Here is a 57,111-nt window from a genome sequence, read left to right as displayed (position 1 = left end):
CGTGCTCGGGGGAGAGGTCGTGGACGCCGACCTCGTCGAAGGTGAAGCCCGCGGCGGCGAGGTAGGTGTGCACGTAGCGGGCGATGAGGCCGCCGCCGACGAAGCCGAGGCGGCGCGGGGTGGTGCCGCGGGCCTGGCTGAGGGTGAGGGCGGCCAGGGCGGCGGAGGCGGCGGTCCTGGCCGCGCTGATGATGGAGCTCTCCAGGACGGCGAACGGGTAGCCCGTCTCGGCGTCGTTCAGGACGAGGACCGCCGAGGCGCGCGGGATGCCCGCGGCGACGTTCTCCGGGAAGCTGGAGATCCACTTGATGCCGTGCACGCCCACCTCGCCGCCCACCGAGGCCGGCAGGGCGATGATGCGCGAGGACGGGCGGTCGGGGAAGCGCAGGAAGTACGAGTCGGGGTTGACGGTGTCACCGGCGCCGTGCAGCCGGTACGCCTTCTCGACCGCCGCGATGACGGCCTTCTCCTGGCCGGCCGTGGCCTGGTGCACCTGGGCGCCGGAGATCACGGCGAAGGTGGGGATGCGAGACAAGGTCGGTTCTCCACGAGCTAGGGATGGAACGGGCGGGTCAGATGGTGAGGCCGCCGTGGACCTCGAACACCGAACCGGTGATGTAGGCGGCGCGGTCGGAGGCCAGGAAGCCGACCAGGTCGGCGACCTCCTCGGGGCGGCCCAGCCGGCGCAGCGGCACGTTCTGCAGGATCTTGCCGATCGCGGCCTCGGAGGCCCCGCCCACCATGTCGGTGTCGATCAGGCCGGGCGCGACGGCGTTGGCCCGCACACCGCGCGGGCCGAGCTCCTTCGCCAGGCTCTTGGTGAGGGCGATGATCCCGGCCTTGGACGCGGCGTAGTTGGACTGCCCGGCGTTGCCGTAGACCCCGGAGACCGAGGAGAGGTTGATGACGCAGCCGTGGCCGCGCTTGGCCATGCCGGGCACGGCGGCCCGGCACAGGTGGTAGACGCCGTCGAGGTTGACGCGCAGCACCTGCTGCCAGTCCTCGTCGCGCATCAACACCAGCGGACGGTCCCGGGTGATGCCGGCCGACGCCACCAGGGTGTCCACCGGGCCGAGTTCGGCCTCGGCCTCGCGGACCCAGGCCCGTACGGCCTCGGCGTCGGCGGTGTCGCAGCGGGTGGCCACGACCCGGGCGCCCAGCGCCTCGGTCTCCTTCAGCAGCGACTCGGCCGCGGCCTCGTCGGAGCGGTAGCAGAAGGACACGTCCTGGCCGTCCTGGGCCAGGCGCAGCACGACCGCGCGGCCGATGCCGCGCGAACCGCCGCTCACCAGCGCGGTCATGACGCCACCTCGGACAGCTTCAGCACGGCGACGGCGACGGCGCCGTCACGGTCCACGGCGGACACCAGGGCCACGCGGCCGGCGGCCTGCGGCTCGGTCTCGGCGACCGCGAGCAGCGCCGCGATCTGCAGGGTCGCGGACGCGGCGCCGGTGTCGCCGATCAGCGCCATCGACGGGACGCGGTCCAGCGCCTCCGCGGGCAGCAGGGCGGCCAGCGCGGCGCGTTCGGCGACGCCCTCCGCGGTCGGCGCGGCGGTGGGGACGGCGGCCCACACCTCCTCCGCTGCGATGCCGGCCCGGTCGAGGGCGCGGCGGGCGCAGGAGTCGACGGCGGCCTGCGGGTCGTCGTCCACGTCGATGGCCGTGGTGACGGCCAGCAGCGTGGCGAGCGGCGGCAGTTGGCTGGCCCCGGCGGGCTCCAGCAGCAGCAGCCCGCAGCCCTCGCCGAGCAGCGGGGCGGCCTCGCCGGGGGTGCCGGCGGCCCGCTCCAGCCAGGCGTGGGTGGGCGAGAACTCGTCGCCCGCGCCGACCAGGCAGTTGTCGGCCCGGCCCTGGTTCAGCAGGCGGCGGGCGTAGTTGAGGGCGAGCAGGCCGCTCACCCGTCCGCCGCCGACCGTGGCGTTGGGGCCGCGCAGGTCGTGCCGGATCGCGGAGGCCCCGGCGGAGTGGTTCATCACGCAGCCGGGGATCAGGCCCACGTCGACGTAGAAGGGGCGGGCGTTGGTCAGCGAGCCGCGGATGACCTGGGCCATGGACTCCTTGCCGCCCATGGTCGTCCCCATGACGACGCCGGTGCGGTCGTCGGTGTGCGGGACGGGCCCGCCGTCGGGGTCGGTGAGCAGCTGGTCGGTGGCCAGCAGGGACATCACGGCCAGCCGGTCGAGGGTGTAGCTGTAGTCCTGGCCGAGCAGACCGGGGCGGTCGAGGTCGGGGACCAGGCAGGCGTCGGGGCGGGGCAGCCGGGGGCCGTCGGGTTCGGTGCGGGGCGCGGCCTGGCCGGCCCGGACCCCCTCGGCGAAGTCGCGCCGGGAGAGGCCGTGCGCGGAGACCGCCGACCAGCCGGTGATGACGAGACCGTCGGCCGGCAGGGTCGCTGCGACCGGGGAGGCGGACATCAGGCACGCTCCTTGAGGGCACCGAGCATCAGGACGGCGTTGTTGCCGCCGAAGGCGCTGGAATTGTTCTGGACGATCCGCACGTCAGCGGTGATGGCCTCGTTGGGGACGCAGTCGACCGGGCACTGCGGGTCGGTCTCCTGGTGGTTGATCGTCGGCGGGATGAACCCGTTGTGGATCGACAGCGCGCAGGCCGCGGCGGCCAGGGCGCTGGCGGCGCCCATGGAGTGGCCCAGCATCGACTTCAACCCGACGGTGCGGGGCGGGTGTTCGCCGTAGACGTCGACGATGGCGCCGGCCTCGGCGGCGTCGTTGGCCTTGGTGCCGGTGGCGTGGGCCGAGATGTAGGTCACCTCGTCCTTCTTCACCCCCGCGTCGGCCAGGGCGAGTTCCACGGCCCGGGCCACGCCGTCGCGGCTGGGGGCGGTGGGGTGCTGCGCGTCGCAGGAGAGGCCGTAGCCGAGGACCTCGGCGTAGATGCGGGCGCCGCGGGCGAGGGCGGACTCCAGGGACTCCAGGACCAGGACGCCGCCGCCCTCGCCCGTGAGGATGCCCTTGCGGTTCTTGTCGAACGGGCGCACCACGTCGGGGGTGATGGCGCCGAGCCGGTGGAAGGTGGCGAAGGTCTTGCGGCAGGCGGCGTCGGCACCGCCGCACAGCGCGATGTCGGCCTCGCCGGAGCGGATCACGTCCAGGCCGTAGCCGATGGAGTAGTTGCCGGCCGCGCAGGCGGTGGTCATGGTGACGGCCTCCGCGTCGCGCAGGCGGAGCTCGCGGGCGACCGCGGTGGACAGCCGGCCCGAGCCCAGGCGCCGCGACAGCACCGGGTCCAGCGATTCGAGGGAGCCGTCCCCCAGCTCCTGCTCGACCAGCGTGCCCAGGTCGTGGGACTCGCCGTCGGTGGTGCCGATGCTGATGAGCACGTGCCGGGCTGCGAGCTCCTCGTCCGTCAGCCCGGCGTTCTCGACGGCCTGGCGGGCGGCGGCGACGGCGAAGTGCCCGGCGCGGCCGGTGTAGTCGAGCGGCATGTTGCGGATCCAGCGGGACGGCTCGAAGTCCTCGACCTCGGCCGCGTTCTTGCGCAGGAATCCGGTGGTGTCGATCCGGGTGAGCGGGCGGGCCCCGGAGCGGCCCTCCCGCAGCGCCGTGGCGTACTCCTCGGCACCCGTGCCGATGCTGCTGATGACGCCGATGCCGGTGACGACGACGGTGCGGCGGCCCCGAGCCGCCGACTGGGGGGCAGTGGACACCGGACTCCCTACCAACCCGCCGCGCGCGCGGTGACCCGGTGGATCGCCTCGACGTTGACCATCTCGGGGAGCTCCTCCATGTCGATGACGATGGTGAACTCCATCTCGATCGCGCTGAGGATGTCGATGAGCTTCAGCGAGTCCACGCCCAGCTCGTCGACCAGGTGGGTCTCGTCGCCGAGCGCGGCGAACTCGACACCGATCTGCTTGGCGACGATCTCCTTGATCCGGACGTAGTGCTCTGGCGTAACGGTGGACATGGGGTGCTCCTTCGGGCTGGGGTGGTGCTGGCGCCGGTGGTTCCGGACGCCAAACCTAGGGGGACCGGATGATGGGCAACTGACATCCCGCTGACGCTGGTTCAGCGCTCCACGGCACGGCGGAAACCGCGCAGCGCGGCGGGGACGACGGCCAGCAGGACGAGCCCGAGGGAGCAGGCCACGACGATGCCGGGGTGCTCCGCGGGGAACCCGGAGGCGGGCCCGGTCGGCTGGTTGTGCCACAGGTTGCGGCAGAGGGTGATGACGGAGCTGACGGGGTTCCACTCGGCCGCCGGGCGCAGCCAGTTCGGCAGGCCGCCGACCGCCACGTAGGCGTTGGAGAGGAAGGAGAGCACGACCAGGATCAGCGCCCCGGTGCCGTCGATCGCCTCGACGTTGCGCATGGTGGTGCCCAGCAGGATGCCGACCCAGAGCATGACGAACGCGAAGGCGAGCAGCACCCCGAAGCCGGCCGCGATCCCGGCGAGGCCGCCGTGCGGGCGCCAGCCGAGCAGCAGGCCGAGGCCGGAGACGGCGGCCAGCGCGACCGCCGCGGTGACCATGTCCGACAGGGCGCGGCCGATCAGCACGGCGCTGGCGGAGATCGGCATCGACCGGTAGCGGTCGACCAGGCCGTCGCGCAGGTCGATGGCCACGCCCAGGGCGGTGGGCCCGACCCCGGCGAGGGCGACCTGGGCGGCGATCCCGGCCATGATGTAGTCCTCGTACGAGGCGACACCGGGGATGGTGATCGAGTCGCGGAACAGGTACCCGATGGCGATCAGCATGACGGCGGGGGTCATGGTGATCAGCAGCAGCCGGGCCGGTGACCGGCGCAGGTGGCGCAGGTGGCGGCCGGTGAGGACCGCGGTGTCGGCCAGGTAGGCTCCCAGCGCCGTCATGCCTTCTCGGTTCCTTCCGCGGAGGGGGACTTGGCCGTGGCGGCGGCCCCGGTGAGGGCGAAGAACACGTCGTCGAGCGAGGGCCGTCGGACCTGGAAGTCCGCGGCCGTGACGCCGCGGCTGCGCAGTTCGGAGGCGGCCAGGGCGACGTCGTCCAGGCCGTGTTCGAGGGGGACGGACACGCGCAGGCCCTCCTCGTCGGTGGTGGGGGCGCGGCCGCCGAGCGCGGCGAGTGCGGCCGCCGCGTCCGTCAGCTGCTCGGGCCGGGCGACCGTCACCTCCAGGCTGTCGGTGCCGACCTTGCGCTTCAGCTCGTCGGGACTGCCCTCGGCGACGACCTTGCCGGTGTCGATGACGACGACCCGGTCGGCCAACTCGTCGGCCTCCTCCAGGTACTGGGTGGTCAGCAGGACGGTGACGCCGCCGGAGACGAGGTCGCGCACCACCTTCCACAGCACCGTGCGGCTGACCGGGTCGAGGCCGGTGGTCGGCTCGTCGAGGAACAGCACCTCGGGCTCGCCGACCACGCAGGCCGCGAGGTCGAGCCGACGCCGCATGCCGCCGGAGTAGGTGCCGACCGGCCGCTCGGCGGCGTCCAGCAGGCCGAAGCGGTCGAGCAGTTCCTGGGCCCGGGCCGCCGCGCCGCGCTTGCCGAGGCGGAGCAGCCGGCCCAGCAGCACGAGGTTCTCGCGCCCGGTCAGCAGCCCGTCCACGGCGGCGTACTGGCCGGCCAGGCCGATGCGCCGGCGCACCTCGCGCGGGTCGCGGACGACGTCGTGGCCGGCCACCACGGCCCGGCCGCCGTCGGGGCGCAGCAGGGTGGCGAGGATGCGGACGGTGGTGGTCTTGCCGGCGCCGTTCGGGCCGAGCACTCCCAGGACCGTCCCGGCCGGCACCGACAGGTCGACGCCGTGCAGGGCGGTGTGGGTCGCGTAGCGCTTGGTCAGCCCCTCGGCGAGGATCGCCTGGTCGCTTCCCACCGGTCAGCCCCGGTTCCGCAGACCGGCCGGTCGCATGTCGGTCCAGTTCTGCGCGATGTGTTCGACGGCGGAGGCGCGGTCGGTCTCTTCGAGCGCGACGGTCCAGCCGTCGGGCAGGTCCGCGAAGGCGGGCCACAGCGAGTGCTGGTCCTCCGCGTTGACCAGCACGAGGAAGCGGCCCTCGGCGTTGTCGAAGGGGTTGCTCATGACACGTCTCCCAGCTCGTCAGGGGTCGTACGGGTGGTACGGGTGGCACGGGTCGTACGGGTGGTGGCCGTGGTGGGGTGCGGGTCGGCGAGCCGGCTTTCGACGACCCGGCCGATCTCGGCGGCGGGGCCCGGGGCCAGCATGTCCGGGTGGGCGCAGTCCACCGGGTGGACGTCCACCCCGCCGGCCACGTACCGCTCCCAGGTCTTGGCGCGGACGGCGATGTCCTGGCCGTCCAGCGAGCCGGTGGCGACCAGCAGCGTCATCCGGCCGTCGAAGGTCTCCGGCACGTGGGCCCGGAAGAGGTCCACGTTGGCGCGCATCACGGTGAGCAGCCGGGCCAGGGCGGTCTCGTCGAAGGCCGCGAGCGGGCCGCCCGTGCGGGCGAGCAGGGCCGCGACGGCCGGGACGGTCGGGTGCTCCAGGGCGTCGGTGCCGAGGCCCGCCTCGGTGAGGAAGTCCTGGAGGAACTCCTCGTCCGTGGGCTGGGCGTCGGGGGCGGAGTCCGGGTAGGCGTCGAGGTTGGCGAGGAGGGCGACCTCCTCGCCGTCGGCGCGCAGCCGTACGGCCATCGCCTGCGCCACGATGCCGCCGTAGGACCAGCCGAGCAGCCGGTACGGGCCGTCGGGCTGGACGGTGCGGACGCGGGCGACGTAGTCCTCGGCGACGGCGGCGAGGCTCTCCGGCGGGGCCAGCTCGCTGCCGAGGCCGGGCGCCTGGAGGGCGTGGACCGGCTGGTCCGGGTCGAGGTGGCGGGCGAGTTCGGCGAAGGGCAGGCCGAAGCCGAGGCCGCCGTGGACGCAGAACAGCGGCGCCCGGGAGCCGCCGGAGCGGATCGGCAGCAGCGGGGCGAGCAGGTCGACCGGGCCCTCCTCGACGGCCCCGCCGGACTCCTCGGGGCGCCCGGCCAGGGCGAGTTCGGCCAGGGTGCGGTACTGGAAGACGGCGGCCAGGTCGAGCCGCAGCCCGGCCTGCCCGGCGGCGTTGACCAGGCGGATGGCCTTGAGGCTGTCGCCGCCGAGGGCGAAGAACCCGTCGTCGGGGCCGACGGCGGTTCGGCCCAGCACCTCGGCCGCGGCCGCGCAGAGCACCTGCTCGGCGGGGGTGCGGGGCTGCGCCGGGGCGGTGCCCGTGGAGGCCGGGGCGGGCAGGGCCGCGGTGTCCAGCTTGCCGTTGGGCGTGAGCGGCAGCTCCGGGAGGAGGACGAACGCGCCGGGCACCGCGTGCGCGGGCAGCGTGCGACCCAGGTCCCTCCTGAGGTCGGCCGGTTCGGGGGCGTCGGCGTTCGGGGCGGGCACCACGTAGGCGACCAGCAGGCGGTCCCCGGAGCCGTCGTCCCGGACGGTGACGGCGGCGCGGGAGACCGACGGGTGGGCGGCCAGGGCCCGTTCGACCTCGCCGGTCTCGATGCGGTAGCCGCGGACCTTCACCTGGTGGTCGCTGCGGCCGGTGAAGTGCAGGCGGCCGTCGACGTCCCAGCGCACGAGGTCACCGGTGCGGTACATCCGGGTGCCGGGCGGACCGAAGGGGTCCGCGACGAAGTGCCCGGCGGTCAGCCCGGGGCGGCCGAGGTAGCCGCGGGCCAGGCCGTGGCCGGCCACGTACAGCTCGCCGACGGCGCCGTACGGGACGGGGCGCAGGCCCTCGTCCAGGACGTACACCGCGGTGTCGCCGATCGGCAGGCCGATGGGGACGGAGGAGGCCTCGGGGGCCAGCTCGCGCACCTGGTGGACGGTGGCGATGACGGCGGCCTCGGTCGGCCCGTAGGCGTCCACCACCACGGTGCCCGGCAGGGCCTGGCGCAGCCGGCGCACGTGCTCCGCCGAGACGGCCTCGCCGCCGGTGAGCAGCAGGCGCAGGGGGGCGAGGCAGGCCGGGTCGAGGTCGGTGATGACGTTGACCAGGCGGGGGGTGAGCAGGGCGACGCTGACGGCGTTCTCGCGCAGCAGCGCGCCGAGCCGCTCGGGGTCGGTGCGCCCGGGCGGGTTCACCGCGAGGCGGCCGCCGTGCGCCAGGGCCGTCCAGACCTCGAACACCGAGGCGTCGAAGGCCGGGGAGGCGTTCCACAGGTAGGTGTCGGAGCGGGCGAAGCCCAGGTCGGGCATGCCGTGGACCAGACGGGCGGTGGCGCGGTGGGAGACGCCGACGCCCTTGGGGGTGCCGGTGGAGCCGGAGGTGTAGATGACGTACAGCAGGTCGTCCGGGTCGGGCCCGCCGGCGGGCGCGGCCTCGGGGAGGGCGTCGATCGCGCGGCGGGTGTCCGGGTCGTCCAGGCGGACGGTGGTGCAGCGGCCCTCGGGGTCGGCGCTCGCGGCCTCGGCGGCCAGGGAGCGCTGGGTGAGCAGCACCTTGGCGCCGCTGTCGGTGACCATGTGGCGCAGCCGGGCCTCGGGGTAGGCCGGGTCCAGCGGCAGGTAGGCGGCGCCGAGGCGGGCGGCCGCCAGGACGGCGACCACGGCGTCCCGGCCGCGTTCCAGGCACAGGGCCACGACGTCGCCCCGGCCGAGGCCGGCGGCGGCGAGGTGGCGGGCCGTCCGGTTGGCGGCGGCGTCGAGCTGGCGGTAGGTCAGGGAGCCGTCGAGGACGGGACCGGACGCGGCTCCGGATGCGTGGAGCACGGCGACGGCCTCGGGGGCGGCGGCCAGGTGGGCGTCGAACAGTTCGGTGAGCGTGGCGCGGGCCGTGTCCACCGGGCTCTGCCCGAGGGAGCGCAGGTCGCCCCGGGTCTCGGGGGTGAGGACCTCCAGGCGGGAGAGCGGGGTGGCGGGCGCCCCGGTGGCGGAGGCCAGCAGCTCGATCAGCGCGGCGCCGAGGCGGCGGACGGTGCGCTCCTCGAAGAGGTCGCTCGCGTACTCGACGGCCAGGTCGATCCGGTCGGCCGTCGGGTCGGCGGTGAGCTGGACGAAGAGGTCCCACTTGGCGGTGGTGCCGGTGGTCGGCACCGGCTCCATCGTCAGGTCCGTGCCGGTGTCGGGGACGGGGTCGGCGTCCCGGCAGTCGAGGATCACCTGGAACAGCGGGTTGCGGGAGAGCGAGCGCTCCGGCTTGAGCTCCTCGACCAGGCGCTCGAAGGGCAGCTCCTGGTTCTCGTAGGCCGCGAGGTCGAACTCCCGGACGCGGGAGACGAGTTCGGAGAAGGACGGGTCGCCGGAGGTGTCGGTGCGCAGCACCAGGGTGTTGACGAACATGCCGACCAGTCCGTGCAGCCGGGCGTCGCTGCGCCCCGCCACCGGGCTGCCGAGCGGGATGTCGGTGCCGGCGCCGTAGCGGGTGAGCAGGGCCGCGAGGGCGGCCTGGGCCACCATGAACAGGCTGACGCCGGCCTCGCGGGCGAACGCCCGCATCGCGCGGACGAGTTCGGCGGGGAAGGGCAGGTGCACCGTGCCGCCGCGGTGGGTGGCCAGGGCCTGGCGGGGCCGGTCGAAGGGCAGGCCGGTCTCGACCGGAAGGCCGGCCAACGCGCCTCTCCAGTAGTCGAGTTGGCGGGACAGCTCGCTGGCCGGGTCCTGCTCGGAGCCGAGCAGCCGCCGCTGCCACAGGGTGAAGTCGGCGTACTGGACGGGCAGTGGCTCGAAGGCGGGGGCCCGGCCCTCCAGTCGGGCGCGGTAGGCCTCGGCCAGGTCGTGGGACAGCGGGCCCAGGGACCAGCCGTCGGCCGCGATGTGGTGCAGCACCAGGGCGAACACGTGGTCGTCGGGCGCGAGGGCGAACAGCGTTGCCCGCAGCGGGGGTTGGGCGGCGAGGTCGAAGCCGCGGGCGGCCTCGGCGGCGAGCGCCGCGGGCAGTTCCTCCTCGGTGCAGTCGACCAGGGGCAGCGCCGGCTCGACGGCCTCCGGGGCGAGCACGCGCTGCTCGGCGCCGGTGCCGTCGCCGCCGACGGCCGGGAAGACCGTCCGCAGGGACTCGTGGCGCACGACCAGGTCGTGCAGGGCCGCGCGCAGCGCGTCGGCGTCCAGAGCCCCGCGCATCCGTACGGCGAAGGGGATGGCGTACAGCCCGTCCGGCACCCCGAGGCGCTGCAGGAACCAGAGGCGCTCCTGGGCGTGGGAGAGCGGGACGGAGGCCGGGCGCTCCAGGGCGAGCAGCTCGGGCGTCTCGCGGGGCGCCGCGCCGGAGCCGTCGGTGCCGGCGGCGCGGGAGGCGAGGAGCTCGGCCAGGGCGGCGGCGCTGGGGGCCTCGAAGACGTCCCGCACCGTGAGCGGGCTGCCGAGCCGGGCCCGGACGAGGTTGGCGACCCGGGCGGCCAGCAGCGAGTGCCCGCCCTGGGCGAAGAAGTCGTCGTCCGCGCCGATGACGTCGAGGCCGAGCACCTCGCAGAGGATCGCGCACAGCTCGCGCTCCTCCTCCGTCTCCGGCGCACGGCCGGCGGCGGTGTGCTCCGGGGCGGGCAGCGCCCGGGCGTCCACCTTGCCGTTCGGGGTGACGGGCAGGGCGGGGAGCACGACGAGGGCGGCGGGCACCATGTGGACGGGCAGGGCGGCGGCGGCGTGCTCGCGCAGTTCCTCCACGTCCACCTCGGCGCCGGTGGCGGGCACCAGGTAGCCGACGAGGCGGCGGTCCCCGGGGCGGTCCTCCCGGACGGTCACGGCGGCCTGGGCCACGGACGGGTGGCCGCCGAGCACGGCCTCGATCTCGCCCGGCTCGATGCGGAAGCCGCGCAGCTTGACCTGCTGGTCGGCGCGGCCGACGTAGTCCAGCGCGCCGTCGTCGAGGCGGCGCACCACGTCGCCGGTGCGGTACATCCGGGTGCCGGGCGGGCCGAAGGGGCAGGCGGTGAACCGCTCGGCGGTCAGATCAGGGCGGCCGTGGTAGCCGACGGCCAGGCCGGGGCCGGCCACGTACAGCTCCCCGGCCACGCCGGTCGGGACGGGGCGCAGGGCCGAGTCGAGGACGAACAGGCGGAAGGCCGAGACCGGGGTGCCGATCGGCGGGCGGCCGGGGCCGTGCAGCGGGTCGCTGACGCTCGCGCAGACCGAGGTCTCGCTCGGCCCGTACGCGTTGTGCAGCTCCAGGCGGGCCGACCAGCGCTCGGCCAGGGGCGCGGGCAGCGCCTCCCCGGCGGTGAACAGCCGCAGGTCGGCGGGGAGTTCGGTGTCGACGGGCAGGCCGGCCAGGACGGTCGGGGGCAGCACCGCGTGGGTGACCCCGTGCGCGAGGAACAGCCGGGCCAGCGCCTCGCCGGACATCCGGCTCTCCGCGGTGGCGAGCACCAGGGCGCCGCCGGTGTAGAGGGAGGCGCACAGCTCCCAGACCGTGGCGTCGAAGCTGAAGGAGGCGAACTGCAGGGCCCTGGCGCCCGGGCCCGCGTGCAGCCGGGCGGCGTGGTGGGCGGCCAGGTTGACGGCGCCCTCGTGCGGGACGACGACGCCCTTGGGGCGGCCGGTCGAGCCGGAGGTGTAGACGACGTAGGCGGGGCTGCCCGGGGCGGCGTGGAGCCGCGGGGTCTGCGGCGCCGCGTCGGGGTCCAGAAAGTCGGGGCCCAGGAAGTCGGGGCCCAGCAGGTCGAGGTCGACCCGGGGCGCGGTGCAGGCCTGCGGCAGCGCCGTCCCGGAGACGGTGACCACCAGGGCGGGGGCCGCGTCCTCGAGCATGTAGGCGATCCGCTCGGGCGGATAGGCCAGGTCGACGGGCAGGTAGGCGGCGCCGGTCTTGAGCACGGCGAGCAGCGCGACGATCATGTCGGCGCCGCGCGGCAGGGCCAGGGCCACGAAGGTGTCGGGGCCCGCGCCGGCGGCCGCGAGGTGCCCGGCCAGGCGGTCGGAGGCGGTGTCGAGCTCGCGGTAGTCCAGGGTGCGGGCCGCCGCCCGGTCCTCCGGGCGGTCCTCGTCCGGGACGACCAGGGCGGGCGCCCGCGGGTTCCGCTCCGCGTGCCGGCGGAACACCTCGTGCAGGGTGGCGGCGGCGGTGCGGTCGTCGCGCAGGTCGGGGCCGGCGCCCAGCCCGTCGGGGGCCTCGTCGCGGCCGCCGATCGAGGCGAGCAGGGTGTCGGGGGCCTGGGCCGTCCGCTCCAGGGCCTCGACGAACAGGGCCAGCGCGCGGGCGGCCGTGCGGGCGCCGTCGCCGTCGAAGGCGCCGGGCGCGTGGGCGAGGGAGAAGTCGAGGCCCGCGCCGGGTGTCACCGTCAGGCCCAGGGCGAAGTGGGTGGCGGTGCGCACCTGGATGTCGTCGAGCAGCAGGCCGCCGTCGGAGGGGACGGTCTCCGCCATGGGGTAGCTCTGGAAGGCGACGGCGGTGTCGAACAGCTCGCCGCGCAGGCCGGCCGCGGCCTGGACCTCGGCGAGCGGCAGGTGGGTGTGCGGCAGCAGGTGCACCTGCTGCCGGGCCAGGGCGCGGATCAGCTCGGCGACGGTGTGGTCGGGGCGCACCTGGGCGCGCACCGGCACGGTGTTGGCGAACAGCCCGATCATCGTCTCGACGCCCGGCAGCTCGGGCGGGCGGCCGGAGGTCACGGTGCCGAAGACCACGTCCTGACGGCCGGACAGGTACCCGATCGCCACCGCCCAGCAGGCCTGCACGGCCGAGTTGAGGGTGACGCCCTCGGCCGCGCACCAGGCCGACAGGGCCCGGGTCGCCCCGGCGGAGAGGGCGGCCGTGTGGATCTCGGGAAGCGCCGCCGCGTCCTGCCCGACGGGGCGCGGGGCGAGGTGCAGCGGGCCCTCCAGTCCGGCCAGGGCCCCGGCCCAGGCGGCGCGGGCGGCCTCCTGGTCCTGCCCGGCCAGCCAGCGCAGGTACGTCCGGTACGGGGCGGGCTCGGGCAGCGGCCCGGTGCCGGTCAGGCCCGCCAGGGAGAGCAGCTCCTGCGCGGCGAGCGGCATGGACCAGCCGTCCAGCAGCAGGTGGTGCACCGACCAGAGCAGCCGGTAGCGGCGCCGCCCGAGGCGGATGGCGGTGAAGCGCATCAGCGGCGGCCGGGCCGGGTCGAAGCGCGCCTGCCGGTCCTCGTCGGCGATGCGGTCGGACTCGGCGCGGCGCTTGCGGTACGGGAGGCCGGCGAGGTCCACGTCCCGCCAGGGGACCTGGACGGAGCCCTCGTCCAGGACGACCTGGACGATCTCGCCGTTGCGGCGCGGCCGGAAGCAGCTGCGCAGGTGCGGGTGGCGGGCCAGCAGCGCCGCCGCGGCCTCGCGCAGGCGCTCGACGGGCAGTTCGCCCTCGACCCGTACGGACAGCTGGAGGATGTACGGGTCGGGTCCGCTGCCCTCGGCGGCGAGGTAGTGCAGCCCCTGCTGGAGCGGGGAGAGCGGCAGTGCTTCGACGATCCTGGGCTTCCCTGTCACAGCATGTCCTCGTTCAAGTCGATCTCCATCAGGGCCAGTTCGTCCTCGTCGAGGGCCAGCAGGGGCTCGTCCGCCACGACGGGCTCCTCGGCGGGCTGCTCGGGCCGGTGGGCGTCGGCGAGTTCGGCCAGGGACGCGACCGTCCGGGCCGTGAACACGTCCCGGACGGCGAACACCACGCCCTCGCGGTGCGCCCGGCTGACCACCTGGATCGCCCGGATGCTGTCGCCGCCGAGTGCGAAGAAGTCGTCGTTCGCGCCGACCCGTTCGACGCCGAGGACCTCCGCGAAGACGGCGCACAGCGCCTCCTCGTGGGCGGTTCGGGGCCCGCGCGGCGCGGCGGGCGCGCCGGGGAGGGCCGCCGGAGCCGGGGCGGGCGCCGCGCCGGGCCGGGGCCGCAGCTGCGCGCCCGTACGGGCCAGCGTGGTCTCGGGGGCGGTGGCGGCGAGGTGCAGCAGGGCGGTGAAGCGCTCGGCGACGGCGGCCACCCGGTCGCCCTCGAAGGCGGTGGGCAGGTAGTCCAGCCGCAGCCGCAGGCGCTCGCCCTCCGGCAGCACCGCCATGCTCAGCGGGTGGTGCCGGGCGTCTCGGGCCTCGGTGCGCAGCACCCGCACCGTCTCCGTGCCGGCGCCGCCCGAGGCCGCGCCGGAGCCGATCGGGAAGTTCTCGAACAGCAGCACGGTGTCGAAGGCCTCGCCGACGAGCCCGGCGGCCCGGTGGATCTCGGCCAGCCCGAGGTGCTCGTGCGGCAGCAGTTCGGCGCGCTCGTCCTGGAGGCCGCGCAGCAGGCCGCCGAGAGTGGCGTCGGGGTGCAGCCGGACGCGGACGGGGACGGTGGTGAGGAACATGCCGACCATCGACTCGATGCCGGGGACCTCGGCGGGCCGGCCGGCCGTGATCGCGCCGAACACCACGTCCGGGGAGCCGGTCAGTTCGCCGAGCAGCAGGGCCCAGCAGCCCTGGACCACGGTGTTGACGGTCAGCCCGGCGGTGCGGGAGGCGGTGTGGAGGCGGGCGGTCAGCTCCGGGTCGAGGTCGAGGTGCAGCGACTCCGGGAGGGAGAGCGCCTGCGCCTGCGCCGCCGGGGCGACGAGCGTCGGGCCGGGCAGCTCGGCGAGCGAGCGCCGCCAGGCCTCGCGGGCCGCCTCGCGGTCGCGGGAGGCGAGCCAGGCGTAGTACGAGCGGTGCGGCGCGGGCCCGGGCAGGTCGGCGCCGGCGGGAGTCCCGTCGCCGCCCTCGGCGAGCAGGCCGAGCAGCTCCTCGACGAGGATCGGCATCGACCAGCCGTCGACCAGCAGGTGGTGGCCGGTCCACAGGAAGCGGTACTGCTCCGGGCCGGTCCTGATCAGGGTGAAGCGCAGCAGCGGCGGGGCCGACAGGTCGAACCGGCGGGTGCGCTCCTCCTCGGTCAGGCGGTCCGCCTCGGCGGCGCGCTCCGCTTCCGGAAGGTCCGTCAGATCGATCTCGTGCCACGGGAGTTCGGCGTCCGAGGGGATCAGCTGGACGGGGTCGCCGGAGGCGCGGTGCAGGAAGACGGCCCGCAGCGCCGGGTGGCGCCGCAGCAGCGCCTGCCCTGCGGCGCGCAGGTCGGCGGGGTCGAACGAGCCCTCGAGGTCCGAGGCGATCTGCAGGGTGTAGACGTCCACCCCGTCCTGCTCGGCCTCGTGGTGGAAGAGCATCCCGCGCTGGAGCGGGGTGAGCGGCAGCGCGTCCGAGAGCGCCTGCCCGGCGGCGAGCGAGGGGTCGGCGGCGGCCAGGGCGGCCTCGTAGCCCTCGATCTCCTCCTGGTCGAGGCCGACCAGCGGGAAGTCGGCCGGGGTGGCGCCGCCCGCGTCCGGCGAGGCGGCGTGCTCGACCAGGGCGCGCAGGGCGCTGAACCAGGACTCGGCCAGCTCCTCGACGGACTCGCGGTCGAGGACGTCCTCGGCGAAGGTCCAGTTGGCGACCAGGTGCGGGCCGTCGGCCCGGTCCTCGGTGGCCGGGGTGAGCGCGAGGACGTGCTCCAGCGGCATGGCCGGCTGCATGCCGGTGCCGACGATGCCGTCGCCGGTGACGGGCGACCAGAGCACGTCCTCCCGGGCGTCGAAGCGGCCCATGTAGTTGAAGCCGATCTGCGGCCGGGGGTGCGCGGAGAGCAGGCGCGCGGCCTGCGGGTTGAGGTGGCGCAGCAGGCCGTGGCCGATGCCGTGCTCGGTCACCTCCCGCACCTGCTCCTTGACCGCCTTCACGGCCCGGCCGAGCTCCTGCCGGGGCCGGGGGCCCGCGTCGAGGCGCACCGGGTGGATGCTGGTGAACCAGCCGACGGTGCGGGAGAGGTCGAGGCCGTCCGCGATCTCCTCGCGGCCGTGGCCCTCCAGTTCGATCAGCGTGGAGCTGGTGCCGTCGCCGCAGCGGCGCAGCCGCCACTCGTCGACGGCGATGGCCAGGGCGGTCAGCAGGACGTCGTTGATCTCGGCCCGCAGCGTGGCCGGGACGGTGGTGAGCAGGAGGTCGGTGACCTCGGGCGGGAGCTCGGCGCGCAGGGTGCCGGCGGTGGCCTTGACGTCCTTCGCCGGGTCGACCCGGCGGGGGCCGAGCAGCGGGTCGGGGCCGGTCAGGATGCGCTGCCAGACGGCCAGTTCGGCGCCGCGCACCTCGGTGCGGGCCTGCTCGGTGAGCAGCCTGCTCCAGGCGCGGAAGGAGGTGCCGACGGCCTGCGGCTCGGGCCGGCGGCCCTCGGCGAGGGCGGTGCAGGCGGCCGACAGGTCGGTCAGCAGGATGCGCCAGGACACCCCGTCGATGACGAGGTGGTGCGCGACCAGCAGCAGGATCTGCTCGTCCGGCTGCGCGGCGGGGCCGGGGATCAGGACGGCGCGGATCATCCGGCCCGCCGCCGGGTCGAGCCGGCTGCGGGCGGCGGCGGCCTGGCGGTCGATCAGCTGGTGCAGCGCGGGGGCGTCCGCGGGCGGCCGCTCGTCGGACAGGGCGAGGACGAGGCCCTCGTCGGCCGGGACGGCGCCGCGCGGGAGCACCTCCATCTGCCACAGGCCCGGGGAGGGCTCGGTGACCCGGGTCCGGAGCGCGTCGTGGTGCTCGACCAGGGCCTGGAGCGCGGTGGACAGCCGTTCGGCGTCGAGCCCGGCGGGCACCCGGACGGCGATGTGCTGGCTGAACGCGGCGGCGGGGCCGGTCGTCGAGCCGGTGTCCTCCTGGAGGCGGGCGGCGATGGGGGTGAGGTCGAGGACGCCGACCGGCTCCACCTGGCCGCCGTCCTGCGCGGCGCGGCCGTCGGCCGGCCGGGCGATCCGGGCGAGGAGGCGGGCGGTGCGGCCGGTGAACACGTCGCGGGTACTGAGCACCAGGCCCGCGCGGCGGGCCGCGCCGACCACCTCGATGGCGCGGATGCTGTCGCCGCCGAGGGCGAAGAAGTCGTCGTCCGCGCCGACCGAGGGCAGGCCGAGGACCTGGGCGAACACCGCGCCCAGGGTCTGCTCGGCGTCGGTCCGCGGGCCGCGCGCCGGGGCGGCGGGGGCTCCGGGGGCGGCGGCCTGTGGCGGAACGTTTCCGCCGGGCGCGGGCAGGGCCTTGCGGTCGACCTTGCCGTTGGCGGTCAGCGGCAGGGCGTCCAGGACGACCCACCGGCCCGGCACCATCCAGCCGGGCAGCACGGCGCCGACCTCGTCGCGCAGCAGGGCCGCGTCCACGCCGGTCGGGGCGGCCACGTAGCCGGCCAGGCCGGAGCCGTGGGCGACCACGACGGCGTCCAGGACGCCCGGGACGGCGCGCACGGCCGCCTCGATCTCGCCCAGCTCGACGCGGCGGCCGCGGACCTTCACCTGGAAGTCGCGCCGCTCGACGAACTCCAGCTGCCCGTCCGGGCGCAGCACCACGCGGTCGCCGGTGCGGTACATCCGGGAGCCGCCGCCGGCGAACGGGTCCGCCGGGAAGACGGAGGCGGTGCGGACCGGGTCGCCCACGTAGCCGCGGCCCACGCCGACGCCGCCGACCCACAGCTCGCCGGGCACGCCGACGGGCATCGGGCGCAGCCCGTCCCCGAGGACGTACAGCCGGGTGCCGCGCACGGCCCGGCCGATCGGGACGCGGCCACCGGCGGCGTCCTCGGCGGTGACGAAGGCGTGCGTCACGTCGTCGGAGCACTCGGTCGGCCCGTAGGCGTTGATCATGCCGATGGCGGGGAAGCGGGCGTACCAGCGGGCGCACAGGTCGGCCGGCAGGGCCTCCCCGGTGACCATCAGCCGGCGCAGGACCGGCAGGCGGGGGGCGTCCCCGCGGGCGTCCCAGAGGTCGAGCGCGGCGCGCAGCAGGGAGGGGACCACCTCCAGCACGGCGACCTTCTCGTCGACGGCCAGGGCGAACAGGGCGTCCGGGTCCGAGGCCGTCTCCGGGTCGGCGATCACGGTGCTGCCGCCGACCAGCAGCGGCGAGAGCAACTGCCAGACGTGCACGTCGAAGGTGAGCGGGGCGTTGGCGACGACGCCCTCGCCCGGGAGCAGCGCCAGGTCGTCGACCTTGGCCCGCAGGTGGTTCAGCATGCCGTCCCGGTGCACCATCGCGCCCTTGGGGCGGCCGGTGGAGCCGGAGGTGAACATCACGTACGCGAGGTCCTGGCCGGAGCCGACCGGGGGCACGGCGGGGCCGTCGGCCGCCTGGCCGTCCGAGGCGAGCTCCAGCGGCAGGACCTGGACGGCTCCGGCGAGTTCGGTGAGTTCGGCGGCCTCGCGGCCCTGGCCGTCGAAGCCCTCGCCGGTGAGCAGCACGGAGACACCGGCGTCGCCCAGCAGCGAGGCGGTGCGGGCGGCGGGCGCGGCGACCTCCAGCGGCAGCCAGGCGGCGCCGACCGTCTGGCAGGCGAGGATCGCGGCGACGTAGCCGGCGCCGGGGCGGGTCAGCAGGGCGACGACCCCGTCCGGGCCGCAGCCCGCGGCGCGCAGCCGGGCGGCCACGCCCTCGACGCGGGCCTGGAGTTCGGCGTGGGTCAGCCTGCGGGCGCCGTCGACCACGGCGACGGCCTCGGGCGTACGGGCGGCGGCGGCCCGGATCACCGCGTCGGCGCCCTCTCGGGCCGGGGCCTCGTCGAGCCCGGGGCCGGTGAGGATCCCGCCGGGCTCGCCGGGCAGGACGACGTCCAGGCGGTCGACGACGGTGTCCGGCGCGCAGCGTGCGAAGGCGCGCAGGAAGGCGCCGAACCGGGCGGCGTGCGCTGCGAGTTCGTCGCCGTCGTACAGCTCGCTGTTGCCGTCCAGGTGCAGCTCCAGGGAGCCGTCGCCGGTGTTGAGGACGGTGAGGATCAGGTCGTTGACGATGCCGGTGGACAGGTTCACCACCTGGCCGCGGCAGGGGCCGAAGTCCAGCACCGGGTCCTGGTCCAGGACGTTGACGAAGGGCCCGAAGGGGCGCCGGTCGTCCGTGCGCAGGCCGATGTCGCGGCGGATCCTCTCGCCGCGGTAGCGCTGGTGGCGCAGGGCGTTGGCGATCTCGACCCAGGCGGCGCGCAGCAGCTGGTCGCGGGTCGCGCCGTGGCGCACCGGCACGGCCAGCGGGAGGTAGTTGGCGACCATCCCGGGGATGCCGCGGGCGGCCGCGCCGACCCGGGCGGTGACGGGCAGGGTGAGCAGCGGCTCCTCCAGGCCCGTCATCCGCTGCACGTAGGCGGCCATCGCGGCGGAGACCAGGACGGCCGGGGTGGCCCCGGCGCCGGTGGCGGCGGCGCGCAGCGCGTCCGCGTCGGCGGCGTCCAGCACGTCGGTGCGGCGGATCGCGACGAGGCCGGGGGAGGGCTCGCGGGTGGAGAGCGAGGACGGCTCGGGCGAGCCGGTGGTGAGCCGGTTCGTCCAGTAGGCGCGGTCCTTGGCGAGGCGGGGGGACTCCAGGTAGGCGGCCTCCGCGTCCAGCAGCAGCCGGAACGGCGGCAGGGCCGAGGCGGCGAGGCCGGCCTCGGCCCCGTCGGCCGCGAGGTGACTGTAGATCGCCGCGAGCCGCGGGTGGAACAGGTTGCGGCTGTAGCCGTCGGAGAGGATGTGGTGCATGCAGAGATGGAGCCGGTGGTGCTCGGGGCCGAGGCGGAGCAGGGTGCTGCGCATCAGCGGCGGCTCGGCGGCCTTCATCGGCTGGTCGAGGTCGCGGAGCATCCAGGCCTCGGAGGCGGCCACCGGGTCGCTCTCGCCGGTGAGGTCGACGAGGGGGACGGGGCCGTCCGCGACCGGTTCGACGATCTGGCGGGCGACGCCGTCGTGCTCGGTGAAGCGCACCCGCAGGCCCTCGGCCTCCACGGCCAGGCGGCGCAGGGCGCGCTCCAGCAGGCCGGTGTCCAGGGGGCCGTGGAGGTCGATGTAGTCGCCCATGGTGTAGCCGAGCGGGCCGGTCGCGAACTGCTCGTCGTACCAGACCTCGGACTGCGCCGCGGTGAGTGGCAGGTTGATGCCGCTGACGCCGTTGCTGCCGGGGGACACGGTCATCGCGCTGCTCGCCCTTCGTTCCGCTCCTCGTCGTCGCCGGCGAGCGCCGCGTCGTCGAAGGTGTCGCGGACCCAGTTGTCGTCGTAGATGGTGTCGAGGTAGCGCTCGCCCAGGTCGGGGGCGACGGTGACGGCGGTGACGCCGCGCTCGGCGTTGTCCCGCAGCCAGGAGAGCGCCCCGGCCACGGCCGTGCCGGTCGATCCGCCGAAGTGGTAGCCGTGGGAGGCGAGTTGGCGGCAGATCCGGACGGTGTCGCGCTCGTCGACGTGGACGACGGAGTCGACGAAGGACTCGTCGAGGAGCCCGGGCCGGATGCTGGTGCCGAGGCCGGGGATGTGCCGCGGGCTCGGGGGGCCGCCGAAGGTGACGGAGCCGATCGAGTCGACGGCGACCACCCGGACGTCGGGCCGGTGCTCGTGGAAGTAGCGGGCGCAGCCCATCAGGGTGCCGGTGGTGCCGGCGCCGATCACCAGGATGTCGAGCTCGGGGAACCGGTCGGCGATGGCGGGACCGGTGGTCCGGTAGTGGGCCATCCAGTTGCCCGGGGCCTCGTACTGGTTGAGCCAGACGACCTTCTCGTCGGCGGCGCACATCTCCTGCACGTAGCGGATGCGGGCGCCGAGGAAGCCGTCGACGGGGTGCGGCTCGGTGATGGTGTGGACCTCGGCGCCGAAGGCCTCCATGGTGCGGCGGGTGGCCGCGTTGCAGCGGGAGTCCGTCACGCACACGAAGCGGTAGCCGCGGTTGGCGGCGAGCATGCTGAGGGCGACGCCCATGTTCCCGGAGGAGGACTCGACCAGGGTCGAGCCGGGGCCGAGGACCCCGGCCGCCTCGGCCTGGGCCACGATCTCGCGGGCGGCCTTCAGCTTGATCGAGCCGGCGAAGTTGAAGCCCTCCACCTTCAGGTAGAGGTGTCTGGCGAAGATCGGATGAAGATCGACGAACAGATCGCTCACGTCGAATTCGTGCGGCGCAGTTATGACAGGCATTGCAAGCTCCCGGCCGTCGGCGGTACGTCGTGGCGTCGACAACTACGAGGTTCCATGCCTGCTCTGACCGGCCGCTGACACCATGCTGACGTGACCCGCCGGGCGCGCGGGGAAGGTGCCCCCACCAGGTGCGCGGGGGTTCCCCGGCGGCTCACATCGGCACAGGTGGCGGCCGCCGCCACCCTGCGCGGTGACGCTCAGTCAGTTCGTACCGCCTCGCCGGAGCCGACGGCGGCGCGCGGCCCGCTCCCGGTCGGGCCGAGCAACTCCGCCGCCGCCGAGTCGAGTTGGCTCGCCACCCATTCGTCCAGTGCCACCCCGGAGCGTTCGGCGGCCAGTTGCCACTGGCCGAGGCGGTCGCGGTCGACCACCACCCGGGGTAGGGAGGCCGTCTCGCGCGGTTTCAAGGCGGCGGACGGGCGGCCGCCCTTGATCTCCGTGCGCAGCCGGTTCCTCGACCACTGGTGGTACTCGGCGAGGGCCATCCAGAGGTCCTGCTCCTCGTCCGGGAGGGCGGCGACCTCGGCGTGGTGGCCGAAACTGAGCCCTTCCCGGCGCCGTCGCGGCTCGAACCGCCGTGCGACCCACACGTAGTTGCGGATCGTCTGGTAGTCCAGCCCCGCCGTCTCCATGGCCCACCGGTAGCGGTCGGGGAACCGGTTCCGGCCGAAGAGCACCCAGTCGCCCAGGCACCAGGCGGAGGAGTCGGCCATCCGCGCGAGGCCGGCCCCGGCCCGTTCCCAGTCCTCGTACGACACCGAGCCGGGGACCCGTAACCCGATCCTCGTCATCAGGATCCGGGAGCCCGTGTTCCACTTCTCGACAGCAGTCAATTCCGTCTCCCCGTCAGTCGCGGCCCGGCGCTGCGCCGGGCCTTCCGTGCCGCCGCGCGCCCCACCCCGCCGACCGGCGGGAGAATGCCCGCTTTCCAAGATCCACGATCTTGGAAAAGGTCGTGATATTCCGCTCGGGTTCATCAATCTGTTCGATTAGCGCCGGGGAAGTCGTCCGCCGTTCAGGAATACTCGCGAGTAGGAGTGTCCGGAACTGATCGGGCATTCCCGGGCGTCCATTCTTCCGGCGCCCGGGGCCTTCCGCCGTGTCCCGCCGGCGGGACATCGAACCCCCCGGGAACAACACCCCACGCACCGCGGAAATCGCACGGGCGCCTTGGCGTCCCCTCTCATTTCGGATGTAATGTTCGGGCGTCAGGCCACCGATTGATTCGGCACCTCCATAGGCACCACTGGGACTCGGGGGAATTCCGTGTACGTCACCGTGTTGGGACCCTTGCGCGCGGCAAGCGGAATAGAAGCCGCCGCTTTGGACGCCAAGAAGGTCCGCATAGCGCTGGCCGTGCTCGCCCTGCGCGCGGGCGAGGTGGTGAGCTTCGACGAGCTCATCGACGAGCTCTGGGGGGAGGCGCTGCTCAAGAACACCCGGAACTCGCTCCAGGGCATCGTGGCCCGGATGCGCAGGGCCCTCGGGCGCATCGGACTGGACGGCACCGACCAGGGCGTCGTCCGCACCGTCGGCAACGGCTACGTCCTCGACATGCCCGCCGACCGGCTCGACGCCAACCACTTCCTGCGACAGGCCAGGGAGGGCCGGGACCTGATCGGCCGGGAGCCGGAGAAGGCCGCCGAACTGCTCCGCGGCGCGCTGGCCATGTGGTACGGGCCGGCGCTGGTGGACGTCGGCGACGGGCAGCGCTGCCGCGCGGCCGCGATCCGCCTCGACGAACAGCGCAGGATCGTCCAGGAGGACCTGATCTCCGCCCAGTTGGAGGCCGGCGAGGCCGGGGCGGTGGTGCCGGAACTGAAGCAGCTCCACGCCGAGCACCCCGAACGGGAGCGGCTCAGCGAGCAGTTGATGCTCGCGCTGTACAGAACCGGCAGACAGTCCGAGGCGATCGACACCTTCCACCGCACCCGCAAGCAACTCGACGACGAGATGGGGCTGTTGCCCAGCCGTCAGCTCCAGAGGCTCTACCAGGCGATCATCAGTCAGGACGCGTCGCTGACGCTGACGCGCTGAGCGGGAACAGCCGAGGGGCGGGTACCGGACCATGTCCAGTACCCGCCCCTCGCCCGTTCTCAGACCGCTTCGCCGGCGGTGGCGGTCCGGGCGGCCAGGCCGACCGGCTCGTCCTTCGCCTCGGAGCCGGCCTCGGCCTTCGGCTTCGCCACCAGCTTGGACGGCCACCACACGAACCGGCCCAGCAGGGCGATCACCGAGGGCAGGACCACGATCCGGATCAGCGTCGCGTCCAGCAGCACCGCGCAGGCCATGCCCACGCCCAGCTGCTTCATCTCGATGAAGGTCAGCGAGGCGAACAGGGCGAACACCGAGATCATCACCAGGGCGGCGCCGGTGACCACGCCCGCCGAGCGGGTGATGCCCTGCTCGACGGCCTCGCGCACCGACAGCCCGTTGACGGCCGCCTCGCGGATCCGGCTGACGACGAACACGTGGTAGTCCATCGACAGCCCGAGCAGGATCACGAACAGCGTCAGCGGCAGCCAGGCCACCACCTTGCCCGTGGACTGGAAGTCCAGGATCTTGTCGGCCCAGGTGTGCTGGAAGACCAGCTCCAGGACACCGAACGAGGCGCCCGCGGAGAGCACGTTGAGCAGGACCGTCACCAGGGCCAGCACGAGCGAGCGGAAGGACAGCGCGGTGACGATGAAGGTCAGGGCCAGGGCGAAGCCCAGGACCCACGGCATCTTGTCGACCACCTGGGCCCGGTAGTCCACGTCGTAGGCCACGTCGCTGCCGCCGACCGCCCACTTCACGCCCGGCACCTGCCCGACCGTGGCGGGCACGAGGTCGTTGCGCAGCCGGCTGAGCGACTCCCGCGCCTCGGCGGAGCCGCTGGTGAGGCGGGTGCCGATGGCGACGGACACGTACTGGCCCTCGTGCGAGGTGGCGATCTCGGGGGCCGGGTCGGAGGTGTACAGCGGGTCCTGGCCGGCGCGCTGCACCAGGGTGTCGACGGCGGTGCGCAACTGGGCGGCGCCCGCCGGGGGCACCTGGGCCACGACCAGCTGGGTGTTGGACTGGATCGGGAAGAACTGCGTCAGCCGCGCCTCGGCCTGCATGGCGGGCATGCTCTTCGGCAGGTCGTCCACGCCGGTGGCCTTGAGCTGGAGGTGCAGGGCGGGGACGGCCAGCGCCACCAGCGCCACGGTGGACAGCAGCAGGCTGATCGCCGGGTGCTTCAGCGCCGGGCGCAGCAGCACCGACCAGACGCGGCCGTTGCTGCGGCCCTGAAGGCGCCAGATCAGCGGGACGCGGGGGCGCTCCAGGGCCCGGCCGAAGAGGATCAGCATGGCGGGAAGCACGGTGAGCGAGGCGGACATCGCGATGAGCACCACCAGGATGCTGCCGGTCGCCATGGCCGTGAAGGCCAGGTTCCCGCCCAGGTAGAGCGCACCCATGGAGAGGACCACGACGGTGCCGGAGACCACCACGGAGTGGCCCGAGGTGGTGGCGGCGACCTCGACGGCGTCGATCTTGCCCAGCCCCCGCGCCCGCTCCTCGCGGAAGCGCTTGAGGTAGAACAGCGAGTAGTCCACGCCGACGGCCATGCCCATCAGCACGATGAGCTCGCTCACCGCCCCCGGGTCGGGGACGAGCTGCGAGGCGGCGCCCCAGAGGCCGAGGCCGGCCAGCACGGCGGACAGGCCGAGCACCACGGGGACGCCGGCGGCGATGATGGCGCCGCAGACGAACATCATGACCAGCAGGGTGACCGGGAAGCTGAGCAGCGTCGCCTGGCCGACCTGGTCGTTCAGCAGGGTGTTGAGGGCGGCCTTGACGGTGTCGGGGCCGACCAGTTCGACCCGCACCGACGGGTTGCCGTCCTGCGCGGTCTTCACCGCGTCGATCAGCGGCTGCACCCGGTCGGGGGCGGTGTCCTGGTCGCCCTTCATGACGACCGGCACCAGCACGGCCTGCCCGTTGGCGGAGGGCACCGGGTCACCGGTGGAGGCGACGTCGGCGACGCCCTTGAGCCGGGCCACCGCGTCGGTGGCGGCCTTCTCGGCGGCCTGCTTGTCGAGGTCGCCGTGGAGCGAGGTCACCAGCAGCGCCTCGGTCGGGGGCTGGGTCAGCCCGCCGCTCTTGGCGATCGCGGTCGCCTGGGCGGACTGGCCGATCGACAGGTCGGTGTTGGTGGCGATCTTCGTTCCGGTCTGTCCGCCCACCGCCATCGCGATGCCGGCGAAGAGGATCCAGATGACCAGCGCCCACCACGGGTGCCTGGCACTCCACCGCGCCGTTCTCGTCAGCACATTTCGGTTTCCCACGACCACTCCTTCGTTTCTCGCGGGCTCCCGCGAAGCGACCTGCATCTGGGCGGTGGAGAACGGGACGGGTCCAGATGCTCCGAGCGCCGGCCGTTGTGCGAACCGGCGCCCGCCTCTCGACCTTCACGCTAGCGACGGACCGTCATGTCCTCGCGGGGGAAAGTTCTCTGATGAGGGTGGACTTTTCTCCCCTACCGCCGGGGATCGGCGGCCGCCACCATCGATCTCGGAACCGGGCACGGTTCCGCTCCGGACAGGGCCATGGCGCCGGCGTAGTCCCGAGCAGTTCCGCGACGTGCCACGGCCGGCCGTGACCCCCCTCGGCCGGCGTGGCCCGTCGCGGACGGGCCCTACACCTCGGCGCGCCCGACGCGGCCGGTGTGCAGGCCCTGGAACAGGTTGAGCCGCTGCATGGTGCCGGTCCCCTCCATGAACTCCACGCCCCGCGCGTCGCGGGCGTACTTGTCCAGCAGGGGGTGCTCCAGGCGGGCGGCCGGGCCGAAGAAGGACAGCGCCGAGCGCGTGGCGTCCTCCGCGAGTTCGCAGGCGCGGGCCTTGGCGGCCGAGGCGAGGTAGCCGTCCGCCGGGCGCCGGTCCACGGCCGAGGCGGCGCGGTGGGTGAGCAGCCTGGTCGCGTCGATCCTGCGGCCCAACTTCTCGAAGCGCGCCAGCTCTTCGCCGCGCAGCTCCTTGCGGTGCTCGGCGACGTAGTCGTGCGCGGAGCCCGCGATCCCGAGGGCGATGGCGGCCACGCTGGGGCGCAGCCGGTTGAAGACGGCGAGGATGCCCCACATGCCGCGCCGGGTCGGCGGGAGGTGGCGGCCCAGCACCCGCTCCGCCGGGACGTGCACGCCGTCCAGGGTGACGGCCCCGATCCGGGCGCCGCGCAGGCCGAGGGTGGGCAGCGGCTCGGCCGTCCAGCCGGGGTCGGCGGTGTCCACCAGGACGGCCGTCACCCCGAGCCGGTCGGCGCCGGGCACGCGGGCGAAGACGGAGGCGACGGAGGCCCGGGAGGCGTTGCCGATGTAGCGCTTGGCGCCGTCGAGCCGGTACGAGCCGTCGTCCTGCGGGGTGAGGGTGGTGCCCATCTCGCCGATGGCGGAGCCGCGTTCGGGCTCGGTGAGGGCGAAGCTCGTCCAGGTCGGGCCCTGGACGAGCCGGTCGTGGAACCACTCCCGCTGCTCCGGGCTGCCCAGGACGTCCACCAGGACGCCGGTCATGGACGGGCCGGGCGAGGCCATCATCAGGCCGGCGTCGCCGCGGGCGATCTCCTCGACCAGCACCGCCCGTTCGAGGGTGTCGTCCCGCTCCGCCGAGCGGATGCGGGTGGAGAGGTACGCGACGGCCGGCAGGTCGAGCAGGTGGCGGACGGCCTCCGGGTCGCGGTCCAGGTCGAGGGCGGCCGCCCGGAGGTCCCCGGCCCAGCCCCGGGCGAGGCGGCGGAGCTCCTCCAGGTGCGCGGGCAGGGCGGTCATGGCTGCTCCGGGTGCGTGGGGGACGGGAGTTCACGGTGGACGTCCGCGAGCAGCTCCGACAGGTGGGCGTCCCATCCGGGGCCGGGGACGGTGAATCCGTGCGCGCCGAGGAGGCGCAGCAGCGCCCGGTCGGCGAGGGTGATCCGCTCGTGCAGGCGCTCCAACTCGGCGGCGGGGGGCGGCTCCTCGGAGGCGGAGAGCACGCCCTCCGCCTCCAGCTGCTCCATCAGCACGTCGGCCAGGGAGCCCTTGACCATCTGCTTCATCAGCAGGGGCGCGCCCTCGGTGGTGCGCTCCGCGAGCCGGGCGACCACGGCGTCCCGCAGCCCCTCCGACGCGCCGAGGCGCACCCACACCAGCCCGGCCCGCCACTGCTCGGAGGCCCGGGCGGCGGCCGTGTCCGGCTCTGCGGCCAGGAGGCCGGGGCCCTCCTGGCCGCCCGGCAGCGGCGCGGCGCCGGAGGGGAGGAGGGCGTGGCCGCCGGGGCCCCGGGGCGGGGCGTCCGGGGACAGCACGGCGTTCAGCGCGCGCACCGCCTCGACGAGGCCCTCGCGGCGGGCGAGGCCGCGGCACTCCCGCCAGCAGCGGTGGAGGTCGACGGCAACCGTCATCGGACTCCGTCCTTCCCGGTCGGCAGGTCCAGCGTGCAGTGGGCCAGGCGGTCCAGCTCGTGGTCGTGGTCGGCGAGCACCGCCCGTCCGCCCGGCGCGCCGCGCAGGGCCGACCAGACGCCGGTGCACGGCAGTCCGGGCTCCGCGTCGCGGCGGGTGCCGGCGGGGGCGAGCCCGGGGGTGGAGGCCAGGCCGGTGCCGGCGGCGAACAGGCGGGCCTGCGCGAGGTCGGCGCGCAGGGCGGGCAGCGCCCGCTCGGCCGGGCCCTGGCCCGTTCCGGCGACGGGAGAGGTGCCGCCGTCCCAGGCGAGCAGCAGGGCCGCGGCCGAGTCCTGGCGGACGGCGTACTGGCCGGACGCGGGGCCGGGGTACGGCTGCGAGCTCTGGTCGACGACGACCAGCAGCAGCCGGGTCCACGCCGAGCGGCGGGCGTACTCGACGGCGACGCGCAGCGCCGTGAAGGGGCTCAGGACGCCCTGGTCCGAGACGGCGAAGCAGAGCGGTTCGCCCGGGAGCCGGTGCTGGAGCAGCGAGGCGGTGAGCGTGGTGTGCTCGAAGTCCGGGGTGGTGTAGGCGAGGACGGCGACCTGCGGGGCCTCGTCCGGCGCGAGCGGGCCGAGCGCGTCGAGGGCTCCGGCGGCCAGGCGGGGGGTGGGCCGCTGCGGGGAGTGCGTGAACTCCTCGCCCAGGACCCGCGTCCCGTACAGCTCGGCCGCGTGCCGGTGCACCTCCTCGACCTCGGGGCGGGGCGCGCGGCCCGGCCCGTCCTGGTCGACGGGGGTGTACCAGCCGGCCCGGAGCAGGCGGGGGACGGCGCCCCCGGCCGGGCCGGCGGTGGTGGGCAGGGCGCCGGAACGCGGCGCCGCGGTGCGGAACACGGCTGGGAGACCGCCTCTCAGTGTTCGAGGACCGTGGCCGCGAAGGTCGCCCCCAGGCCCACGCTCGTCATCAGGTAGCGGTCGCCGGGGGCCAACCGGCCGTCCAGGGTGGCCTGGTGGAGGTTGAGGTACGGGTCCGCGCAGAAGCAGTGACCGGTCTTGGAGACCAGGTCGAGGTACAGCCGGGACATCGGGATGCCGAGCAGGCGGCACACCGCGACCCAGGACAGCCGGTTGACGTTGTGCGGCAGGATCAGCGCCACCTCGTCGAGGGTGCAGCCGGCCTCCTCCAGCGCGGCGGTCATCACCTCGCACAGCGCCGTCGGGTACAGCTCCTGGAACTCCTTGGCGGCGTCCGGGTCGTCCAGCAGGAACTGGTCGTTGAACCGGCTGTACGTCCGCGAGGCGTAGCCGAGCAGCCGGTCGGACGGCCCGTCCGCGCTCAGCAGCACGGCGGCGGTGGCCTCGCCCATCACCGTGACGCCGGGGATGGACTGCGACTGGCGGGAGCCGACCTTCTCGCCGGCCAGGATCAGGGCGAGGGCGTCCGGATCGCCGTCCGCCGCCAGCAGCGTCCCGGCGAGGTCGAGGGCGAGCAGGCCGGAGGCGCAGGCGTGCTGCGAGACGACGAAGCCGGTGGCGTGCCGCAGCCCCAACTCGTCCAGCAGCGGGGCGATCGAGGTGTGCGGGTAGGGCATCGGGGACGGCATCGTGCGGGCCTGCAGCACGTAGCGCACGTCCGCCTCGCGCCCGCGCAGCTGCGGGAGCGCCTCCACGGCCTGCCGCAGAAGCTGCGTCTCGCCCTCGCCGGGCTCGCGGCAGATGTCCGCGAGGCCGTAGTACCGCTCGTACTGCCGCAGTTGGCCGTCGGTCAGGCCGACGTCCTGCTGGAGGTCCGCGAGCGGCACCGTCTTGGGGCGGTGGCTGGCAACCGCCGATATCGCCGTCATGGACACTACGTTCCCGGGGCCTGCTGACGCCGCGCTGACCTCGCGCTGACCCCGCGCTGACCGACCGCCGAGGGCCCTTGCCAGGGCCGCGGGCGACGTCGAGGATGTGCGCCGTGACAGCCTTCCCGAACGTCGAAGAGTTCGCCGCGGCCAAGGGCCAGCACCTGGGCCGGAGCGAGTGGATCCCGATCACCCAGGAGATGGTCGACCGCTACGGCGCCCTCGTCGGCGACGAGCAGTGGATCCACACCGACCCCGAGCGCGCCGCCGACGGCCCCTTCGGGGGGACGGTCGCGCACGGCTACCTGACGCTGAGCCTGCTGAGCGCCATGACGGACGAGATCCTCACCATCGAGGGGATCCAGCACGTCGTCAACGTGGGCCTGGACTCCGTGCGCTTCCAGCGCCCGGTGCACGTCGGACGCAGGATCAGGGCGGGCGCGACGCTGATGACGGTCCGCCAACTGCCCTCCGGCTGCCTGTTCGGGCTCCGCGTCGAGGTCGAGGTCGAGGGGGAGCCGGGCATCGCCTGCGTGGCCGAAACCCGATCGTTGGCCGTCCCGCGGCCATAAGGTGGATATTCCTCCCCTGCGGTGGTCGATCACCGTTCCAATAATGGAGGGCAGCGCATCAACCAGGGATGCGGAACCCCAGGGGGTACCGGGATGGACAGCAGGCGGCAAGGCGCATCAATGACCGTACGTACGCCACGGGCGGTGCTCCCCAGTGGCGCGGTCGCCGGCGTGCGGCGCTCCCTCGTGCTGTTCAACCTCTCCCTGCGGGCCATGTTCCTCGGCATGTGGCTGACGACGGTGTACACGTTCCTGGCCACCGGCCTGACGGTGCCGCTGCTGCCGGGCACCCAGCGCTCCGTGCGCCGACTGGTCGACCGCCAGCGCGCGTTGGCCTCGCAGTGGGCCGGGGTGGAGGTGCCCGCCCGCTACCCGCCGCTCCCGGAGACCAGGCAGGGCCCGGCGATCCACGCGCTCCTCTCCGCGCGGGACAACCAGGTGTGGCGGGACTGGCGGTTCGTCGTCATCGACCCGCTCATCGGCGGCGTGATCGCGTTCGTCCCGGCGGCCCTGCTGCTCAGCAGCCTGTGGGGCCTGGCCACGGCTGTGTTCGGCGCGCAGCTGTCCCGGGACCTGGGCAGCCTCTGGTACCTGTTCATCCCGGTCGACGGCCCCGTCACCGCGGTGCTCGCCGGAATCCTGGCCGTCCTCGTCGCCGCCCTCGCGTTCTGGGACGCCCCGCGCACCGCGCCCCGCCACGCCCGCTACGTGTACTGGATGCTGGCGCCCCGCGCGGACGAGCTGATGGCCGAGCGCATCGAGCACCTGACCACCACGCGCTCCGACGCGATGGACACGCAGATGGCGGAGATCCGCCGCATCGAGCGCGACCTGCACGACGGCGCCCAGGCCCGGCTCGTCGCGATGGGCATGACCCTCAACGCCGCCGAACGGCTCCTCAAGACCAACCCCGACGCGGTGGCCGCCCTGCTCGCCGAGGCCCGCGAGTCCTCCACCAAGGCGCTGGACGAGCTGCGCGACCTCGTCCGCGGCATCCACCCGCCGGTGCTGGCCGACCGCGGCCTGGGCGACGCGATCCGCTCCCTGGCCCTCCTGTGCCCGCTGTCCACGGAGGTCGCCATCGACCTGGACGGCCGGCCGGAGCCGCCCGTCGAGTCCGCCGCCTACTTCGCCGTCTCGGAGATCCTCACCAACGCCGCGAAGCACTCCGGCGCCCAGCGCGCCTGGATCGACGCCCGGTACGAGAACGGCGTGCTCCGCATCGACGTCACCGACGACGGACGCGGCGGCGCCGATCCGAACCGGGGGACGGGGCTGCGGGGGATCGAACGCCGGCTGGCCGCCTTCGACGGCATCCTGGCCGTCAGCAGCCCGCCGGAAGGACCCACCCTGATCACCATGGAGCTGCCGTGCGCGTTGTCCTCGCCGAAGACCACTTCCTCCTGAGGAACGGTCTGGTGCAACTGCTCACCGCCTACGGTCACGAGGTGGTCGAGGCGGTCGACAACGGCCCGATGCTCCTGCGGGCGCTCACCGAACAGCGCCCGGACGTCGCGGTGGTGGACGTACGGCTGCCGCCCGGCCTCAGCGACGAGGGCCTGCGCGCGGCGGTGGAGGCCCGCACCCGGATTCCCGACCTGCCGGTGCTGCTGCTCTCCCAGTATGTCGAGCCGCTCTACGCCCACGAGTTGCTGGCCACCGGCTCGGCGGGGGTCGGGTACCTGCTCAAGAGCCGGGTCACCAACGGGGACCAGTTCGTCGACGCCGTCGAGCGGGTGTCGGCGGGCGGCACGGCGATGGACCCGGAGGTCATCCAGCAGCTGCTCACCCGCAAGGTGCGCGACGAGCGCCTCACCGCGCTCTCCGGGCGGGAGCGGGAGGTGCTGGAGTGCCTGGCGCAGGGCCGCTCCAACGCCGGGACGGCCGAGGAGCTGTACATCTCGGAGAAGGCCGTGGCCAAGCACATCGGCAACATCTTCACCAAGCTCGGGCTGCCGCCCTCGGAGACGGACAACCGCCGGGTCCTGGCGGTGCTGGCCTACCTGGACCACTGACCGCTACGGGAGCTTCAGCGGCAGGGTGGCGCGGATGCGGAAGCCGCCGCCGGGGCGGGGGCCGGTTTCGAGGTTGCCGCTGACCATGCCGACGCGTTCGCGCATGCCGATGAGGCCGTGGCCGAGGCCGTCGGCGCCGCCGGTGGTGAGGTGGTCGGTGGTGGTGGTGCCGCGGCCGTCGTCGTCGATCTGGACGGCGAGTTCGCGGTCGCCGTAGTCGACGGTGACGTGGGCGTGGACACCGGGTCCGCCGTGTTTGCGGACGTTGGTGAGGGCTTCCTGGACGATGCGGTAGACGGTGAGTTCGACGCCGCGGGGGAGGTCGTGGGGGGCGCCGGTGGTGGTGTAGTCGACGCGGAGCCCCGCGGTGCGGACCTGGTCGAAGAGCTCGGGCAGCTCCTCGACACCGGGCTGCGGCACATAGCTGCCGGTGCTGTCCTTGGAGGCGCCGCCGGTGCCGTCGCTGGTGCGCAGGACGCCGAGGAGGCGGCGCATCTCGACGAGGGCCTGGCGGCCGGTGGTCGCGATGGCGGTCAGGGACTGCTTGGCCTGGTGGGGGTTGTTGTCGAGGACGTAGGCGGCGCCGTCGGCCTGGACGATCATCACGGAGACGTTGTGGGCGACGACGTCGTGGAGTTCGCGGGCGATGCGGGCGCGTTCGGCGGCGACGGCGACCTTGGCCTGGGCGTCGCGCTCGCGCTCCAGACGGGCGGCCCGGTCCTCCAGCTCCGTCAGGTACGCACGACGGGTGCGGATCAGCCGACCCCACGTCCAGCAGAGGGCGAGCGGCGCGGACAGCAGCACGGAGGACGCGACGACGACCGGCGGCTTCGGCCAGGCGCTCACCGGCCCGGCCACCAGGATGGCGGCCAGCTCCGCGCGGTAGGCCCACCGGGGCGCGTACGCGGCGCTGCTGTACGCCAGGACGAGCGAGCCGATGAGGACGGAGCCCGAGGGGTTCGCGTTCTGCAACTGCGCGGCGCCGAGCGCGATCCCGGCCACCGCCACCGGGGCGGGCGCCCGGCGGCGCAGGGCGAGCAGCGCCGAGATCAGCACCGTGCAGACGACCAGCCACCACATCCGCAGGCCGTCGTAGCGCAGCGCGTGCAGCATCCCGGCGGCGAGGAGGAGCCCCGCCCAACAGGAGTCGACCACCGTCGAGCGGCGGCGACGCGACCGGGGGGAGAGTCGGGGCACCTCCTCAGGTTAGGCAGCGGGCGGGAGCCTTCCGTACGCCGCGAGAGTGAGACGGCATCCGTCCGAAGGTGGAGGTGAGGGGCGCCAACGGCCGCCGACGGGGGGACGGTTCGGGGTCGACCCGCTGGAAGAATCCGTGGGCGTGGCCCTTCGACTGCTGCTCGCCGATGATCAGGAGATGGTCCGCCGCGGGATGCGGCGGATCCTGGAACGCCAGCCCGACCTGGAGGTGGTCGCCGAGGCGGCCGACGGGGTCGAGGCGGTGGAGGCGGCCCGCCGGCTGCGGCCGGACGTGAGCCTGGTGGACATCCGGATGCCGCGCCTGGACGGGCTGGAGGTCGTCCGGCGGCTCGCCGGGCCGGCCGTGGCCGACCCGCTGCGGGTGGTCGTGGTCACCACCTTCGACCTGGACGAGTACGTGTACCCGGCGCTGCGCAACGGCGCCTCCGGCTTCCTGCTCAAGCGCTCGGGGCCGGCGCTGCTGGTCGAGGCCGTCCGGGCGGCGGCGGCCGGGGACAGCCTGATCAGCCCCTCCGTGACCGTGCGGCTGCTGCGGCACGTGGTGGGCGGGGGCGGCGGCGGAGCCGTGAAGGGCGCGGAGCCGCTGACCGCGCGGGAGGCCGAGGTTGCGGGGAAGGTCGCGGAGGGGAAGACCAACGCGGACATCGCCGGGGAGCTGTTCATCTCGGCCGGGACGGTGAAGACGCACGTGGCGAGCATCCAACGGAAGCTGGGCGTGCGGAACCGGGTGGGGATCGCGGTGCGGGCCCACGAGTTGGGGTACGCGGGCCACGCGGGGGACGGGCGGGCGTGACGGCCGCGGGGGTGCCCGATTCGCGCAGGCGGCGGAGGCTGTGCGCGGTGGCGGTCGGGCTGCTGGCGCTTCCGGCGGCGCTGCTCGGGTCGGCGGGGGCGTGCCTGGCGGCCGCGATCGCCTCGGCGGCGCTGGCGGCCGTCGTGCTGCGCCGGCCGCTCCCGTGGGGCTCGCCCGTCCTGGCGGCCGGGGCGGTGGCGGTGGCCTCGCTGGCGGTGGACCTCGCCTACACGGGGCCCAAGGGGCCCGTACAGCTCTGGCTGCCCTGGGAGTTCGCGGCCCTGCTGGTGCTGCTCGCCCGGGTGGTCCGCAGGGCGTCGGCGCGGTGGGTCGCGGTGGCCGGGGCGGTGCTCGGGCTCGCGGCGGCGGGGCTGCCGCTGCGGCTGACGCTGTGGCTCCCGAAGGCCGTCCTCGTGCCCTCGGTGGTCGGGGTCGCGGCGGCCGCCCTCCCGACGGCCTGCGCCCTCGGCACCGGGCTGTACCTGCGGGCCCAGGACGGGCGCCGGGCCCGGGCCGTACGGCGGGCGCGGCGCGAGCAGCGGCTCGAAGTGGCCCGGGACCTGCACGACTTCGTCGCCCACGAGGTGACCGGCATCCTGCTGGAGGTGCAGGCGGCGCAGGTCGCCGGGTACGACGAGCGGGAGGTGGCGGAGCTGCTCGGGCGGCTGGAGGGGGCCGGGCTGCGGGCGCTGGACTCGATGGACCGCACGCTGCGCACCCTGCGGGACCCGGAGGCGCCGGAGGCCGTCGAGCCGCCGCCGACCAGGGTGCACGGGCTCGCGGACCTGCCGGAGCTGGTGGAGCGCTTCCTGGCCTCCTCCGCGGCGGGCGGCGCTCTGGCGCTGGAGCCCGGGGTGGCGGGGAGGGCGCCGAAGGAGGTCGAGGACGCGGCGTACCGGGTCGTGCTGGAGGCGCTGACCAACGTCCGGCGGCACGCTCCGGGGACGGGGCGGGTGGAGGTCGGGGTCGGGATCGAGGCCTCGCTGCTGCGCGTGACCGTCACGGACCGGGGGAGGGGAGCAGGGGCTCCGGCGCCCCGGGGCGGGGACGGGGGAGGGACGGGGCTGGCGGCCCTGGCGGAGCGGGTCGAGGCGCTCGGCGGGCGGCTGGAGGCGGGGCCGTACGGCGGGGGCTGGCGGGTGTGCGCGGAGCTGGGGCCGGTCCGGTGAGTCGAGGCGGAGGGCGAGGGCACGCGGGGCCCGTCCGAGGGGCGTTTTTCGGTCGTTGCCCCCGGACGGCCGTACCCGAAGGTTCGTACGGGTCCGGACGCGCGTAGAACGAAGGCGCCGACGGTCCCGTGGGAAATCGGGGTACCGCCGGCGCCGGTCGTTCGTGCCGCGCTCCGGGCATGAGGCGTGCTGCCCACGCCTCATGAGCTACAGCGAGGGGTCCTGCATCAGGATCGCCTGGTAGAGGTGGTGCAGGCGGCCGCTCGGCTTGAGCCCCAGCTCGTCGTCGAGCCACCTTCGGGTCCGGTGGAAGATGTCCACCGCCTCCGACTGCCGTCCGCACCGGTAGAGGGCGATCATCAACTGCTCGCTGAACCGCTCCCGTTCGGGGTACTGCGCCAGCAGCTGCTTGAGCTCGGCGACGACCGTCCCGGCCTCCCCGGCCCGGAGCTGCGCCGCGATCAGGTCCTCGCGGGCGGTCTTGCGCTGTTCGTCCAGTCGCAGCGCGACGGCACGGCACCAGGGCCCGTCGCTGGTGTCCAGCAGGGCCGGTCCGCGCCACATCGCCAGTGCGCCGCGCAGGGTTTCCATGGCTTCGTACGGCTGGTTCTCGACCAGGTTCGCCCCCTTCTCCGCCGTCCGCAGGAAGCGGTAGGCGTCGACCGAGTGGTCCGTGACGTCCAGCATGTAGCCGTTGTCGACGGTGCGGATGAGTTCCTGGTCCGGTCGCTCCATGCCCAGTTCCGCCAGCGACTTGCGCATGCGCTTGACGTTGGCCTGCAGGGCGTTCCGTGCGTTCTTGAGCGGCGCCTCCCCCCAGAGTTCGTCGATCAGTTCGTCGAAGGCGACCACCTGGCCGGCGTTGAGCGCCAGCATGGTCAGCATCACGCGGTTCTTCTTCGCCCGTAAGCCCACGGTTCGCTGACCGTCGCCGATCAGCAGTGGGCCCAGTATGGAGATGTGCACCAAATTCCCCGTCCCTGGCGGTGAACTCCGGTCCCTAGCAGTTCCGTTGCGACCTCGGGCCGCCACGACCAGAAGAGGTCAACTTGTTTGGAGCGTCCTGAAATTGGGGAAAGCATGGGTATCATTCGCGCCGGTCAAGTATCGGACATGCGCGGCTCTTCCGGCCATGTACCTTCGTACATGAGTTGATGGACTTGGGCGACGAGCCCGGCCTGCAGGCGCGACTCCACCCCCAACTTGGCCAGGATGCTGGCGACATGGGCCTTCACGGTCCGCTCCGTCACGTGGAGCCGGTCGGCGATGCCGCGGTTGGAGTGCCCGGCGCCGATCAGGTCGAAGACCTGACGCTCCCGCCCGGACAGGCTCCCCACCCTGGTCAGTTCCGCACGCCAGCGCGCCGAGGCGAGGCCGCCGTCACCGTGCAAGCCAACCGCCCCCTGCTTCCCGTCCGCCACGAGATACACAGCCGCTCCCCCCGTCCCGGCCGGCCACTCACGTGCCCGCGAACGCGCTTGCGACTCCACAACTCCCGTAACAAACCATCACAGAGCAGGTGCCGTCAAACCCCAAATCGGTACCGGTTGCCAACGCCGCCACGCGCGCGGGCCGGGCACGGGACGCCGCCCGGGCCCGGCCCGCGCGCCGGTTGTGACTGGTGTTACGGGAGTGGCGTACGTGCCGCCGCGGCGGCCGTCGCGGCCGCCACGATCGCGGGCATCCGCGGTGCGCACCGGGTGCTCTGCCGGGCCAGCCGCGAGGGCCACCAGGTCTTCCAGCCCAGCAGGGTGACCACGGCCGGCAGCACCACGATCCTGATCACCGTCGCGTCCAGCAGCACCGCGCAGGCCATCCCCACGCCCAGCTGCTTCATCTCGATGAAGTTGAGCGAGGCCAGCAGCGCGAACACGCAGACCATGACGGCGGCGGCGCTGGTCACCACCCCGGCCGTGCGGGTGATGCCCTGCTCGACGGCCTCCGGTACCGACAGCCCGCCGCGCGCCGCCTCGCGGATGCGGCTGACGACGAACACGTGGTAGTCCATCGACAGCCCGAGCAGGATCACGAACAGCATCAGCGGCAGCCAGGCCACCACCCGCCCGGTGGACTCGAAGTGCAGCAGGCCCTCCGCCCACTCGTGCTGGAAGATCAGCGCCAGCAGGCCGAACGAGGCGGCCGAGGACAGCAGGTTGAGCACCACGGTGATCAGCGCGAGCATCACCGAGCGGAAGGCCAGCGCCATCACCAGGAAGGTCAGCGCCAGCGCCACCCCGAGCACCCAGGGCATCTTGTCCATCACGTTCGCCCGGTAGTCCACGTCGAAGGCGACGTCGCTGCCGCCCACCGCGTACTGGGCGCCCGGCACCGTGCCCAGGGTCTGCGGGGCGATCTCCTTGCGCAGCCGCTCCAGCGAGGCGCGGGCCTCGTCGGAGCTGCTGTCGAAGCGGGTGCCGATCGCCACCGTCGCCACCGTGCCGTCCACCGAGGTGAGCACGACCGGGGCGGGGTCGTGGACGAACAGGTCGTCCCGGTCGGCCCGTTCGACCAGCCGGGCCACCGCCGCGCGCAGCTCGCCGACGCGGTCGGCCGGGACGCGCACCGCCACCGTGTGGGTGTCGGACTGGCTGGGGAAGGACTTCGTCAGGCGCTCGTTGGCCTGCATCGCCGGGATCGAGCGCGGCAGGTCGTCGATCCCGGTGGCCTTGAGCTTCAGCCCCAGCGCCGGCATCGCGAGCAGCAGCAGGGCCCCCACCGAGGCCACCAGGGCCACCACCGGGTGCCGCAGCGAGGGCCGCAGCATCGTGGACCAGAGCCGGGGCTTCACCCCGGCGCCCTGGCGGGTCAGCCGCCACACCAGGGGCATCCGCGGCGCGTCCAGGAACCGGCCGAAGCGGGAGAGCATCGCGGGCAGGACGGTCAGCGAGGAGGTGATCGCGATCGCCACCACGATCACCGCGCCGGTGGCCATCGACTCGAAGGCGAGGTGCCTGGTCAGGTAGAGGGCGCCCATGGACACGATGACGACCACCCCCGAGACGAGCACCGAGTGCCCGGAGGTGGCCGCCGCGATCTCGATGGCGTCGATGTTGTCGGCACCCAACGCGCGTTCCTCGCGCTGGCGTTTGAGGTAGAACAGCGAGTAGTCGACGCCGATCGCCATGCCCATCAGCACGATGAACTGCGTCACCGGCCCCGGGTCGGGGAAGGCCTGGGAGGCCGCCCCCCACAGGCCCAGCCCCGCCAGCACCGAGGACAGGCCCAGCACCACCGGGACGCTCGCGGCGACGATCGCGCCGAAGGCGAAGACCATGACCAGCAGGGTGACCGGAAGGCTCAGCAGGGTCGCCTTGCCGAGGTCCTTGCTCAGCACCTCGTTCAGCCCGGCCTTGATCGAGCCGGCGCCGACCAGCTCCATCCGCACGTCCCCGTGCTCGGCGTGGATGCGCTCCACGCTGTCCAGCAGCGGCTGCACCCGTTTCGAGGCGGTCTCCGGGTCCCCGTCCAGGGTGACGGGGACGAGTACGGCCGTGCCGTCCGGGGAGGCGACCTGCTCGCCGACCGCCCGCACCCCCTCGACGGTCGCCAGGTCGCGGGCGCCGTCCGAGGCGGCGGAGCGGGCCCGGGGCAGGTCGAGCCGCCCGCCGTTCCAGGCGGTGACGAGGAGGTTCTCCACGGCGCGGTCCTGCAGGCCGCCGCTGCGGGCGATCTGGGCGGCCCGGCCGGACTCGCCGATGGAGAGGTCCGTGTTGGTGGCCTGGCGGGTGCCCGCCATGGTGCCCACGACCAGGGCGCCCACGACGAACGCCACCCAGAGCGCGATCGCCCACCAGGGGTGGACGGCGCTCCACCGGGCGGCCCTGGTGATCACGTTCCTGCCCTCCACGATCACGTTCCCCTCCTCACGAAGACGCGCCCGGAATGCGGAGCGACGGGCCGACCCTCGTGAATCTAATGACGCTCCGGCAGGCGAGCACGGGTACAACTTCGCCGATTCGAAGGGGGGTTTTCTCTACCTGACGACCGGTCACGTGCGGCGGTCCGCCGTAGTTACCGGGTGGTTCTGGATACCACATCGGTCCCGACACGTTGAAGGGCAAATCGCCGATCGGCGCGACAGGGTTGGCATACGCCACGGGCAACTGCAGGTCGGGACCCCGGCCCGGGCGGAAATCCGTCCAGCATGTGGATGGTACGAGTACCCCTCGAGGGGTCCCGCGCCGCCCCGGGTGGCGGGTGGTCCGGCCGATCGACGGGGCCGGACGGGGCGGGGGAGCCGGGGCCGGAGCGGTGGCTCCTCGGCGCGCGGCGGGGCAAGGTCAACGGGCGGGCCCGGCGGGGCACTTCGCCCGGCGGGCCGCGCGGGCCCGCTCGGGTGCGCGGGCCCGGTCGTGCGGCCCGCCCGACCCGGGGTGCGGGTCGGGCGGGCCGGGGATGCGGAGCGCCGTCAGGCGTCGGCCTCCGCGGCGACGAAGCCGGCGAGGGAGCCCACGGTCTCGAAGTGGTTCATGTCGAGCTCGTCGGCGTCGAACTGCACGTCGAGGATCTCCTCGATGGCGATGAGCAGTTCGAGGGCGCTGCTGGAGTCCAGGCCCAGCTCGTCGAAGAGCTTGACGCTCTGGTCGGCGTCGGAGACGTCCTTGTTGAGCACCTCGGAGAGGCCCTGGCGGACGGCGTCGACGTACTTCGGGTCGGTGGTCGCGGTGTCGCTCATGCTGTGCTGCTCCTCGTTCGCGTCGCTGGTCTCGAATGGGGGTGTCGTGCAGGTCAGTTGGCGTCGCCGGCGGCCGGGCGGTGCAGCCGCTGGCGGCCGAGCATCGCCTCGACGTCGTCGCGCTCGCGGATCAGGTGCGCCCGCCCGTCCAGCACGAGGACCTCGGCCGGGTAGCCGTGGCTCAGGAAGTGCACGGGCGAGGCGGTGGGCCCGTACGCGCCCGAGCGCTGGACGCCGACGAGGTCGCCCGGCCGCAGCGCCGGCATCGGGACCTTCTTGCCGATGACGTCGTTGGGCGTGCACAGCGGGCCGGTGATGTGCCAGGGCTCGGTGGCCGGCTCGTCGAGCCGCTCCAGCGCGGCCATCGGGAAGTTGCGCTTGACGTACGAGCCGATGCCGACCGCCGCCATGTGGTGGTTGGTGCCGCCGTCGGTGACGGCGAAGTTCTCGCCCATCGAGGTCTTGGTGTAGCGCACCCGGGTCACGTACGTGCCGGAGGCGGCGACGAGGAAGCGGCCGAGCTCCATGATGAGCCGGGTGTCGGGGTGGCGGGCCGAGAAGTCCTCGATCAGCGGGTTGAGGCCCTCGGCCAGGACGGCCAGGTCGAGGTCCTTCTCGTTGTCGAAGTAGGCGATGCCCAGGCCGCCGCCGACGTCCACCGTCTCCAGCGGGAAGCCGAGTTCGGCGGAGAGGCGCTCGGCGAGGTCGAAGATCCGCCGGGTGTTCTCGATCACCGACTCCTCGGAGAGGATGCGGGTGCCGAGGTAGACCTGCACGCCCATCAGGCGGACGTTGGCGTACTTCCCCGCGAGCGCCGCGCCCTCGGCGAGCAGCTGCTCCTCGTCGGTGCCGAACTGGCGGGGCTTGCCGCCCATCGTCAGGCCCGAACCCTTCACCTGGAAGCTCGGGTTGACGCGCAGCGCGACCGGCGCGACGAGGCCGCGCTCGCACGCCAGCTCGTCGATCAGGCCGAGCTCCTCGACGGACTCGCAGACGATCGCGTGGATGCCCTCGTCCAGGCAGGCCGCCACCTCGGCGCGGCTCTTGCCGGGGCCGAGGAAGATGACGTCCTCCGGCGCGACCCCGGCCCGGCGGGCGGTGACCAGCTCCGTCATCGAGGACACCTCGGCGCGGGCGCCGGCGTCGTGCAGCAGCGCGCAGATCGCCAGGTTGGGGTTGGCCTTGAGTGAGTAGAAGAACTCCAGCCGGGGGTGGACGGCCGCGCGCAGCCCGGCGAAGCGGGTGGTGATCTCCTCGCCGTCGTACAGGTACAGCGGGGTGCCGAACTCCTCGGCCAGTTCGGTGATTCCGAGGCCCTGCACCTCGAAGGGGACGCTCACGATCGGCTCCGTTCCGGGTGGGCCGCCAGGCGGCGGGTGATGTCGGCGTCGATCGCCTCGATCCGGGCGTCGTCGGCACCGACGAGGACGCCGTACAGCCGGCCCTCGTAGCCGTCCGCGCCGGATTCGTCGGTGGCCGCGGCGTTGACCGTGGCGTAGTTGTTCACGAACAGGCCCTCGGCGTCCGGGCCGGGCGCGGTCAGCAGCAACCCGTCCAGCAGCGCGGCGAGTTCGGCGAAGGGGAGCGGTCCGGTGAGCCGCAGCGGGAAGTGCCGCGCCACGGCGACCTGACCCGGCCCGGCGAGCCCGCCCTCGTGCACCACGTTCTGGTACGTGGACATGTTGTTGCGGGCGTTGATCTCGATGACGGGGTACAGGCCCTCGTCCGGGTCGACCATGGCGTCCACGCCGACCACGCCGTAGTAGCCGTCGGCGGCCAGCTGCATGCCCAACTGCTGGACGGTGGCGCCGATCTGTGCCACCTGCGCCTCGGAGAGCCGGGCCGGGATGCGGTGGCCCTTGTGCACGCCGTTCTCGGTGAGCAGCTCCTTGACGAAGTCGAAGTGCACCGACTTGTCCAGGCCCACCGTGAACTGGTAGTTGAGGTCGCAGCGCTTGGCCACCCACTCCTCCAGCACCAGCGCGGTGCGCGGCGCCCCGCCCTCCCGGGCGGCGGCCTTCTCGGCCTGCTGGACGGCCATCCGGTGCAGCCGGCGCAGCCGGGCGGAGGAGTCCAGCACCACGATGCCCTTGCCGGACACCCCGAAGGCGTCCTTGAGGACCACCTTCGTTCCGGCGTCGAGGAGCTCGCAGGCCAGGTCGACGGCCTCGGCCAGCTCCTCCAGGGTCTCGCAGGCCCAGCCGCGGGCCTGCCGGATGCCGAGCTCGTCGGAGAGCCGGCGGCTGTACACCTTGCTGTTGACCCGCTTGCAGACGGCCGCCGACGGGGCCCCGAGCGCCAGCCCGGTCCGCTCGGCGAGCTGCTCCTCGACCACGGAGATGCCGTGCGCCGTCAGCCGGGCGCCCTCGGAGGCCAACGCGCCCAGGGCGCCGATCAGTTCGGCGTCCTCCAGGGCGTCCTCGCTGACCGTGCGGCGCGGGTCCTGCCCGGAGACGACGTGCACGGTGGGCAGTTCGAGGCCCAGGCCCTCCAGGTAGGCGCGGTAGCCCTCGTCCAGAGGGGTCTTGAGGACCACGTGGTCGTCCTTGCCGCCGAGCAGCAGCGCGAACTCGTCCATGCGGTTCACCACCGCGCTGCCCGCGTGCGAGGCGACCCGGGGCAGCGCCGGCTCGCCGATCGCCCAGTGGTTCTCGACCTCGAAGTTGCCGAGGAACACCAGCGGGGTGTCGGTGGAGCCGGTCACGGCGCGCTTGAGGCGCGCGCTGAAACCGGGGGACGGAAGATGCATGTCGACCTCGCTCGAAGGGCGGCGGGTGGGCCCCTCTACGGTCCCTGGCCCCGCTGACGCCCAACTGACGCCGTGCTGACCGCCCGTGCGGCATACCGGGAGAACCGCCCGAAAACGACGGGAGGAGTGCGCCGGGCGGCGCACTCCTCCGTCATCAGGTCCTGCGGATCAGTCCTCGTCGAGCCCGTCGAGCCCGTCCAGCCCGCCCGCGTCGCTCCCGTCCGGGGTGCCGCTGATCGCGTACCCCTGGCGGCGCGCCTCGTAGCAGGCCACCGTCGCGGCCGCCGAGACGTTCAGCGAGCCGACCCGGCCCAGCTGCGGCACGAACACCACCTGGTCGCAGAGCTCCAGCGCCTCCGGCGTGATCCCGCGGTCCTCGTGCCCCAGCACGAAGGCCACCGCCGGGGTCAGCTCGGCGGCGAACATCGGCACCGCGTCGTCCGCCAGCTCCAGCCCGACCACCTTGAAGCCGTCCGCCTTCGCGGCGGCCACGGCCTCGGCGACGGTCGGGAAGTACTCGACCTTGAGGTACTTGTCGGTGCCCATCGCGGCCTTCTGCGCCCCGGAGGAGCGCACCGACGGGGTGTCCCCGGTCAGGTACAGCTTCTCGGCGCCCATCGCCGCCCCGGTGCGGACCACCGAGCCGACGTTGAACGGCGACTGGAGGTTCTCCAGGATCATCGCGAGCCGGAACTCGTTGCTGCGCCGCCACGAGCGGTGCAGTCGCTTCAGTTCGGTCCCGCGCAGCTGCTTCACGACGTCGTACCCCGTCCACTCTCGGTGCCCTCGCCCGCCTCGGGGCGGGGCCGTGCTTCCAGAATCCGGAACCCGTTCACCGAGGTGACCCGGCTCGTCGGGTACCCCTGCTCGTTCAGCCACGCCTGCAGCGAGTCCGAGCCCAGGTGCTTCTGCACCACCAGGAACGCCGAGCCGTCCGGGGTCAGCCGGCCGAGCCAGTGCGTCAGCAGCCGGCGCAGTTCCGCCTTGCCGATCCGGATCGGCGGGTTGGAGTAGATGGTGGCGAACCGGAGGTCCTCCGGGACGTCGGCGGGCAGCGCGGCCTGGACGTTGCCCAGCCGCAGCGCCTGCGCGTTCAGCCGGACCAGCTCCAGCGCCCGCTCGTTCACGTCCACGGCCCACACCGGCAGCCGCTTGCGCCGGCTCGCCCAGGTCAGCGCGATCGGGCCGTAGCCGCAGCCGACGTCCAGGATCGGGCCGCGCACGCGCGGCTGCGGGGCGTGCTCCAGCAGGATGCGCGTGCCCTTGTCGAGGCCGCCGTGCGAGAACACCCCGGCGTCGGTGGTCAGTTCCAGGGTGAGGTCCGGCAGGGAGACCGTGATCGGCCTGCGCTCGCTGGCGACCTCGGGTGCACTGTCGAAGTAGTGCGAGCCGGACATCGGAACCCCGTCTATCGAAGAGCCTCGGGGCCACCGGGTGGGTGTGGGTAAGCCCTTGGTACGGCATCGATCGTACCCCGGTGGCCGTCGCGGGCCGTCCGCTCAGAGGGCGCCGGGGGTCTTGCGGGTGGTGATGTTGATCCGGTTCCAGGTGTTGATCGTGAAGCAGACGGAGATCAGCTGCGCCAGCTCCGCGTCCTCGAAGAGCGCGGACGCGCGGGTGTAGGCCGCCTCCGAGACCCCGCCGTCGATCCGGGCGATCTCCTCCGCGATCGCCAGCGCCGCCCGCTCCCGCTCGCTGTACACCCCGGCCGGCGCCTCGTGCCACACCGGCAGCAGGTAGATCCGCTCGTCCGTCTCGCCGGCCTTGCGGGCGTCCCTGGTGTGCATGTCCAGGCAGTACGCGCAGTTGTTCAGCTGCGAGGTGCGCATCTGCACCAGCTCGACCAGCGCCGGGTCCAGGCCCTCCCGGGCGGCCGCGTCCAGCGCGATCATCGCGCGGAACACCTTCGGGACGGTCCGGGCGTAGTCGAGGCGGCGAGCGGGGGCGGCGGTCTCGTTCGTGTTCGTCGTCATGACGACGACTCTAGGTGCGAAATGCACCCCTTTCCTGGGTCATTCCGCGTCCATTTCCATGGGTCAATTCGCCCGCTGCCGTCGCGCCCGGCGGCGGGGCGGCGGATACTGCGAGTACCGCCACCAGCGAGGACGGACACCATGCCGCAGAACCACGAGGACTACCTGATCGACGAGACCGTCGAGCCGGACGAGGCGGCCCCCGAGGGCGACGAGTACGACGAGGTCGCCGAACGCCGGGCCGTCGGCGCCGACCCGGCCACGGACCTCGCGGACGCCGCCGAGCAGAGCCGCGTCGTGCAGCTCGACGAGGACGAGTACCGGGATTAGGCCGTCACAGCGCTTGACGGCGCCGGAGCCAGGCCATCGCCGCCCACCCCGGCAGCACCGGCAGGAGCAGCGTCAGCAGCCGGAACAGCACCACGGTCGCCGTCGCGCCGCCCTGTTCCATCAGGGCCGTCTTCTCCAGCAGCCCGACCAGCATCAGGTCCATCGGACCGGCCCCGCCCGGCGTCGGCGACAGGTTGCCCGCCGCGCCTCCCACCAGCAGCACCACCGCCACCGAGGCGAAGCCCGGAACACCGCCGATCGCGCGGGCGCAGCAGTACAGGCAGGTGATCAGGCAGATCGACACCAGCAACTGCCCGGCCACCCCGACGGCCAGCCGCCCCGGGTTGCGCAGCAGGTCCAGCAGCCTGGGCAGCACCTCGGCGGTCAGCGGCCGCAGCCGCGCCGTCAGCCAGCGCCGGGCCGACGGGATCGCCGACACCACCGCCAGCAGCGCCGCCGCCACCGCGAGCCCGCCCACCACGGCGGGCAGCGCGTCCAGCTCCGACGAGCCCGGCAGGACGTCCAACAGGTAGACGAACGCGCCGAGTTGCAGCACGTGCAGGACCAGCCCGATCAGGTTGCCCACCCCGACGCTGGACAGCGCCTGCGCCGTCGGGATCCCGGCCTTCTGCAACAGCCGGGTGTTCAGCGCGATCCCGCCCACGCCCCCGGGCGAGACCAGCTTCACGAACGACCCGGCGACCTGGGCCAGCACCACGTTGCGGAAGTCCAGCCGCTCCGGCACGAACCCGGCGAACCCCATCCCCGCCGCGACGTGACTCGCCGCCGCGGCCAGCAGCGCCAGCAGCAGCCACCCCGGATCGGCGTCGCCCAGCACCGCGACCGGGTTCCGCTCCGCGTCGAAGAACTGCAGCACCAGCAGCCACCCGGCCACCACCCCGCCCACGACGGCCACCACCGTCCGCGGCCGCAACCGCTCCACCCTCACCGGCCGCCCCACCCCCTGCGCCCGGCCGCGCAACACCTCCGCCCTGATCTCCTCGAGCAACCCCGCTCCGCCGGGCCGCTCACACCCCACCGGCGCGGCTTCCCCGGCGACGTCCTCCCGCCCGGCCTCGCCGCGCGCGCCGGGCCGCCGCTCGTCGACGCGGCTCGCCCGGGCGCCCTCGTGCTCCGCGCCGCTCACCGGTGCGCGAGCGACCACTGGTTCCCCGGTGGCGGCACCCACACCCGCGCCGCCGTCCCGCCCGGCCTCGCCGCGCGCCCTCGGCAGCGGTCCGCCGGGGTTCGCCGCCGTACGGGCGGCTGCCGCTTCGGCGGTGTCGCCTCCGCCGGTCGCGGGGGCGGCGTCCCCCGCCACGCGCGCCCTCGGCAGCGGTCCGCCGGGCTCCGCCGGGTGGCGCTTGAGGGCCTGGCGGGTGGGGCGGGGGAGGGCGATGGGTTGGAGGAGGGGGAGGGCCGCGAGGACGGGTTCGGGGCCGAGGGTGGTGACGGCCGTGCGGGCGGCGCGCTCCGCGCCCACGCGGAGGGCGAGGAGGGCGAGCAGTTGGGCGATGTCGCAGGCGAGGACGAGTTCGCCGGCCGCGATGTCCCCGTCCGCGAAGTCGACGAGGTGCACCGCCCCCTCCCCGTCGACGACGACCGCCGAGGGCACCAGCGCCCGGTGGGCGATCTCGCGGCGCTGGAGCAGGGCGAGCTGCCGCCAGGCGTCGGTGAGGAGGTCGTCGGTGAGCTCCTCGTCGGAGAGCCGGTCGAGGGTGCGCCCGGCGAGGTGCTCGTACGCGATGAGCGCGGTGTCGGGCCCGATCCCCGCCGTGGCCGCGATGCACCGGGTGCGGACGCCCGCGGCGAGCGCCGCGTACGTGACGAGGGCCTCGTGCTCCAGACCGGTGCGCGGGGAGCGCAGCGTGCGGGGGTGGGGCGCGGTGCGCAGCCACAGGCGGCGCCAGGCGCGCCGGACGGCGGCGGCGGTGACGGCCTGCCGGTCGAGGAGCTGGACGTCGAGCCCGGGCAGGCCCTCGGCCTGCCGGACGCGGTAGCGGTCGGGCCCGGAGGGCCTCGCCTCGACGGGCCGCAGCCCGCTCTCCCGCAGGGCCCGCAGCACCTCGCCGGGCCGGGGCCGGGGGTCGGGGGTGCCGACGGCGTAGAGGGTGCCGTGGGCGACGGTCCACCCGGCGAGCAGCCCGAGCAGCAGCGCGCTGGGGGTGGTGTAGCGGCCGGCGAGCCCGGCGAGGCAGGAGAGGGCGAGGACGGCCCAGGGCGCCCGGCGTTCGCGGCTGCCGGAGGCGGTCATGAAGGCGAGCACGGGCGCGAGGTAGCCGTACACGGCGGCGGTGTGCCCGTCCCCGTCGCCGGGCAGCGGCCGGGTGAGTGCGGCGAGGAGGGAGTCGGGGGCGAGGCGGTCGCAGCCGAGGTCGAGGAGCAGGGTGGCGCCGTACGCGAGGACGGCGGCGAGCAGCCCGTCGGAGACCTGCTGGAGGGCCCGCCGCCGGTCGGGCCCGAGGAGGCGCCGGGCGGCGAGCCCGACGGGCACGAGCAGCACGGCGGCGGTGGTGAGGCCTTCGGCGAGCCGGGCGAGCGGCCGCGGCACGAAGGCGGCGGCGCCGGCGACGTCGGAGGCGAGACCGCCGGTGGTGGCGCGGGCGTAGTCGGCGAACAGCAGGGTGAGCGCGACGACGGCGATCCCGGCGAGCAGCCGGAGCAGGGCGGCGGGCTGCCGCACCCGCCCGCTGTCCGCTCCCGGCGCCCCCGTGGCACCCGCCGACCCGTCGCCCCCCGCTTCGCCCCGCACGCCGCTCGCTCTCCCCGTCACGATCGTCACGGGGGCATGCTGCCATGCCGTCGGGGATCTTGAACCGCGCTGCCCCGCCCGGCCGTTACGCCTGCCGGGTTGGCAGCACCACCAGGTGCCGCAGGTTGACGTGCGGGGGCCGGCTGACGGTGTACGCGATCAGGTCGGCCACGTCCTGTGCGCCCAGGGCGGGGATCGCCCGGAACATGCCGTTGAGCTGGTCCCGCAGGGCCGGGTTGTCGATGTGCCCGCCGAGTTCGGTGTCGGTGAGCCCGGGCTCGACCGAGCTGACCCGGACGTCGCGCGGCCCGAGTTCGGTGCGCAGGGCGGCGGACAGCTGGGTGAGCGCGGCCTTGGTGGCGCCGTACACCGCGTAGTCCGGGAAGACGACGTGCGAGGCGATGGAGGAGACGTTGACCAGGTCGGCGGCGCGGCCCCGGGCGGCGGCCCCGACCAGGTCGGCGGTGAAGGCGCGGACGATCCGCAGCGCGCCCGTGAGGTTGGTGTCGACCATGCGGGTCCACTCGTCGATCCGGCCGTCGGCGAGGGGGTTGGGCAGCATCACCCCGGCGTTGTTGACGACCAGGTCGACGCTCCCGTACGCGGCGTGGACGGCCTCGGCGGCGGCGTCGACGGAGGCCTGGTCGGTGATGTCGGCGGCCACGGTGAGGGCCTGCCCGCCGTCGGCGGCGATGTCGGCGGCCAGGGCCTCCAGCCGGTCGGCGCGGCGGGCGAGGAGGGCGACCCGGGCGCCGTTCGCGGCGAGGAGGCGGGCGGTGGCGGCGCCCATGCCGCTGGCGGCTCCGGTGACGACGGCGGTGCGGTGGGCGAGGGCGGGGTAGGTCATCGGGCGCTCCCTGGTCGGTTCGGCGGGGGTGACGGGGACAACCCTGCGCCCGCTGCGCGCGCCCACCCAGGGCTCAACCCGTCCTGGGACGCGGGTTCCTGGGACCGGCAGGACCACCCTGCGCGCGCCCGCCCGGGGCTACCCTGCCGGGCATGGAGAACACCCTGGGGGACTTCCTCCGCTCGCGCCGGGCCCGCATCCTGCCGGAGGACGTGGGCCTGGCCTCGTACGGCCGCCGACGGGTGCAGGGCCTGCGCCGGGAGGAGGTCGCGCAGCTGGCGGGCGTGAGCGTGGACTACTACGTGCGCCTGGAGCAGGGCCGGGGCGGCGGCGCCTCGGACGCGGTGCTGGACGCGGTGGCCCGGGTGCTGCGGCTGGACGAGGTGGAGACGGCGCACCTGCGCGCGCTGGCCCGCCCGCCGCGTCCGCAGGCGCCGTCGAGGGCGCGGGGCCGGCAGGCCGTCCGGCCCGGGACGCGGCTGCTGCTGGACCTGATGGCCGGAGTGCCCGCCTTCCTGCTGGGCCGCCGGGGCGACGTCCTCGCCTGGAACGCGCTCGGCGACGCGGTGAACCGTTTCTCCGGCCGCACCGACGGCGCCGGGACCCCGAACCAGGCCCGGCACGTCTTCCTCGACCCCGCCTCCCGCGACTACTACCGCCAGTGGGAGGCCGTCGCCGCCGAGACCGTCGCCCTGCTGCGCCACGACGCGGGCCTGCACCCGGACGATCCGGCGCTCGGCGCCCTGGTGGGCGAACTGTCGCTGCGCAGCGAGGAGTTCAGGAGGCTGTGGGCGGACCACGTCGTCCGGGAGAAGACCAGCGGCGTCAAGCTCGTCCACCACCCGCTGGTCGGCGAACTCGACTTCGGCTTCGAGACCCTGGAGGTGAACGGCTCCCCGGGCCAGATCCTGGTCGCCTACACCGCCGAGCCGGGCTCGCCCACCGCCCAGAAGCTGGCCCTGCTGGCGAGCTGGACGGCCCCGGGGGCAGCCCCCGGATCGGCCCCCGGATCAGCCGCCGGATCGGCCCCCACCCCCGCGCCGGGCGTGTCGTGAACCGGCCGGGCACGGCCCGTCACTACCCTCGTCGACCATGAGCGCCTGCGAAGACCTCGCCGCGGCACCCCGGACCATCGAGCCCCTCCCGCCCGTCGACGGCTGCGCCGACTGCCTGGCCCACGGCAGCCGGGACTGGGTGCACCTGCGGATCTGCCTGGACTGCGGCCACATCGGCTGCTGCGACTTCTCGCCGCAGCGCCACGCCACCGCCCACTTCCACGACACCTCCCACCCGGTGATCCGCTCCTACGAGCAGGGGGAGGACTGGCGCTGGTGCTTCGTCCACGAGGTCATGGGCTGACGGCGGGCCCTCAGGGCCCTGCGCCCGTTCGAGTGGCACGGGCGCCCAGGATCGATAAAATCCGGACATAACGCCCGTACGGGCCCCGCCCGACGCCTCCGTCCGGCCGGCGCCCGCCGAAGGGAGGCCGACGATGACCAGACGATCACCGGGCAGCACCGCCCAGCTCCGCCAGGGCACCCAGGACCTGCTGGAGCGCCGCGGCATGGCGACCGACCCCGGCATGCTCGGGCCGCAGCCGGGAGCCGGCATCGCCGCCCGCGCCGCCGCCGGGCCGTCCGGGGCCGACGCCTTCCGCCACGGCGGCCGCGACGCGGCGACGACCGTGATGCACGCCGCCCCGTCGATGCACGCCGAACTCAAGGGGCACCGCCACCGCGGCGCCGAGAAGCACTCCGCCCACTGACCGCGAGCCCACTGACCGCGAGCCCGCTGACCGTACGCCCGGGGCCGACCGGAAACCCGCCGGTCGGCCCGCCCTTGACGCCTGTTCGGACGGTTGTCAGTGGCACGCGCTAGGTTCGTCCGGCACGTCAGGACCAGAGCACGCACGGGGGCGCACCATGTCCGAAGTGATCACCGCGGAGCCGGTGGAGGTCCAGCTCGAGCGGCACCGCACCGAGCTGACCGGGTACTGCTACCGCATGCTCGGCTCCGTCTTCGAGGCCGAGGACGCGGTGCAGGAGACGATGATCCGCGCCTGGCGCCACCACCAGGGCTTCGAGGGCCGCGCGGCCCTCCGCTCCTGGCTGTACCGGATCGCCACCAACGTCTGCCTGGACGCGCTGAACGGCCGCAACAACCGCGCCCGCCCGATGGACCTCGCCGGCCCGGTGACGGTCGCCACGGCGAGCGACACCCAGCTCCCCGAGGTCACGTGGATAGGCCCGGCTCCGGACGGCCGGGTGCTCCCCGAAACGGGGGATCCGGCGGACGTCGCCGCCCAGCGCGAGTCCGTGAAGCTCGCCTTTGTCGCCGCGCTCCAGCGCCTCGCGCCCCGCCAGCGCGCGGTGCTGATCCTGCGCGAGGTGCTCGCCTGGAAGGCCGCCGAGGTGGCCGAACTGCTGGGCGTCACGGTGGCCTCCGTCAACAGCGCGCTCCAGCGCGCCCGCGCCGTCCTCGCGGCCGGGGGCGAATCCGCCCGCCCGGCCCGGGAGTTGGACGAGGACCACCGCGCCCTGCTGGACCGCTACGTCCGGGCCTTCGAGTCCTACGACATGGACGGCCTGGCGGCGCTGCTGCACGAGGACGTCACGCTCAACATGCCGCCGTTCGCGATGTGGCTGCGCGGCCGGGGCGAGATCCGGGAGTGGATGCTCGGCCCGGGCCACGGCTGCCGGGGCTCCCGGCTGCTCCCGGTGACGGCCAACGGCGTCCCGGCCTTCGGCCAGTACCGTCCGGGCCCGGGCGGCGGGCACGAGCCGTGGGCGCTGATCGTGCCGGAGGTGTCAGAGGGCCGGATCACCGGGCTCACCAACTTCCTCGACACCGACGTGCTGTTCCCGCTGTTCGGCCTGCCGCCCCGGCTCCCCGCCGAGGAGGCCGCCGAGTAGCCCCGCGTCCACCCCCTCCGGCAGCAGCGCCGCGAGCCCGCTGAAGGCGATCAACTCCCTCAGCGGGCCGGCGGTGTTCAGCAGCAGCACCCCCACCCCGTGCCGCCCCGCCGCCAGCCGCAGCCGGGCGAGCGCGTCGACGACGGCCAGGTCGGGGGAGGTCAGCGCGCCCAGGTCACAGACGACGGCGCGGGCGGGTGCGGCGGTTCGGATCGGTTCCATACCTCCTTGGACCGCCCGCCCCGCCCGCGCTCATCGGAGAACCCGCCGGAACTCTCCGAAAAATCTCCGAAGAAAATCCCGGACCGGGCGATGAGTTCCGCTCGCACCCCCGGTCCTACTCCATGAAAGCGCGCCACCGAGGCGCCGGAACCGAACGAGGACGGACGACACCATGACCGAGAACCTGGGCGAGCTGACCATCACCCGCGAGCTGCCGGCCGCTCCGGAGGCCGTCTTCCGCGCCTACGTCGAGCCCGAGCAGTTCGTCCGCTTCTGGGGCCCGGTCGGCACCCACGTCGAGCTGGACACCGTCACCATCGAGCCGCGCGTGGGCGGCCGTTACGACAGCACCATGACCATGGACGAGACGGGCGACTCCTTCCCCGTGCGCATGACGATCACCGAGTTCGTCCCCAACGAGCTGATCGCCATGAAGGAGGAGGCCGTGGGCATGCGCTCCACCATGACCTTCAAGGACCTCGGCGAGGGCCGCTGCGAGGTCGTCCTGCACCAGGTGGACGTGCCGGAGATGTACCGCGGCCCGGAGGCCGAGGCCGGCCTCAACTCCAGCTTCGACCGCCTGGTGGAGCACCTCTCCTCCCTGGCCTGACGGCAGGGCCCGACCAGAGGGCCCGACCGGAGGGCGGGGCCGGACGATCCGTCACCGTCCCCGCCCGGTGGCAGAGTGGTGCCGCCCGTTACCGATCTGCCCCAGGAGGACCGTCGTGACGACCGAGCCCTTGAAGTCCCGTGAGGAATGGCTGGCGTCCCTGCCCAGGATCTACGCGGCCGCCGGCTGCCTGCTGCGCGACGAGTCCGGTCGCATCCTGATCGTGAAGGCGGGCTACCGCGAGTTCTGGCAGTTCCCGGGCGGCACGATCGACCTGGGCGAGGGCCCGGTGGAGTGCGCGAAGCGGGAGTTGGAGGAGGAGACGGGGATCGTCCGGGAGGCCGGCCGCCTGCTGGCCATCTCCTGGACCCACGCCTCCGCCGAACTCGACCACCCCGCCGAGCACTTCATGTTCGACTTCGGCACCATTGCGGACGACACCCCCGTGACGATCCCGGCCGGTGAGCTCGACGACCACCGCTGGGCCACCGTCGAGGAGGCGCTCGACCTCCTCGGCCCGGCCCGCTCGCTGCGCCTGCGCTCCGCCCTGGAGGCGGTGGAGGACGGCCTGGTGCGGATCGTCACCACTCCCATCTCCGGCTTCTAGGCAACCTCCGACGGACGATCTCCGAACACGGCCGGCCCCGGGCGGAACCCCCGCCCGGGGCCGGCCGCGTCCGCGCACCGCTACTCCTGCGCGTCGCCCTCCCGCGTCGCCTCCGCGACCGCGGCGAGCGCCTCGGCGACGAAGGCCTCGGTCTCGGTCTTGTCGACCCCGAGCCCGGTCAGCACGCCCTCGCCGTTCTCGAACTCCAGCAGCGCGAGCAGCAGGTGCTCGGTGCCGACGTAGTTGTGCCCGAGGCGCAGCGCCTCGCGGAAGGTCAGCCCGATCACCTTCTTCCCCCGCGCGTCGTACGGGATGAGCGGCGGCACCGTCTCGACGGGCGCGGGCAGCACCCGGGCGACGGTCTCCCGCAGCGCCTGCGGCCCGACGCCCTGGGCGGCCAGTGCCTTGGCGCCGATGCCCTCGGGCTGGTTGAGCAGGCCGAGCAGGATGTGCTCGGCGGTGATCTCGTTGTTGCCCGCCGTCCGGGCCTCCTCCTGGGAGGCCACGATGACCTTGCGGGCCCGGAAGGTGTAGCGGCTGAACCCCTGGCTGGGGTCGAGGTCGTCGGGGGTGGCCGGGTCCTTGGGGACGAAGCGCTTCTGGGCGGCCTGCTTGCTGACGCCCATGCTGCGGCCGATGTCGGTCCAGGAGGCGCCGGAGCGCCGGGCCTGGTCGACGAAGTGCCCGATGAGGTGGTCGGCGAGTTCGCCGAGGTGGTCCGCGGTGATCACCGCGTCCGACAGCTGGTCGAGCGCGTCGGTGTGGACCTTCTTGATCGAGGCGATCAGGTCGTCGAGGCGCACGGGAGTGGTGCTCGGATCGAGGTTCTCCATGCGTCAACCGTAGGTTGTCGACCCGAGGGCCGTCAACCATCAGTTGACGCTAGGAGAAGGGGGCCTCAGACTGCCGGCAGCAGCCGCTCCCGCACGGCGGCCACCTCGGCCGGAGTCGCCCCGGCGGCCAGCAGGTAGCCCTCCGCGTCGAAGCCGTCCAGCAGCCCGGCGACCACGGCCCCGGCGCTGGTCCCGGCCTCGGCGAGCACCGTGTCGATCCGCCGGTACGGGTCCTGGAGGCGCAGCATCCCGTACAGCGGGCGGACGTTGGGGTCGCTCAGCAGGTAGTCCTCGACGATCGCGGCCGGCGCCGTCCCGGCCAGGGAGAGCAGCAGCAGGGAGGCCAGGCCGGTGCGGTCGCGCCCGGCGCCGCAGTGCACGACCAGTGGGCCCGGCCGGGCACCCGCTATCGCGCGGACCAGGGCGACGGCGGCGTGCGGGCAGTGCTCCAGGTACGGGCGGAAGGCCAGCGGGGTGCCGTCCAGCCGGCCGTACGCCTCCCACCAGGCCTCGCCGGCCAGTTCGTCGAGCGGGACGCGGACGAGGTCCACGTCCTCCGGCAGTGGCAGCAGCGGCTTGTGCTCGGAGGCGTCCCGCAGGTCGACGACCGTGCGCACCCCGTACTCCCGCAGGGCCTCCCGGCCCTCGGCGGTGAGGCGGTCGAGGTTGTCCGCCCGGACGATCGCGCCCCGGGCCGTCGGCCGCCCGGAGGCGGTGGGCAGCCCGCCGAGGTCCCGGACGTTCAGGCAGCCGTCCCACACCAGGGTGCGGTCCTCGGTGGCGGCCACCGCGTGCGTCCGACTCATGGGAATCCCCGTTTCCTCGACCGGGGGTACCGTTACCCCCTTGTTATCCACGACTCCCGGAACGTCCCGATGGTTCCGCGCCGTTCGAGTCCCACGAGCCCCGCGTCAGGCGGCCGTCAGCGCCTCGGCGCCGGTCTCCGCCTCGGCCCGGACGAGCTTCTCCATCGGTTCGACGGCGATCTGACCGAGCATCGAACCGGCCACCAGCGCGCCCACCAGGAACACCGTCGACAGCCAGGCCATGGTCGACACCGGCAGGGTGAAGGCGCCGACCACCCGGGCCGCGCACTCGGTCAGCAGCGCGGTGCCCCAGATGCCCGCGAACACCCGCTCGTACCGGTGGAAGGTCCGCGAGCCCGCCGCCCGGCCCTCCACCAGCCGCTGCCAGGCGGCCGCGCGGTCCCGCCGGCCCTTGGTCACGAACGGCATCAGCATCGGCGTCATCACCGGCTTCCCGACCGCCGCCGAGACCAGGATCGCCAGCGCCACCGTCCCGCTCAGCAGCCCGTCCTTGGCGATCATCATCCGGGCGTCGCCGCTGAGGAAGGTGAGCGCCAGCCCGGCCAGGTTCACCGTCAGCATCAGCGAGGCCCACAGGTTGAGCCGGCGTTCGGACAGCAGCCCGAGGACCGTCCGCCCGGCCGGGACGACGCTGCTCCAGGCCAGCGCGGCGAACTCGCTCAGCCCGAAGGCCGAGTGCAGCAGGTAGTAGCCGGCCAGCGGCGCGACCACGTCGAGGGCGAGCGGGCGCAGCGCGGAGGCCACCGGGTTCGGCGCCCCGGCGGCGGCGTCGGTGGCGGTGGTGGCGGTGGGAACGGTCTGGACACTGACGGTCTGGCTCATGGCGGGTTCCTCCCCGGCTGCTGACTTCCGCGGGCCCCCGCCCGCGTCGTGCTTCCAGTCTTCGCGCCGGACCCCTCCCGGCAGCAGTGCCGTCCGTTGCCCGATCCGTATGACAGCTGTCATGGAACCGCCCGTGACACCCCCTCCGACCTGCGCCTTCCTCCCGACCCGCCACGCCCGCGGCCCCCGCCCCCGCCATCCGACCCGTTCCGTTCGCCCGAATGGCGCATCATGTGGCGGGTGCAGAGTGCAGAACGCCCCGCAGCGGGCCCCGGCGAGCCTCCCGGTCGGCCGGGACAGGTTCCCCCCGACGGCCCGTCACCGGGCCGGGCCCCCGATCCCGCCGAGCTGACCGAGGCCGTCCGGGCCGCCCAGGGCGGCAGCGAGGAGGCGTTCCGGCTGCTCTTCCGGACGGTGCAGCCGGGCCTGCTGCGCTACCTGCGGGTGCTGGTCGGCGGCCGGCCCGAGGACGCCCAGGACGCCGAGGACATCGCCTCGGAGGCCTGGCTGCAGATCGCCCGCGACCTGCGCGGCTTCTCCGGTGACGGGGACGGCTTCCGCGGCTGGGCCGCCACCATCGCCCGCCACCGCGCCCTGGACCACCTGCGCGCCCGCCGCCGCAGGCCCGTCGCCGACCTGCCCTTCGAGTACCTCGTCGAACTCGCCGGCGGCGAGGACACCGCCCGCGCCGCCCTGACCACGGTCGGCACCGCCGACGCGCTGGCGCTGATCTCCCGGCTGCCGCGCGACCAGGCCGAGGCCGTCCTGCTGCGGGTGGTCATGGAACTGGACGCCGAGAGCGCCGCCCGGGTGCTCGGCAAGCGGGCTGGCACCGTCCGGATGGCCGCCCACCGGGGCCTTCGCCGGCTCGCCAAGCTGCTCGACCAGCCCCTGGCCGCAGGGATTCCGGCGGCCTCGGAACGGTCGGCGCAACCCGTCCGGAGATCCGCGAAAAAAACTTCTCCCCAAGGTGTGACGGAACACCGCGCCGCGACGCTGAAGGACATGAGATGAGCACCAACCGATCCCGCCGGATCGACCGTGACACCGCCGAGCACCTGCTCCGCGGCGCCGTGGGCGGCCCGTCGGCCGGGCAGGGCGACTCCCTCACCGGACCGGACGGCCCCGGGCCCGTCGCCCGGGTACTGGCCGCGGCCGCCGCCCCGGCGACGGCCGGGGAACTGGCCGGGGAGGAGGCCGCACTGGCCGCGTTCCGGGAGGCCCGTCTCGCGTCCGACCCCGTAGTGACCGCACCCGTCCGGAGACGATCGATGGCGACCGCCGCGCTGGCCAGGGCCTTCAGCACGAAGGCCACTGCCGCCGTGCTGGGCGCCACCGCGCTCTGCGGCGTCGCGGTCGCCGCAGGGACGGGCAACCTCGCGCTCGGCGGCGGCGAGCCCACCGAACCGGCCCACATCCTGACGGGCACGGACGGCACCCCGGGCACCGCCACCTCGGGCTTCACGCCCGGCTCCGCCACCGGGACACCGTCCCCCGGCGCGACCGCCCGACCGTCCGGCACCCCCTCGGCCGGACCGCAGGCGGTCGGCCCGTCCGCCGTGCCGAACCCCGGCACCCCCTCGGCGGACGGGCGCGGCGAGGAGGTCCCGGCCCCGCTGGCCGCCCTCTGCCGAGGCTTCACCGACCGTACGGGCAAGGGCGAGAGCCCCGACCGGGTGGTCGTCGAGCCGCAGTTCCGGGCGCTGATCGAGGCGGCCGGAGAGGCCGGCAAGGTCGCCGAGTACTGCGGCGAGGGCGGCGACGGCCGTACGGGCGCCACCGGCCGGCCCCACGAACCGGGCCGCGCCACCCCCGGGGGCGACCGCGGCAACGGCAACAACCAGAACGGCGGCGAGGGCGGCAAGCAGAACGGCAAGGGCAACGCGACCCTGCCCGCCCCGCCCGCCGCCGTCACCCCGGTGGTGCCCCACCCGTCCCGCACCGATCCGCAGGACGAACGGAGCGCCCCGAAGTAACCCCCGAACTCCGGGTGGGCGGCGAGCGAATCCCCCCGGGCTCGCCGCCCACCCGGACCGCACCACCGCAACACCACCCGAAGACTCCGGGTGGCCGGTCGGCTCCCCCGTGCCCACCGTCCACCCGGCCGGCCCCCGGCCGGCCCCGCCCCGCGCCCCCCCCCGCCCCGCCCCCCCGCCCCCCCCGCCCCGCCCCCGGGGGGGGCGCCCCCCCCCCCCCCCCGGGGCGGGCGCCCCCCCCCCCCCGGC

General features: G+C 74.4%; 48 protein-coding genes (1 of these 48 only partly in view). 15 read left to right on the top strand and 33 right to left on the bottom strand.

The window, feature by feature from the left end; translation table 11 throughout:
* The 12 genes from sbnB to ACIRRS_RS27225 form a co-directional block, all read right to left on the bottom strand.
* Window positions 1-535 carry the 5' portion of a 2,3-diaminopropionate biosynthesis protein SbnB gene (sbnB, locus tag ACIRRS_RS27280; protein ID WP_402975893.1) on the bottom strand. The gene continues 500 nt to the left of window position 1, outside the view, so only the first 535 of its 1,035 coding nucleotides appear in the window; it begins with the start codon at window positions 533-535; its stop codon lies off the left edge, out of view.
* 37 nt (window positions 536-572) lie between these two features.
* The gene (locus ACIRRS_RS27275; RefSeq protein WP_402975892.1) at window positions 573-1,301 is read right to left on the bottom strand and encodes a beta-ketoacyl-ACP reductase; all 729 of its coding nucleotides are present in this window, start codon (window positions 1,299-1,301) and stop codon (window positions 573-575) included.
* Window positions 1,298-2,416 (bottom strand): beta-ketoacyl synthase N-terminal-like domain-containing protein, encoded by a 1,119-nt coding sequence (locus ACIRRS_RS27270; protein WP_402975890.1) that lies wholly within the window; start codon window positions 2,414-2,416, stop codon window positions 1,298-1,300. Before ACIRRS_RS27270 ends, ACIRRS_RS27275 begins: the two co-directional genes overlap by 4 nt.
* Entirely contained in the window at window positions 2,416-3,666 is a 1,251-nt protein-coding gene (locus ACIRRS_RS27265) for a beta-ketoacyl-[acyl-carrier-protein] synthase family protein (RefSeq protein ID WP_402975888.1), read from the bottom strand. Before ACIRRS_RS27265 ends, ACIRRS_RS27270 begins: the two co-directional genes overlap by 1 nt.
* A gap of 8 nt (window positions 3,667-3,674) precedes the next feature.
* Window positions 3,675-3,926, bottom strand: a complete 252-nt coding sequence (locus ACIRRS_RS27260; protein ID WP_402975886.1) for an acyl carrier protein — start codon at window positions 3,924-3,926, stop codon at window positions 3,675-3,677.
* A gap of 101 nt (window positions 3,927-4,027) precedes the next feature.
* Window positions 4,028-4,828: an ABC transporter permease gene (locus ACIRRS_RS27255; protein ID WP_402975884.1), complete on the bottom strand. Its 801-nt coding sequence runs from the start codon at window positions 4,826-4,828 to the stop codon at window positions 4,028-4,030.
* Window positions 4,825-5,808, bottom strand: coding sequence for an ATP-binding cassette domain-containing protein (locus ACIRRS_RS27250; protein ID WP_402975882.1), 984 nt, complete (start codon window positions 5,806-5,808; stop codon window positions 4,825-4,827). The genes ACIRRS_RS27255 and ACIRRS_RS27250 overlap by 4 nt, the downstream gene beginning before the upstream one ends.
* A gap of 3 nt (window positions 5,809-5,811) precedes the next feature.
* Window positions 5,812-6,015, bottom strand: a complete 204-nt coding sequence (locus tag ACIRRS_RS27245) for an MbtH family protein (RefSeq protein WP_402975880.1) — start codon at window positions 6,013-6,015, stop codon at window positions 5,812-5,814.
* Window positions 6,012-13,292 (bottom strand): amino acid adenylation domain-containing protein, encoded by a 7,281-nt coding sequence (locus ACIRRS_RS27240; protein WP_402975878.1) that lies wholly within the window; start codon window positions 13,290-13,292, stop codon window positions 6,012-6,014. The genes ACIRRS_RS27245 and ACIRRS_RS27240 overlap by 4 nt, the downstream gene beginning before the upstream one ends.
* Complete coding sequence (locus tag ACIRRS_RS27235) at window positions 13,289-19,747, bottom strand: amino acid adenylation domain-containing protein (protein ID WP_402975876.1); 6,459 nt, start codon at window positions 19,745-19,747, stop codon at window positions 13,289-13,291. The genes ACIRRS_RS27240 and ACIRRS_RS27235 overlap by 4 nt, the downstream gene beginning before the upstream one ends.
* Window positions 19,744-20,736 (bottom strand): 2,3-diaminopropionate biosynthesis protein SbnA, encoded by a 993-nt coding sequence (gene sbnA / locus ACIRRS_RS27230; protein WP_402975874.1) that lies wholly within the window; start codon window positions 20,734-20,736, stop codon window positions 19,744-19,746. The genes ACIRRS_RS27235 and sbnA overlap by 4 nt, the downstream gene beginning before the upstream one ends.
* Window positions 20,737-20,933: 197 nt before the next feature.
* Complete coding sequence (locus ACIRRS_RS27225; RefSeq protein ID WP_402975872.1) at window positions 20,934-21,569, bottom strand: LmbU family transcriptional regulator; 636 nt, start codon at window positions 21,567-21,569, stop codon at window positions 20,934-20,936.
* Window positions 21,570-22,059: 490 nt separating this feature from the next.
* Here ACIRRS_RS27225 and ACIRRS_RS27220 point away from each other — a divergent pair, with 490 nt between their 5' ends.
* Window positions 22,060-22,773 (top strand): BTAD domain-containing putative transcriptional regulator, encoded by a 714-nt coding sequence (locus ACIRRS_RS27220; protein WP_402975870.1) that lies wholly within the window; start codon window positions 22,060-22,062, stop codon window positions 22,771-22,773.
* A 59-nt stretch (window positions 22,774-22,832) separates the two neighbouring features.
* On the opposite strand, the gene ACIRRS_RS27215 is transcribed toward ACIRRS_RS27220, so the two are convergent.
* From ACIRRS_RS27215 to ACIRRS_RS27195, 5 genes are all read right to left on the bottom strand, one after another.
* Window positions 22,833-25,046, bottom strand: coding sequence for an MMPL family transporter (locus tag ACIRRS_RS27215; RefSeq protein ID WP_402975868.1), 2,214 nt, complete (start codon window positions 25,044-25,046; stop codon window positions 22,833-22,835).
* A 350-nt stretch (window positions 25,047-25,396) separates the two neighbouring features.
* Window positions 25,397-26,521, bottom strand: coding sequence for an acyl-CoA dehydrogenase family protein (locus tag ACIRRS_RS27210; protein WP_402975866.1), 1,125 nt, complete (start codon window positions 26,519-26,521; stop codon window positions 25,397-25,399).
* On the bottom strand, window positions 26,518-27,132 hold the full coding sequence (locus tag ACIRRS_RS27205; RefSeq protein ID WP_402975864.1) for a hypothetical protein: 615 nt from the start codon (window positions 27,130-27,132) through the stop codon (window positions 26,518-26,520). Before ACIRRS_RS27205 ends, ACIRRS_RS27210 begins: the two co-directional genes overlap by 4 nt.
* Window positions 27,129-28,010 carry a hypothetical protein gene (locus ACIRRS_RS27200; RefSeq protein WP_402975862.1) on the bottom strand — a complete coding sequence of 294 codons (882 nt, stop codon included), beginning with the start codon at window positions 28,008-28,010 and terminating at the stop codon, window positions 27,129-27,131. The genes ACIRRS_RS27205 and ACIRRS_RS27200 overlap by 4 nt, the downstream gene beginning before the upstream one ends.
* 17 nt (window positions 28,011-28,027) lie before the next feature.
* Entirely contained in the window at window positions 28,028-28,960 is a 933-nt protein-coding gene (locus tag ACIRRS_RS27195) for a 3-oxoacyl-[acyl-carrier-protein] synthase III C-terminal domain-containing protein (RefSeq protein ID WP_402975860.1), read from the bottom strand.
* Window positions 28,961-29,073: 113 nt separating this feature from the next.
* On the opposite strand from ACIRRS_RS27195, the gene ACIRRS_RS27190 reads away from it, so the two are divergent.
* The 3 genes from ACIRRS_RS27190 (at window position 29,074) to ACIRRS_RS27180 (ending at window position 31,547) form a co-directional block, all read left to right on the top strand.
* Complete coding sequence (locus ACIRRS_RS27190) at window positions 29,074-29,532, top strand: MaoC family dehydratase (RefSeq protein WP_402975858.1); 459 nt, start codon at window positions 29,074-29,076, stop codon at window positions 29,530-29,532.
* Between the two features lie 120 nt (window positions 29,533-29,652).
* Window positions 29,653-30,939, top strand: a complete 1,287-nt coding sequence (locus tag ACIRRS_RS27185; protein WP_402975856.1) for a sensor histidine kinase — start codon at window positions 29,653-29,655, stop codon at window positions 30,937-30,939.
* Complete coding sequence (locus ACIRRS_RS27180; protein WP_402975854.1) at window positions 30,903-31,547, top strand: LuxR C-terminal-related transcriptional regulator; 645 nt, start codon at window positions 30,903-30,905, stop codon at window positions 31,545-31,547. The genes ACIRRS_RS27185 and ACIRRS_RS27180 overlap by 37 nt, the downstream gene beginning before the upstream one ends.
* Before the next feature lie 3 nt (window positions 31,548-31,550).
* On the opposite strand, the gene ACIRRS_RS27175 is transcribed toward ACIRRS_RS27180, so the two are convergent.
* Window positions 31,551-32,744, bottom strand: coding sequence for a sensor histidine kinase (locus ACIRRS_RS27175; protein WP_402975852.1), 1,194 nt, complete (start codon window positions 32,742-32,744; stop codon window positions 31,551-31,553).
* Between the two features lie 142 nt (window positions 32,745-32,886).
* On the opposite strand from ACIRRS_RS27175, the gene ACIRRS_RS27170 reads away from it, so the two are divergent.
* The gene (locus ACIRRS_RS27170; protein WP_402975851.1) at window positions 32,887-33,558 is read left to right on the top strand and encodes a response regulator; all 672 of its coding nucleotides are present in this window, start codon (window positions 32,887-32,889) and stop codon (window positions 33,556-33,558) included.
* Window positions 33,559-33,605: 47 nt separating this feature from the next.
* Window positions 33,606-34,727, top strand: coding sequence for a sensor histidine kinase (locus tag ACIRRS_RS27165; protein WP_402975849.1), 1,122 nt, complete (start codon window positions 33,606-33,608; stop codon window positions 34,725-34,727).
* Between the two features lie 207 nt (window positions 34,728-34,934).
* On the opposite strand, the gene ACIRRS_RS27160 is transcribed toward ACIRRS_RS27165, so the two are convergent.
* The 9 genes from ACIRRS_RS27160 to ACIRRS_RS27120 all read right to left on the bottom strand — a co-directional run bounded on the left by ACIRRS_RS27160 (window position 34,935) and on the right by ACIRRS_RS27120 (window position 44,124).
* Window positions 34,935-35,612 carry a BTAD domain-containing putative transcriptional regulator gene (locus ACIRRS_RS27160; protein WP_402975848.1) on the bottom strand — a complete coding sequence of 226 codons (678 nt, stop codon included), beginning with the start codon at window positions 35,610-35,612 and terminating at the stop codon, window positions 34,935-34,937.
* 215 nt (window positions 35,613-35,827) lie between these two features.
* Window positions 35,828-36,157, bottom strand: a complete 330-nt coding sequence (locus ACIRRS_RS27155) for a helix-turn-helix transcriptional regulator (RefSeq protein WP_402975846.1) — start codon at window positions 36,155-36,157, stop codon at window positions 35,828-35,830.
* A gap of 194 nt (window positions 36,158-36,351) precedes the next feature.
* Complete coding sequence (locus ACIRRS_RS27150) at window positions 36,352-38,580, bottom strand: MMPL family transporter (protein ID WP_402975844.1); 2,229 nt, start codon at window positions 38,578-38,580, stop codon at window positions 36,352-36,354.
* A gap of 555 nt (window positions 38,581-39,135) precedes the next feature.
* Complete coding sequence (locus ACIRRS_RS27145; protein ID WP_402975842.1) at window positions 39,136-39,402, bottom strand: acyl carrier protein; 267 nt, start codon at window positions 39,400-39,402, stop codon at window positions 39,136-39,138.
* A gap of 53 nt (window positions 39,403-39,455) precedes the next feature.
* The gene (locus tag ACIRRS_RS27140) at window positions 39,456-40,742 is read right to left on the bottom strand and encodes a type III PLP-dependent enzyme (protein WP_402975840.1); all 1,287 of its coding nucleotides are present in this window, start codon (window positions 40,740-40,742) and stop codon (window positions 39,456-39,458) included.
* Window positions 40,739-42,151 (bottom strand): hypothetical protein, encoded by a 1,413-nt coding sequence (locus tag ACIRRS_RS27135; RefSeq protein ID WP_402975838.1) that lies wholly within the window; start codon window positions 42,149-42,151, stop codon window positions 40,739-40,741. Before ACIRRS_RS27135 ends, ACIRRS_RS27140 begins: the two co-directional genes overlap by 4 nt.
* A 168-nt stretch (window positions 42,152-42,319) precedes the next feature.
* Window positions 42,320-42,907, bottom strand: coding sequence for a TrmH family RNA methyltransferase (locus tag ACIRRS_RS27130; RefSeq protein ID WP_402975836.1), 588 nt, complete (start codon window positions 42,905-42,907; stop codon window positions 42,320-42,322).
* On the bottom strand, window positions 42,904-43,548 hold the full coding sequence (locus ACIRRS_RS27125) for a class I SAM-dependent methyltransferase (RefSeq protein WP_402975834.1): 645 nt from the start codon (window positions 43,546-43,548) through the stop codon (window positions 42,904-42,906). Before ACIRRS_RS27125 ends, ACIRRS_RS27130 begins: the two co-directional genes overlap by 4 nt.
* Window positions 43,549-43,650: 102 nt before the next feature.
* A complete protein-coding gene (locus tag ACIRRS_RS27120) occupies window positions 43,651-44,124 on the bottom strand; it encodes a carboxymuconolactone decarboxylase family protein (protein ID WP_402975832.1) in 474 nt (157 codons plus the stop codon).
* A gap of 141 nt (window positions 44,125-44,265) precedes the next feature.
* Here ACIRRS_RS27120 and ACIRRS_RS27115 point away from each other — a divergent pair, with 141 nt between their 5' ends.
* A complete protein-coding gene (locus ACIRRS_RS27115; protein WP_402975830.1) occupies window positions 44,266-44,454 on the top strand; it encodes a hypothetical protein in 189 nt (62 codons plus the stop codon).
* Between the two features lie 4 nt (window positions 44,455-44,458).
* Here the strand turns inward: ACIRRS_RS27115 and ACIRRS_RS27110 are convergent, their stop codons facing one another.
* Entirely contained in the window at window positions 44,459-47,236 is a 2,778-nt protein-coding gene (locus tag ACIRRS_RS27110; RefSeq protein ID WP_402975828.1) for a lysylphosphatidylglycerol synthase domain-containing protein, read from the bottom strand.
* 55 nt (window positions 47,237-47,291) lie between these two features.
* A complete protein-coding gene (locus ACIRRS_RS27105) occupies window positions 47,292-48,053 on the bottom strand; it encodes an SDR family oxidoreductase (RefSeq protein ID WP_402975826.1) in 762 nt (253 codons plus the stop codon).
* 152 nt (window positions 48,054-48,205) lie between these two features.
* On the opposite strand from ACIRRS_RS27105, the gene ACIRRS_RS27100 reads away from it, so the two are divergent.
* From ACIRRS_RS27100 to ACIRRS_RS27085, 4 genes are all read left to right on the top strand, one after another.
* Window positions 48,206-49,108: a helix-turn-helix transcriptional regulator gene (locus tag ACIRRS_RS27100; RefSeq protein WP_402975824.1), complete on the top strand. Its 903-nt coding sequence runs from the start codon at window positions 48,206-48,208 to the stop codon at window positions 49,106-49,108.
* Window positions 49,109-49,145: 37 nt separating this feature from the next.
* Window positions 49,146-49,412: a UBP-type zinc finger domain-containing protein gene (locus ACIRRS_RS27095; RefSeq protein ID WP_402975822.1), complete on the top strand. Its 267-nt coding sequence runs from the start codon at window positions 49,146-49,148 to the stop codon at window positions 49,410-49,412.
* Between the two features lie 133 nt (window positions 49,413-49,545).
* On the top strand, window positions 49,546-49,818 hold the full coding sequence (locus ACIRRS_RS27090; RefSeq protein ID WP_402975820.1) for a hypothetical protein: 273 nt from the start codon (window positions 49,546-49,548) through the stop codon (window positions 49,816-49,818).
* A 157-nt stretch (window positions 49,819-49,975) separates the two neighbouring features.
* Window positions 49,976-50,965, top strand: coding sequence for a sigma-70 family RNA polymerase sigma factor (locus ACIRRS_RS27085; RefSeq protein WP_402975818.1), 990 nt, complete (start codon window positions 49,976-49,978; stop codon window positions 50,963-50,965).
* Here the strand turns inward: ACIRRS_RS27085 and ACIRRS_RS27080 are convergent.
* Window positions 50,861-51,187 (bottom strand): hypothetical protein, encoded by a 327-nt coding sequence (locus tag ACIRRS_RS27080; RefSeq protein WP_402975816.1) that lies wholly within the window; start codon window positions 51,185-51,187, stop codon window positions 50,861-50,863. The genes ACIRRS_RS27085 and ACIRRS_RS27080 overlap by 105 nt on opposite strands.
* Before the next feature lie 172 nt (window positions 51,188-51,359).
* Here ACIRRS_RS27080 and ACIRRS_RS27075 point away from each other — a divergent pair, with 172 nt between their 5' ends.
* A complete protein-coding gene (locus ACIRRS_RS27075) occupies window positions 51,360-51,797 on the top strand; it encodes an SRPBCC domain-containing protein (protein WP_402975814.1) in 438 nt (145 codons plus the stop codon).
* Window positions 51,798-51,912: 115 nt separating this feature from the next.
* Window positions 51,913-52,404 carry an NUDIX domain-containing protein gene (locus tag ACIRRS_RS27070; RefSeq protein ID WP_402975812.1) on the top strand — a complete coding sequence of 164 codons (492 nt, stop codon included), beginning with the start codon at window positions 51,913-51,915 and terminating at the stop codon, window positions 52,402-52,404.
* Between the two features lie 80 nt (window positions 52,405-52,484).
* Here the strand turns inward: ACIRRS_RS27070 and ACIRRS_RS27065 are convergent, their stop codons facing one another.
* The 3 genes from ACIRRS_RS27065 to ACIRRS_RS27055 all read right to left on the bottom strand — a co-directional run bounded on the left by ACIRRS_RS27065 (window position 52,485) and on the right by ACIRRS_RS27055 (window position 54,886).
* Entirely contained in the window at window positions 52,485-53,237 is a 753-nt protein-coding gene (locus tag ACIRRS_RS27065) for a Clp protease N-terminal domain-containing protein (protein WP_402975810.1), read from the bottom strand.
* A 65-nt stretch (window positions 53,238-53,302) separates the two neighbouring features.
* Window positions 53,303-54,043, bottom strand: a complete 741-nt coding sequence (locus tag ACIRRS_RS27060; protein ID WP_402975808.1) for a tyrosine-protein phosphatase — start codon at window positions 54,041-54,043, stop codon at window positions 53,303-53,305.
* 105 nt (window positions 54,044-54,148) lie between these two features.
* On the bottom strand, window positions 54,149-54,886 hold the full coding sequence (locus tag ACIRRS_RS27055; protein ID WP_402975806.1) for a VC0807 family protein: 738 nt from the start codon (window positions 54,884-54,886) through the stop codon (window positions 54,149-54,151).
* 231 nt (window positions 54,887-55,117) lie between these two features.
* Here ACIRRS_RS27055 and ACIRRS_RS27050 point away from each other — a divergent pair, with 231 nt between their 5' ends.
* Both ACIRRS_RS27050 and ACIRRS_RS27045 read left to right on the top strand, forming a co-directional pair.
* Window positions 55,118-55,900: an RNA polymerase sigma factor gene (locus ACIRRS_RS27050; protein WP_402975804.1), complete on the top strand. Its 783-nt coding sequence runs from the start codon at window positions 55,118-55,120 to the stop codon at window positions 55,898-55,900.
* Window positions 55,897-56,862 (top strand): hypothetical protein, encoded by a 966-nt coding sequence (locus ACIRRS_RS27045; protein WP_402975802.1) that lies wholly within the window; start codon window positions 55,897-55,899, stop codon window positions 56,860-56,862. Before ACIRRS_RS27050 ends, ACIRRS_RS27045 begins: the two co-directional genes overlap by 4 nt.
* Window positions 56,863-57,111 lie beyond the last annotated feature (249 nt).

The organism is Kitasatospora sp. NPDC101183 (genome assembly GCF_044767945.1).
Classification (GTDB): domain Bacteria; phylum Actinomycetota; class Actinomycetes; order Streptomycetales; family Streptomycetaceae; genus Kitasatospora.
Note: the sequence above shows the minus strand (reverse complement) of the source record. Positions and strands in the feature narration are given on the sequence as shown.

Bases quoted from the DNA above. Each gene is read 5' to 3' on its own strand.
- ACIRRS_RS27275 (WP_402975892.1), bottom strand. From the start codon at position 1,301: ATGACCGCGCTGGTGAGCGGCGGTTCGCGCGGCATCGGCCGCGCGGTC.
- ACIRRS_RS27270 (WP_402975890.1), bottom strand. From the start codon at position 2,416: ATGTCCGCCTCCCCGGTCGCAGCGACCCTGCCGGCCGACGGTCTCGTC.
- ACIRRS_RS27260 (WP_402975886.1), bottom strand. From the start codon at position 3,926: ATGTCCACCGTTACGCCAGAGCACTACGTCCGGATCAAGGAGATCGTC.
- ACIRRS_RS27255 (WP_402975884.1), bottom strand. From the start codon at position 4,828: ATGACGGCGCTGGGAGCCTACCTGGCCGACACCGCGGTCCTCACCGGC.
- ACIRRS_RS27245 (WP_402975880.1), bottom strand. From the start codon at position 6,015: ATGAGCAACCCCTTCGACAACGCCGAGGGCCGCTTCCTCGTGCTGGTC.
- ACIRRS_RS27235 (WP_402975876.1), bottom strand. From the start codon at position 19,747: ATGACCGTGTCCCCCGGCAGCAACGGCGTCAGCGGCATCAACCTGCCA.
- sbnA (WP_402975874.1), bottom strand. From the start codon at position 20,736: ATGCCTGTCATAACTGCGCCGCACGAATTCGACGTGAGCGATCTGTTC.
- ACIRRS_RS27210 (WP_402975866.1), bottom strand. From the start codon at position 26,521: ATGACCGCCCTGCCCGCGCACCTGGAGGAGCTCCGCCGCCTCGCCCGG.
- ACIRRS_RS27205 (WP_402975864.1), bottom strand. From the start codon at position 27,132: ATGACGGTTGCCGTCGACCTCCACCGCTGCTGGCGGGAGTGCCGCGGC.
- ACIRRS_RS27195 (WP_402975860.1), bottom strand. From the start codon at position 28,960: ATGACGGCGATATCGGCGGTTGCCAGCCACCGCCCCAAGACGGTGCCG.
- ACIRRS_RS27185 (WP_402975856.1), top strand. From the start codon at position 29,653: ATGACCGTACGTACGCCACGGGCGGTGCTCCCCAGTGGCGCGGTCGCC.
- ACIRRS_RS27160 (WP_402975848.1), bottom strand. From the start codon at position 35,612: ATGCTGACCATGCTGGCGCTCAACGCCGGCCAGGTGGTCGCCTTCGAC.
- ACIRRS_RS27145 (WP_402975842.1), bottom strand. From the start codon at position 39,402: ATGAGCGACACCGCGACCACCGACCCGAAGTACGTCGACGCCGTCCGC.
- ACIRRS_RS27135 (WP_402975838.1), bottom strand. From the start codon at position 42,151: ATGCATCTTCCGTCCCCCGGTTTCAGCGCGCGCCTCAAGCGCGCCGTG.
- ACIRRS_RS27125 (WP_402975834.1), bottom strand. From the start codon at position 43,548: ATGTCCGGCTCGCACTACTTCGACAGTGCACCCGAGGTCGCCAGCGAG.
- ACIRRS_RS27120 (WP_402975832.1), bottom strand. From the start codon at position 44,124: ATGACGACGAACACGAACGAGACCGCCGCCCCCGCTCGCCGCCTCGAC.
- ACIRRS_RS27115 (WP_402975830.1), top strand. From the start codon at position 44,266: ATGCCGCAGAACCACGAGGACTACCTGATCGACGAGACCGTCGAGCCG.
- ACIRRS_RS27105 (WP_402975826.1), bottom strand. From the start codon at position 48,053: ATGACCTACCCCGCCCTCGCCCACCGCACCGCCGTCGTCACCGGAGCC.
- ACIRRS_RS27100 (WP_402975824.1), top strand. From the start codon at position 48,206: ATGGAGAACACCCTGGGGGACTTCCTCCGCTCGCGCCGGGCCCGCATC.
- ACIRRS_RS27095 (WP_402975822.1), top strand. From the start codon at position 49,146: ATGAGCGCCTGCGAAGACCTCGCCGCGGCACCCCGGACCATCGAGCCC.
- ACIRRS_RS27090 (WP_402975820.1), top strand. From the start codon at position 49,546: ATGACCAGACGATCACCGGGCAGCACCGCCCAGCTCCGCCAGGGCACC.
- ACIRRS_RS27085 (WP_402975818.1), top strand. From the start codon at position 49,976: ATGTCCGAAGTGATCACCGCGGAGCCGGTGGAGGTCCAGCTCGAGCGG.
- ACIRRS_RS27080 (WP_402975816.1), bottom strand. From the start codon at position 51,187: ATGGAACCGATCCGAACCGCCGCACCCGCCCGCGCCGTCGTCTGTGAC.
- ACIRRS_RS27075 (WP_402975814.1), top strand. From the start codon at position 51,360: ATGACCGAGAACCTGGGCGAGCTGACCATCACCCGCGAGCTGCCGGCC.
- ACIRRS_RS27065 (WP_402975810.1), bottom strand. From the start codon at position 53,237: ATGGAGAACCTCGATCCGAGCACCACTCCCGTGCGCCTCGACGACCTG.
- ACIRRS_RS27060 (WP_402975808.1), bottom strand. From the start codon at position 54,043: ATGAGTCGGACGCACGCGGTGGCCGCCACCGAGGACCGCACCCTGGTG.
- ACIRRS_RS27055 (WP_402975806.1), bottom strand. From the start codon at position 54,886: ATGAGCCAGACCGTCAGTGTCCAGACCGTTCCCACCGCCACCACCGCC.
- ACIRRS_RS27050 (WP_402975804.1), top strand. From the start codon at position 55,118: ATGTGGCGGGTGCAGAGTGCAGAACGCCCCGCAGCGGGCCCCGGCGAG.
- ACIRRS_RS27045 (WP_402975802.1), top strand. From the start codon at position 55,897: ATGAGCACCAACCGATCCCGCCGGATCGACCGTGACACCGCCGAGCAC.